The organism is Vreelandella nanhaiensis (genome assembly GCF_003990185.1).
Taxonomy (GTDB): Bacteria; Pseudomonadota; Gammaproteobacteria; order Pseudomonadales; family Halomonadaceae; genus Vreelandella; species Vreelandella nanhaiensis.
The window spans coordinates 283,123-325,516 of sequence record NZ_RZHF01000016.1 but is presented as its reverse complement, the minus strand read 5'-3'; the positions used below and the strand labels follow the sequence as shown (position 1 = coordinate 325,516).

Annotated in this window: 47 protein-coding genes and 1 rRNA gene (1 of these 48 cut by a window edge); 27 read left to right on the top strand and 21 right to left on the bottom strand. The window is 53.8% G+C overall.

The annotated features are described in order from the left end of the window. Nucleotides 1-31 precede the first annotated feature (31 nt). Both rrf and rlmM read left to right on the top strand, forming a co-directional pair. A 5S ribosomal RNA gene (gene rrf, locus ELY38_RS13850) occupies nt 32-147 on the top strand. A gap of 255 nt (nt 148-402) precedes the next feature. Continuing rightward, complete coding sequence (gene rlmM / locus ELY38_RS13845; RefSeq protein ID WP_127062854.1) at nt 403-1,473, top strand: 23S rRNA (cytidine(2498)-2'-O)-methyltransferase RlmM; 1,071 nt, start codon at nt 403-405, stop codon at nt 1,471-1,473. 4 nt (nt 1,474-1,477) lie between these two features. Here the strand turns inward: rlmM and ELY38_RS13840 are convergent, their stop codons facing one another. Beyond that, nucleotides 1,478-1,765, bottom strand: coding sequence for an antibiotic biosynthesis monooxygenase family protein (locus ELY38_RS13840; RefSeq protein ID WP_127062853.1), 288 nt, complete (start codon nt 1,763-1,765; stop codon nt 1,478-1,480). Between the two features lie 29 nt (nt 1,766-1,794). Between ELY38_RS13840 and tusA the strand changes: the two genes are divergently transcribed. Further along, nucleotides 1,795-2,046: a sulfurtransferase TusA gene (tusA, locus tag ELY38_RS13835; RefSeq protein ID WP_127062852.1), complete on the top strand. Its 252-nt coding sequence runs from the start codon at nt 1,795-1,797 to the stop codon at nt 2,044-2,046. A gap of 94 nt (nt 2,047-2,140) precedes the next feature. Here tusA and ELY38_RS13830 read toward each other — a convergent pair whose 3' ends face one another. The 3 genes from ELY38_RS13830 to ELY38_RS13820 all read right to left on the bottom strand — a co-directional run bounded on the left by ELY38_RS13830 (nt 2,141) and on the right by ELY38_RS13820 (nt 5,369). Then, complete coding sequence (locus tag ELY38_RS13830) at nt 2,141-2,836, bottom strand: hypothetical protein (RefSeq protein WP_127062851.1); 696 nt, start codon at nt 2,834-2,836, stop codon at nt 2,141-2,143. Nucleotides 2,837-2,948: 112 nt separating this feature from the next. Continuing rightward, a complete protein-coding gene (locus ELY38_RS13825; protein WP_127062850.1) occupies nt 2,949-3,947 on the bottom strand; it encodes a DUF3080 family protein in 999 nt (332 codons plus the stop codon). 3 nt (nt 3,948-3,950) lie between these two features. Continuing rightward, nucleotides 3,951-5,369, bottom strand: coding sequence for an MATE family efflux transporter (locus ELY38_RS13820; protein ID WP_127062849.1), 1,419 nt, complete (start codon nt 5,367-5,369; stop codon nt 3,951-3,953). Between the two features lie 114 nt (nt 5,370-5,483). On the opposite strand from ELY38_RS13820, the gene ELY38_RS13815 reads away from it, so the two are divergent. After that, the gene (locus tag ELY38_RS13815) at nt 5,484-6,092 is read left to right on the top strand and encodes an elongation factor P hydroxylase (RefSeq protein WP_127062848.1); all 609 of its coding nucleotides are present in this window, start codon (nt 5,484-5,486) and stop codon (nt 6,090-6,092) included. Here ELY38_RS13815 and ELY38_RS13810 read toward each other — a convergent pair. Together ELY38_RS13810 and ELY38_RS13805 are read right to left on the bottom strand one after the other, a co-directional pair. Then, nucleotides 6,089-6,568, bottom strand: a complete 480-nt coding sequence (locus ELY38_RS13810; RefSeq protein ID WP_127062847.1) for a hypothetical protein — start codon at nt 6,566-6,568, stop codon at nt 6,089-6,091. The genes ELY38_RS13815 and ELY38_RS13810 overlap by 4 nt on opposite strands. Before the next feature lie 13 nt (nt 6,569-6,581). Then, on the bottom strand, nt 6,582-7,433 hold the full coding sequence (locus ELY38_RS13805) for a TatD family hydrolase (protein WP_127062846.1): 852 nt from the start codon (nt 7,431-7,433) through the stop codon (nt 6,582-6,584). A gap of 146 nt (nt 7,434-7,579) precedes the next feature. Here ELY38_RS13805 and ELY38_RS13800 point away from each other — a divergent pair, with 146 nt between their 5' ends. Next, nucleotides 7,580-9,499, top strand: coding sequence for an ATP-binding cassette domain-containing protein (locus tag ELY38_RS13800; RefSeq protein WP_127062845.1), 1,920 nt, complete (start codon nt 7,580-7,582; stop codon nt 9,497-9,499). Between the two features lie 65 nt (nt 9,500-9,564). Here the strand turns inward: ELY38_RS13800 and ELY38_RS13795 are convergent, their stop codons facing one another. Then, on the bottom strand, nt 9,565-10,017 hold the full coding sequence (locus ELY38_RS13795) for a universal stress protein (RefSeq protein WP_127062844.1): 453 nt from the start codon (nt 10,015-10,017) through the stop codon (nt 9,565-9,567). Between the two features lie 146 nt (nt 10,018-10,163). Here ELY38_RS13795 and ELY38_RS13790 point away from each other — a divergent pair, with 146 nt between their 5' ends. Further along, nucleotides 10,164-10,724, top strand: a complete 561-nt coding sequence (locus ELY38_RS13790) for a preprotein translocase subunit YajC (RefSeq protein ID WP_127062843.1) — start codon at nt 10,164-10,166, stop codon at nt 10,722-10,724. Between the two features lie 20 nt (nt 10,725-10,744). On the opposite strand, the gene slyA is transcribed toward ELY38_RS13790, so the two are convergent. Together slyA and ELY38_RS13780 are read right to left on the bottom strand one after the other, a co-directional pair. Further along, nucleotides 10,745-11,197, bottom strand: a complete 453-nt coding sequence (gene slyA / locus ELY38_RS13785; RefSeq protein ID WP_127062842.1) for a transcriptional regulator SlyA — start codon at nt 11,195-11,197, stop codon at nt 10,745-10,747. 75 nt (nt 11,198-11,272) lie between these two features. Continuing rightward, on the bottom strand, nt 11,273-12,427 hold the full coding sequence (locus ELY38_RS13780; protein ID WP_127062841.1) for a DUF5924 family protein: 1,155 nt from the start codon (nt 12,425-12,427) through the stop codon (nt 11,273-11,275). Nucleotides 12,428-12,699: 272 nt separating this feature from the next. On the opposite strand from ELY38_RS13780, the gene fadB reads away from it, so the two are divergent. Together fadB and fadA are read left to right on the top strand one after the other, a co-directional pair. Continuing rightward, the gene (fadB, locus tag ELY38_RS13775; RefSeq protein WP_127062840.1) at nt 12,700-14,877 is read left to right on the top strand and encodes a fatty acid oxidation complex subunit alpha FadB; all 2,178 of its coding nucleotides are present in this window, start codon (nt 12,700-12,702) and stop codon (nt 14,875-14,877) included. Between the two features lie 24 nt (nt 14,878-14,901). Continuing rightward, nucleotides 14,902-16,080, top strand: coding sequence for an acetyl-CoA C-acyltransferase FadA (gene fadA, locus ELY38_RS13770; RefSeq protein ID WP_127062839.1), 1,179 nt, complete (start codon nt 14,902-14,904; stop codon nt 16,078-16,080). A gap of 59 nt (nt 16,081-16,139) precedes the next feature. Here fadA and ELY38_RS13765 read toward each other — a convergent pair whose 3' ends face one another. Continuing rightward, on the bottom strand, nt 16,140-16,610 hold the full coding sequence (locus ELY38_RS13765; RefSeq protein WP_127062838.1) for a flavodoxin family protein: 471 nt from the start codon (nt 16,608-16,610) through the stop codon (nt 16,140-16,142). A gap of 154 nt (nt 16,611-16,764) precedes the next feature. Between ELY38_RS13765 and ELY38_RS13760 the strand changes: the two genes are divergently transcribed. The 15 genes from ELY38_RS13760 to ELY38_RS13690 all read left to right on the top strand — a co-directional run bounded on the left by ELY38_RS13760 (nt 16,765) and on the right by ELY38_RS13690 (nt 28,584). Beyond that, nucleotides 16,765-17,109, top strand: coding sequence for an ArsR/SmtB family transcription factor (locus ELY38_RS13760; RefSeq protein ID WP_127062837.1), 345 nt, complete (start codon nt 16,765-16,767; stop codon nt 17,107-17,109). A gap of 12 nt (nt 17,110-17,121) precedes the next feature. Then, complete coding sequence (gene arsC / locus ELY38_RS13755) at nt 17,122-17,535, top strand: arsenate reductase (glutaredoxin) (protein WP_127062836.1); 414 nt, start codon at nt 17,122-17,124, stop codon at nt 17,533-17,535. Next, the gene (gene arsH / locus ELY38_RS13750; RefSeq protein WP_127062835.1) at nt 17,532-18,260 is read left to right on the top strand and encodes an arsenical resistance protein ArsH; all 729 of its coding nucleotides are present in this window, start codon (nt 17,532-17,534) and stop codon (nt 18,258-18,260) included. Before arsC ends, arsH begins: the two co-directional genes overlap by 4 nt. A 14-nt stretch (nt 18,261-18,274) precedes the next feature. Continuing rightward, a complete protein-coding gene (locus ELY38_RS13745) occupies nt 18,275-19,576 on the top strand; it encodes an arsenic transporter (RefSeq protein ID WP_127062834.1) in 1,302 nt (433 codons plus the stop codon). A 98-nt stretch (nt 19,577-19,674) separates the two neighbouring features. Next, nucleotides 19,675-20,046, top strand: coding sequence for a thiol-disulfide oxidoreductase DCC family protein (locus tag ELY38_RS13740; protein WP_127062833.1), 372 nt, complete (start codon nt 19,675-19,677; stop codon nt 20,044-20,046). A gap of 23 nt (nt 20,047-20,069) precedes the next feature. Further along, entirely contained in the window at nt 20,070-20,621 is a 552-nt protein-coding gene (locus ELY38_RS13735; protein ID WP_127062832.1) for a hypothetical protein, read from the top strand. Nucleotides 20,622-20,682: 61 nt separating this feature from the next. Next, complete coding sequence (locus tag ELY38_RS13730) at nt 20,683-21,159, top strand: YbhB/YbcL family Raf kinase inhibitor-like protein (RefSeq protein ID WP_127062831.1); 477 nt, start codon at nt 20,683-20,685, stop codon at nt 21,157-21,159. A gap of 75 nt (nt 21,160-21,234) precedes the next feature. Further along, on the top strand, nt 21,235-21,576 hold the full coding sequence (locus ELY38_RS13725; RefSeq protein WP_127062830.1) for a zinc ribbon domain-containing protein YjdM: 342 nt from the start codon (nt 21,235-21,237) through the stop codon (nt 21,574-21,576). Between the two features lie 243 nt (nt 21,577-21,819). Beyond that, a complete protein-coding gene (locus ELY38_RS13720; protein ID WP_018917500.1) occupies nt 21,820-22,284 on the top strand; it encodes an SUF system Fe-S cluster assembly regulator in 465 nt (154 codons plus the stop codon). A gap of 104 nt (nt 22,285-22,388) precedes the next feature. After that, nucleotides 22,389-23,831, top strand: coding sequence for a Fe-S cluster assembly protein SufB (sufB, locus tag ELY38_RS13715; protein WP_127062829.1), 1,443 nt, complete (start codon nt 22,389-22,391; stop codon nt 23,829-23,831). A 79-nt stretch (nt 23,832-23,910) separates the two neighbouring features. Beyond that, entirely contained in the window at nt 23,911-24,660 is a 750-nt protein-coding gene (gene sufC / locus ELY38_RS13710; protein WP_018917498.1) for a Fe-S cluster assembly ATPase SufC, read from the top strand. Then, complete coding sequence (gene sufD / locus ELY38_RS13705) at nt 24,657-26,000, top strand: Fe-S cluster assembly protein SufD (protein WP_127062828.1); 1,344 nt, start codon at nt 24,657-24,659, stop codon at nt 25,998-26,000. The genes sufC and sufD overlap by 4 nt, the downstream gene beginning before the upstream one ends. A 26-nt stretch (nt 26,001-26,026) precedes the next feature. After that, nucleotides 26,027-27,292 (top strand): aminotransferase class V-fold PLP-dependent enzyme, encoded by a 1,266-nt coding sequence (locus ELY38_RS13700; protein WP_127062827.1) that lies wholly within the window; start codon nt 26,027-26,029, stop codon nt 27,290-27,292. Between the two features lie 8 nt (nt 27,293-27,300). Continuing rightward, the gene (gene sufT, locus ELY38_RS13695; protein WP_127062826.1) at nt 27,301-27,870 is read left to right on the top strand and encodes a putative Fe-S cluster assembly protein SufT; all 570 of its coding nucleotides are present in this window, start codon (nt 27,301-27,303) and stop codon (nt 27,868-27,870) included. Between the two features lie 18 nt (nt 27,871-27,888). Continuing rightward, nucleotides 27,889-28,584, top strand: a complete 696-nt coding sequence (locus ELY38_RS13690) for a SanA/YdcF family protein (protein WP_127062825.1) — start codon at nt 27,889-27,891, stop codon at nt 28,582-28,584. Between the two features lie 26 nt (nt 28,585-28,610). Here ELY38_RS13690 and ELY38_RS13685 read toward each other — a convergent pair whose 3' ends face one another. From ELY38_RS13685 to ELY38_RS13670, 4 genes are all read right to left on the bottom strand, one after another. Beyond that, nucleotides 28,611-29,057, bottom strand: a complete 447-nt coding sequence (locus ELY38_RS13685) for a hypothetical protein (protein ID WP_127062824.1) — start codon at nt 29,055-29,057, stop codon at nt 28,611-28,613. Between the two features lie 88 nt (nt 29,058-29,145). Next, nucleotides 29,146-30,054, bottom strand: a complete 909-nt coding sequence (rimK, locus tag ELY38_RS13680; RefSeq protein ID WP_106375944.1) for a 30S ribosomal protein S6--L-glutamate ligase — start codon at nt 30,052-30,054, stop codon at nt 29,146-29,148. Between the two features lie 40 nt (nt 30,055-30,094). Next, nucleotides 30,095-30,535 (bottom strand): ATP-dependent zinc protease family protein, encoded by a 441-nt coding sequence (locus ELY38_RS13675; RefSeq protein ID WP_127062823.1) that lies wholly within the window; start codon nt 30,533-30,535, stop codon nt 30,095-30,097. A gap of 36 nt (nt 30,536-30,571) precedes the next feature. Beyond that, complete coding sequence (locus tag ELY38_RS13670) at nt 30,572-31,606, bottom strand: DUF3549 family protein (RefSeq protein WP_127062822.1); 1,035 nt, start codon at nt 31,604-31,606, stop codon at nt 30,572-30,574. A gap of 285 nt (nt 31,607-31,891) precedes the next feature. On the opposite strand from ELY38_RS13670, the gene ELY38_RS13665 reads away from it, so the two are divergent. Next, a complete protein-coding gene (locus tag ELY38_RS13665; RefSeq protein ID WP_127062821.1) occupies nt 31,892-32,224 on the top strand; it encodes a YqcC family protein in 333 nt (110 codons plus the stop codon). Between the two features lie 142 nt (nt 32,225-32,366). On the opposite strand, the gene ELY38_RS13660 is transcribed toward ELY38_RS13665, so the two are convergent. The 6 genes from ELY38_RS13660 to ELY38_RS13635 all read right to left on the bottom strand — a co-directional run bounded on the left by ELY38_RS13660 (nt 32,367) and on the right by ELY38_RS13635 (nt 40,160). Beyond that, a complete protein-coding gene (locus ELY38_RS13660) occupies nt 32,367-32,993 on the bottom strand; it encodes an OmpW/AlkL family protein (protein WP_127062820.1) in 627 nt (208 codons plus the stop codon). 156 nt (nt 32,994-33,149) lie between these two features. Beyond that, nucleotides 33,150-34,640, bottom strand: a complete 1,491-nt coding sequence (putP, locus tag ELY38_RS13655; RefSeq protein ID WP_127062819.1) for a sodium/proline symporter PutP — start codon at nt 34,638-34,640, stop codon at nt 33,150-33,152. Between the two features lie 293 nt (nt 34,641-34,933). After that, nucleotides 34,934-38,125 (bottom strand): bifunctional proline dehydrogenase/L-glutamate gamma-semialdehyde dehydrogenase PutA, encoded by a 3,192-nt coding sequence (gene putA, locus ELY38_RS13650; protein ID WP_127062818.1) that lies wholly within the window; start codon nt 38,123-38,125, stop codon nt 34,934-34,936. Between the two features lie 151 nt (nt 38,126-38,276). Then, a complete protein-coding gene (locus ELY38_RS13645; protein WP_127062817.1) occupies nt 38,277-39,110 on the bottom strand; it encodes an AraC family transcriptional regulator in 834 nt (277 codons plus the stop codon). A gap of 30 nt (nt 39,111-39,140) precedes the next feature. After that, complete coding sequence (locus ELY38_RS13640) at nt 39,141-39,500, bottom strand: hypothetical protein (RefSeq protein ID WP_127062816.1); 360 nt, start codon at nt 39,498-39,500, stop codon at nt 39,141-39,143. 252 nt (nt 39,501-39,752) lie between these two features. Beyond that, nucleotides 39,753-40,160 carry a CBS domain-containing protein gene (locus tag ELY38_RS13635; RefSeq protein WP_127062815.1) on the bottom strand — a complete coding sequence of 136 codons (408 nt, stop codon included), beginning with the start codon at nt 40,158-40,160 and terminating at the stop codon, nt 39,753-39,755. A gap of 244 nt (nt 40,161-40,404) precedes the next feature. Between ELY38_RS13635 and ELY38_RS13630 the strand changes: the two genes are divergently transcribed. Continuing rightward, nucleotides 40,405-40,962: a YqaE/Pmp3 family membrane protein gene (locus ELY38_RS13630; RefSeq protein WP_127062814.1), complete on the top strand. Its 558-nt coding sequence runs from the start codon at nt 40,405-40,407 to the stop codon at nt 40,960-40,962. Nucleotides 40,963-41,193: 231 nt separating this feature from the next. Here ELY38_RS13630 and ELY38_RS13625 read toward each other — a convergent pair whose 3' ends face one another. After that, a complete protein-coding gene (locus ELY38_RS13625; RefSeq protein ID WP_246009147.1) occupies nt 41,194-41,640 on the bottom strand; it encodes a MarR family winged helix-turn-helix transcriptional regulator in 447 nt (148 codons plus the stop codon). Nucleotides 41,641-42,017: 377 nt separating this feature from the next. On the opposite strand from ELY38_RS13625, the gene ELY38_RS19710 reads away from it, so the two are divergent. Together ELY38_RS19710 and ELY38_RS13615 are read left to right on the top strand one after the other, a co-directional pair. Continuing rightward, on the top strand, nt 42,018-42,134 hold the full coding sequence (locus ELY38_RS19710; RefSeq protein WP_422822336.1) for a hypothetical protein: 117 nt from the start codon (nt 42,018-42,020) through the stop codon (nt 42,132-42,134). A 69-nt stretch (nt 42,135-42,203) separates the two neighbouring features. After that, a protein-coding gene (locus ELY38_RS13615) for a flavodoxin family protein (RefSeq protein WP_127062813.1) crosses the window boundary here: on the top strand, nt 42,204-42,394 show its 5' portion. Its footprint extends 424 nt past the window's final position; 191 of the gene's 615 nt are visible here — the first part of the coding sequence; it begins with the start codon at nt 42,204-42,206; its stop codon lies beyond the right edge, outside the window.

The following is a 42,394-nucleotide window of genomic DNA, read 5'->3' as shown; positions in this document are numbered from 1 at the left end:
CACGTCAGCATGATGTACATTGCCCGTTACGCCTGACGACCATAGCGAGCGTGAACCACCTGATCCCTTGCCGAACTCAGTAGTGAAACCGCTTAGCGCCGATGGTAGTGTGGGGTCTCCCCATGCGAGAGTAGGTCATCGTCAGGCACTTATTATGAAAAGCCCCGAGCACAATGTGTTCGGGGCTTTTTGCTGTGTGTGGAAAGTGATTAAGAAAAGAAGGGGGCTCAGGCGAGACTCCTAAAGAGCGTTGGCCTTCGGCAGGCACTAACTGCGAGTAAACGTGTTTGGTTTTTTGTTTGGACGAAACAAACTAAATAGCGCTGGATAAATGCTATGATGCGCCCCCAATGAGTACATTAGGCGACTTTCGCTTAATGTGTTGGGTGCAAATGAGGTGAAATGGTGAGTGAAACGGTACCTACATCGTGGCTAGTCTACTGCCGTCCGGGCTTTGAGAATGATGCGCTGGCAGAAATGCAGCATCATGCCAAGCGCCACGATGTGCCCTGCGAACCCGCTTATGGGGAAGGGTGGGTAAGCCTTACGCGAAGAGACGATGAACCCGTTAATGACCTACATCGCCAAGCGGCGTTCAATAAGCTGATTTTTGCTCGTCAAAGTCTCGCTGCCTTGCCTGCGCTTATCCTGTCGAGAGATGATCGTCTTACTGCGATTCTTGAGCAAATAAAGGCAAGCCGTTGGAGCTTTGAAGAAATCTGGCATGAGATGCCCGACACCAATGATGGCAAAGCATTGACCGGACTGATTAAAGCACTTACCAAACCGCTGCAAAGCATGTTGAAAAAACGTGGCGCGCTACGGGGCAAGGCCGGTGCGCGGCGGTTGCATATCTTCTGGACAGATGGTGATCGTGTTCAACTAGGGATGAGCTTCCCTGGTAACCGTAGTGAATTACTGAACGGGATTCGCCGGTTGCGCTTTCCCTCGCGTGCGCCGAGCCGTTCGACTCTTAAGCTGGAAGAAGCATGGCATGAGTTTATTCCTCGTGAAGAGTGGGATGAGCGTCTGAGTGCCCATATGCAGGCGGCAGATCTGGGAGCGGCACCTGGCGGCTGGACATGGCAGCTGGTACAGCGTGGCATGTATGTATACGCCATCGATAATGGGCCGATGGACAAACAGCTGATGTTGACCGGCCAGATTGATCATCTGAAGGAAGATGGATTTACTTGGGAGCCACCACAACGGCTGGATTGGCTAGTGTGCGATATCGTTGACAAGCCTATTCGGGTTTTGGCGATGGTAGAGCGCTGGTTAACCCGTAAATGGTGCCGGGAAGCTATTTTTAACCTGAAGCTGCCCATGAAAAAACGTTGGGATGAAGTAACTCGATGCTTAACGAGCCTGGAAGATACGCTTGAAAATGCTGGCGTGCGCGCCAAAATAACTTGCCGGCATCTTTATCATGACCGGGAAGAAGTGACCGTACACGTTAGATTGGCACACTAAAAGATTAGTAGCCTGCTTCGTAGATGTGGATGGTTTCGTCTTCTGTTAATAATGGTGAGATGCGTTGCATAGCAGTGGCACGTGCCTCACTGGCGTGCCACTCTTTCCAGGCGCGTAAGTCGCGCCATTTGGTAATCATCAAGCGACGATCGGTATGCCCGAGCCGTACGAGAGTTTCGCCACCAATGAAGCCTCTGATGCCTAAAGAAATACGCATCGCTTCGCGTGCGGCAAGTTCATACTCATCTTCAAGGCCAGGCATAATACGTCGTTCGATGATAACTTTAATCATGCTATCTTTTTCCTAAATCGAGAATATGAATGGCTGACACTACTGATGCCTTACCTCACCACGATACTCTGCTGGACACGAGTGGACTGTATTGCCCTGAGCCCATCATGCTGATGCATAACAAAGTACGTGATATGCGCTCTGGTCAGGTTCTCAAAGTCATCGCAACAGATCCTGCAACTACCCGCGATGTGCCTAAATTTTGCCAATTCCTAGGTCATGAGCTTGTTCAGCAGAGCGAGTCAGCCAACAGTTACGTTTACTTTATACGCTTAGCATAATGTTGTGGAGTCTGCGTGTGGCCAGAGTCGACTAATAGAGCATAGCCTCACGCAGGTTTCATCCAGGTAAGCCAAGCCTGCATGAGCTAGTAACTCATTCGCTGGGGACCACCATCATGGCGAGCGCCTCCAGGGTGGCAGGATCTTCTTCCAGAATACGGTTGGCGATGTGGCGCTGAAAGAAATATATGCTTTTGTGAAAGGCGCGAGCGCTATAAAGACATTTGTCACCAAGTAGGATTGGCGACATAGTGGCTTTTTCCTCATCAGCTAGCAGGGCATCAATCGAGCCATCGCTGTATAGACGCCACCCGTATACCGGTTTCATTTTCCAGGGGGCGTTGGGATGGTTCATGCAGAGTGCGTGTGTACCCAGTGTATCGGGAAGTTGCTGAATAAGTGTTACTTCGCCACACGCTTCGTACTCGAAGTAATCGGCGGCGGCGGTTAGCTCATAGTATTTATGATCAGGCGGCGTGTCGAAAATTTCTTCCGTTTCCGGGTCGCGATAGCCAATAAAATAGCCATTATCCTGGCTATTTACATCATGACAGGCGGTCAGGGTTTCCATCCACGGTACCAGCCCAACAATATTACCGTCTTCTCGTAACCCCCAGGCCAGAATAGGCATACCGTAATAAATATCGGGGCTCGCAGCGAGCCGGTACACCATTTCCAATCCGTCTAGCTCGGGGGCTAAACGAATCAAGTGTTTTTGCGCCTGCTGACGCTGACGCATGGCATCCAGGTCGATGACCTGGGCAGAGCGGGGTGACTGGGATGTGCCCATGATGTCCCTCCTTGTGCTGCGTGGTCATGACATTGGCAAATAGTGAATAATGCCTGCTGCATAGTTCACCAATAGCACAGGTTGCCCGTAAGGTTAAGAGGTTAGCGAATTTTTAATTGCCTGCACACGCTGGGTGCTCTTTCCTCAGTGCTTCATGAGTTGCCTTAGCTTCAAGAAATTGCTGCCAGGGGGCCTGTTTACTATCAAGTGAAAGCCAGTGCGCTTGATAAATGCGAACTGCTTCGGGTGGCTCGACAGGTTGGCTTGTAATTAGCCCGTTTATGGCCGTTAGCCACTCCCGTGCGCTATGTTCGAAGTCATCAAGCTGGCTGATATTCCAGGCAGATAGGCAAGTTTCAGCTGCAGACTCATGGGCGGCCAGGTAATCGCTGGCTTCATTCAGACGTTGGGTAGCCAACTGTAAGGTGCGCAGGATCTCAGCGGTTAGCGGGCGTTTGTGTAAATTTTTAAGATGATTTTCCAGGCGGGAAGAGTCCTGTTGCCATGTTTGGCTGAACTGGTTATCTACCATCTGCTGTAAATAATTTACAGCGGCAAGCGGCTGGCCCGTATCAGGAGCGTGACGAATATCCTGAGCGTGGCTTGCTCGAGAAAAGCTTTTGACCCACTCCTCGGAATCAAAAATAGCGTTCCAGCTAACGGCAGGCAGCTGCCCAGTTTTAAGCTGCGTCAGCTGCTCAAGGCGCTCGCGGTTTTCAGGGCTTAGGGTATCCGGAATGTCGCTATTCCAACAGGCATCCAAACGCTGCCACAGCTCGCGTTCATAAAGCCAGTGCTGACTGGGTGGGGCAACGCGGCCCAGTTGATTATTGCGCGCGGCAACTAGGGAGGTGATCTGACATTCGCGCAGCGCATAGATGTTGAGCATGCCATCGCGTGTCTCTGCCACAGGGATAAGTCTTTCACGCTGCTCCGGGAACGCGCCGATATTGTCGATGTCGGCGCGTTCAATTGGCGATGAGGAGAAGTCTTCTGCCAGCTGTTGGTGATACGTAATCCAGGGCTGTTCGGCGTTATTTCTCCGGCAGCCAGCTAACAGCAAGCTTGTACTGAGCGTAAGTAAACCCAGCACCCTCATTGCGTAAGGCATTTGTTACTCCTGTCGGCTAATCCATTTTAAACGCCAGCCGAGTAGAAGCGTTGCAGTGCTTAACCCAGCAATCAGGCCGATCCAGTACCCGTGAACCCCCAGTGGTTCAGACATACCGTTGATGCCATGAGTGCCCAGCCAGTGGCCGCCGCCCAGGCCCACGATCCAGTAGGAAAGTACGGTAATAACCATTACGATACGGGTATCCTTATAGCCTCGTAGCGCGCCGGCCAGGTTTACCTGAAGCGAATCAGACAGCTGGAAGATAACTGCCAGAGCAATAATTGAAAGGGTCAGCGCCTGTATCTCAGCGTTCGAGGTATAGAGAGCAATCACTGGCTTGGCGGTTAGCCACAAAAAGAGACTGTTAAAAGCCGCAATGAGTATGCTCACCACGATGCCATTCCAGGCGACTTGCCGAGCCAGCGATAAACGGTGCTGACCCAGGGTATTACCTACGCGTACCGTTAGCGCCATGCTTAATGAAAGTGGCAGCATAAACAGAATAGAGGTATAGCTTAACGCGATTTGGTGAGCACCTACGGTTACCTCTCCTAAGCTTGCGATAAACAGGGCGATTAAGGTGAAAAGGGTGACCTCAACAAAAATCGCTACGCCAATCGGCATGCCCACTACTATAAGCTCTTTAATACCCGAAAGCTGAGGCGGCGTTAACCGCTCCCATAACGACACACCTTGGTAGGCACGGCCCCTGCGAGTGTAGAACATCATGGCGAGGGTCATTGTCCACATAGAAATAGCGGTTGCGATACCGCAGCCGAATGCTCCTAGGGCAGGCAATTGCAGTAAACTCTCAGGAACGCCGCCGCCAAACAGGTTCACTAGGCCGTCACCGCCATAGATAAGCAGATAGTTAGCCGGGATGTTAACAGCCAAACCGATCAGGCTGATCCAGAGCGACGGCCGCGTGTGATTCATGCCATCGGAAAACGCACGCAGTGCCTGAAAGAGGGCGATGCCCGGCATGCCAAAAGCTACAGCTGAAAGATAAGCGACGGATTCCTGAGCAACCTGGGCGGGCACTTCCATCCATTCAAAGATGGGCATGACGCTGGTTCTAAGCAGTATCGCTGCGATGATGCCGAGCACTAAGGCAACCCATAGCCCCTGATGTACGGCCGGGCGAATGGCGCCATGGCGCTTGCCCCCAAGAAGGTGAGCAACGATGGGGGTAAGGCCCATTAACGTGCCGGTTATAAACAGCATCAAGGGCATCCATAAACTGGCGCCAACGGATACCGCCGCTAATGAAGTGGCGTTGTAGCGTCCTGTCATCATGACATCGACAACGCTCATGCCCGCTTGAGCGAGTTGCGCCCCACAAATAGGCAGCGCCAGTAAAATTAAAGCGCGGGTTTCGGGCCAATAAGTGGTCTTGATGTCGTTCGCAAAGCCGGCCAAGGAAAGGCTCTCCATGAGTAAAATGATTAATAAATGCCAATAGATTAACAGTGCTCGCTGGATTTTACCGGTTACACTTCAGCCTGCTTGGGCTGGGCCGCTATACTAGGCAAAATGAGCTTAAATAACGAGGATATTGTGACCTACGCACATGACCGCTGGTCGCTTGAGGATATCATTGCGCTTTTTGATGGTGTGTTTGCGCCGCATTACCAAACCCGGTTGGTGCGCGGTGGTAATGAGCCGCTTTACCGACCTGCCAGCGCAGAAACCCCTTATCATCAGATCATCTTTGCCCGCGGCTTTTATGCCAGTGCGCTGCATGAAATCAGCCACTGGTGCATTGCTGGTGCCCGGCGGCGCCAACTGGAAGATTATGGTTACTGGTATCTTCCCGATGGTCGCAATGCCGAGGAACAGAGTGCTTTTGAGCAAGCAGAAATTGCCCCGCAGGCGTTGGAATCACTATTTGCCGGCGCGTGTGGGCGTATCTTTCATGTGAGCGTGGATAACCTGGGTGGCGATGTTGAAGTGAATCGTGAAGCATTTGCTGAAAAGGTAGAAGCCCGCAAGCAGCGCTATCTGCAGGAAGGGCTGCCCACGCGCGCCAACGCCCTTTACGTAGCGTTGACGTCGTTTTATCAGCGAAAAGAGCCACTAGCCGATGCGATCGCCCAAGGCCGGGCAGTTTTGGAGCAAGCGTCTGCGGCCGTTAATGTTTAATCCGTATCGGTCAAACGTTGGTGCAAGGAGAGCATGACTTCAAGCTCATGCTCTGGGCGCATGGGTTCCAGGCCCAGTTCGCTGAAAGTCTCACGCCGTTGGCGGTGCCATTCACTAGGGGTGATAGAAGGGTAGAGTACCGACGCCGGGGCCAGCTCTACGAAGGGGTCCAACCCGTAGGTATCAAACAGACGCGCCAGCGCCGCCTCGTCCTCACCATTATCGCTGGTGTACAGGGTGGCGGAGAAATAGTCGTTTTCCAGCTCGCGAATCACTTCAAGCGGGCTAACGCCCAAGCTCTCAAGCTCCTCAATACTGTATGCACCCATGGCATTGGTATCTTCCTTGATCCAGCTATCGTCCGGCTGGATCAAGGTTTCCTTAACGCGCCCATCGGGCAGTGACCAAGCAATGGCAAGAGGAAGGCCATCGTCCTCGCCCGTTTCAATGGCAATAAATCCTGGATAATCGGCCACGCTCGTACTCCTTTCAAGATTCGGTGGGCAGACGGAAAAAACGCTGCGCTGTTCGTGTCGTGGCGCTGCCTAGTTTAGCTTCGCTGATGCCGCGCCACTGGGCAATTTCTTTTACGATCCACGGCAGAAGCGCTGGCTCATGGCGGCGTCCCTTTAGCTTAGCTGGCAGGTTGCGTGGCAGCAGGTAAGGACAGTCAGTTTCCACCATCAACCGCTCCAGCGGAATATCGTTAACCAGTGGACGCAAGTGGTGGCCACGGCGCTCGTCGCAAATCCACCCGGTCAGGCCAATATGCATATCCAGATCAAGATAGCCGTGCAGCGTATCGCGGTCAGCGGTAAAGCAGTGGATGACCGCGTCACGAATGTCATCACGCCAGGCGGTAAGTATTTCACGCATTCGCACGCCTGCATCGCGCTCGTGTAAAAAAAGCGGTAGGCCGCTTTCCACGGCCAGCGCCAGCTGAGCTTCAAACGCATGCTCTTGCTCGGCTGGCGTGGAAAAGTTGCGGTTGAAATCCAGCCCGCATTCGCCCACGGCAACGACCTGGGGTAACGCATGCAGAGCCTTCATTTTGTGCGCTAACTCTACACTCCAGCCGCTGGCGTCATGGGGGTGAACGCCCGCTGTGGCATACACGCTAGGGTACTGCTTGGCCAACTCAACGGCCTGTTCGGCATGGGCAAGGTCAGTACCCGTGACAATAAGGGTATTCACTTTTGCCGCCTGGGCGCGAGCAATAACATCCTCTAGGTCACGGTCAAAGCTCTCGTGAGTCAGGTTGGCGCCAATGTCCACCAGCGGCGAGGCCGAATGAAACTGAAGCGCTTTAGGTAAAACGTTATCAGCAGTTGATGAAGCCAAACAACACCCCCTTTATCGGAATGGCAAAACGCTATTGTACCGCCAAGCGCAAGCAGCTACTAACAAGCGGTGTGGATGTGAAAGGAACACGCGCGTAGTGGGCGCATGCGTTACACTGTGCGCCTCACGATTAAGGAGGACACCGCGTGACCCTGTTACGACTCGAACAGCTGCAACTCGCCTACGGCACCCATGTACTGCTCAATCGCGCCGACCTGACAGTTGAAAAAGGCGAGCGGCTGGCGCTGGTCGGGCGCAACGGCACCGGCAAGTCCACCCTGCTGAAACTGGTAGCTGGTGACATTCTGCCCGATGACGGCTCTATCTGGCGTGCGCCAGGCCTGAAAATAGGTGTACTGGCGCAGGAACTGCCTGAGTCATCAGGCATGACCATTTTCGATATGGTAGCCCAGGGGCTGCCGGAAGCGGGCGAGCTGCTCTCCGAGTACGATCATCTTATCAATGATCCCGATCCTGATATGGATCGCATGGCGACCCTGCAAACGCGCCTGGAAGCCATTGATGGCTGGTCGTTCCATCAGCGTATCGACACGGTGCTTACCCGCCTGGGCTTGCCGCCCGCCGCTGAAATGAGTTCGCTCTCCGGTGGTTGGCGCCGTCGTGTGGCGCTGGCCCGTGCGTTGGTCTCTGAGCCCGATTTGTTACTGCTGGATGAGCCGACCAACCACCTGGACTTAGACACGATTGCCTGGCTTGAAGAGCAGCTGCTGGCGTTTAACGGCGCGGTGCTGCTGATTACCCACGACCGGGCATTTCTATCCAAGTTGGCGACTAATATCCTAGAGCTGGATCGCGGTCAGCTGGGTCGCTATCCCGGCAAGTACGAAGAGTATCAGGCCCGCAAGCAGCATGAGCTGGAAGTCGAAGCGCGGGAGAACGCCGAGTTCGACAAAAAGCTTGCTCAGGAAGAGGCCTGGATTCGCCAAGGCGTCAAGGCGCGGCGTACCCGTAATGAGGGCCGCGTTCGTGCGCTTGAAGCCATGCGCAATGAGCGCAGCCAGCGTCGCGAGCGCCAGGGCACGGCTAACCTGACGGTGGATCGCGGTGAGCGCACCGGCAAGCGGGTTGTTGAGCTCAAAGGCGTTACCCAGAGGTTTGGCAACGACGTGATCCTGCGCAACATAAACCTTGAAGTAATGCGTGGTGATCGTATTGGCTTCCTGGGCCGCAACGGGGCGGGCAAGACAACGTTACTCAAAATTCTGCTTGGCGAACTTGAGCCTACCGAAGGTAGCGTACAGCTGGGGACCAACCTTAAAGTGGCCTATTTTGACCAGCTGCGTGCCGGGCTTGAGCTGGAAAAAACCGTTTATGACAACGTGGCCCAGGGCAGTGATCGGGTAAGCGTTGGCGGCAAGGACCGCCATGTGATGAGCTACCTGCAAGACTTCCTGTTTACCCCTGAACGTGTGCGTCAGCCGGTAAAAGCGCTCTCGGGTGGAGAATCCAATCGCCTACTGTTGGCCAAACTGTTTACCCAGCCTGCCAACGTGTTGGTGCTCGATGAGCCCACCAACGATCTGGATATGGAAACCCTGGAGCTGCTTGAAGAGCTGTTGCTCGACTTTGACGGCACGCTGCTGTTGGTTTCTCACGACCGAACCTTTATGGATAACGTGGTCACCAGCATGTTGGCCTTTGAAGGTGAAGGGCGAGTGCGGGAATATGTGGGCGGCTATACCGACTGGATTCGTCAAGGGGGTACGCTCCCTCCTGCACCTTGGGAAGGGGCGGCAAGGCAGAAAACCGAACCCACTTCGCAGGCGCCCAAGCAGGTAGCCGAAACACCGGCTGCCATGCCAGTTAAAAAGACGGCCAAGCTGTCTTATAAATTGCAGCGCGAGCTGGATGCATTGCCCGGTGAGATTGAGCGTCTGGAAAGCGAAGTGGAGGCACTTGAGCAGGAAATTGGTGATCCGGCTTTTTATCAGCAAGATGCCTCCACAGTAACGGCCAGGTTGCAGGTATTGGAGGGTATTCAACAAACGCTGGAAGCCACCATGGAACGCTGGATGGAACTTGAAGCTATGGCCGCTGGCGACTAACCGCTAGATGAAAACAAGGCGCCTGATGGCGCCTTGTTTGTAGAGACTAGAGAGGCGTTTGATGGTTACTCGACGCTTTTTTCGCCTTTATTACCTACCCGAACTGCTAGCACGTCGCACTGGGCGCCATGTAATACACCGGTGGAAGTAGAGCCCAAAAGCAGGGCGAACCCATGGCGGCCATGCGAGCCCACCACGATTAAATCAACGTTATGCTCACTGGCAAAGCGATGAATTTCAGTATCGGGCATGCCGACCACAACGTGCTGGTCTGCAAGAGGGATATGCGGCGCTGCAATTTCGGCCAAACGCGACTTGGCATGATCATCCAGTTGGTCTTGGATGCTGGTAAGGTCCATCGGAATATCACCGCCGTAAGCGAACCCCAGCGGCTCAAGGGTATGCATGATGGAAATCTTGGCGCCGTTATTGCGCTCGGCAATGGCAATCGCGCGTTCTAGAACCTTGTGTGAGTCTTTGGTGAGGTCTACGGCGACCAGAATATGGTGGTAGCTCATGACATGTCTCCTAAGCAGTGAGTAACAAGAGAAACTTCTTGTTTAATAATTATTACTTTAGGTGGCGTATCTTGTCTTCACAACGATCTACGTCATGGTTTTACGTATTACCCATTTAGTGTGGCTTAAGTGAGGTTGAACTAGCAATGGAATGGTTAATTATCGGCTTTGTCTTGATGTTCGTCGTGGCGCCGGTCATGTGGCTCAAGCCCAGCCCACGCCAGAAGCGTCAAGGGGCTTTGCGCGCCAGAGCTGCCAGTGAAGGTGCAAACGTGAAGCTTGAAAAGCCTCCGCTGCATCATTTCAAGGGCACCATGCCGGCCTACCGGTGGCATTATCCCCAAGAAGCGCCAGGCCCAGATTTCCTGTTAGTGCGTGATAGCTATGCAAGCAGTGCGTTAGAAACCTACTGTGCCGGCTGGCGCTGGCGCATTGCACCGCTTAGGCCACTGCCCGAGTCAGCTGCAAAAATCCTGCAGGAGCTTTTGGAGCGACTGCCTCAGGATGCGCTGGTGGTAGAGTCAACACCAACCGGGTTGACGTTATGGTGGTGGGAGTCGCAAACGGCTGAGCGCTTCAGCGTCTACGCAGCAGCTTTCAATCAACTGCGTAGCACGCTGGGTGGGTTAGCTGATCAATCGATCAAAACATCGATTAGCTCGATGAAAGGTGACCTCTTGCCACCCAATCAGGCAGATGAGCGTTAAATCGTTCTCAAGCCAGCCGGTTATTCAACCGGCGTTTCCTGGTCCCGGGCTTGAATGGCAAGCCCATTGGATTCAATCAAGGATAGCCATTCGTCCAACTGCTCAATATTTTCAGGACTGAGTCCTGCAAACATCTCGGCACGTGCTTCTTGGGCAACGTTATCAATTTCTTCCAGAAGCGGCATGGCCGCAGGCGTCAGGTAAATACGCTTGCTGCGGCGGTCGTTATCGCAGGCGCGACGCTCAACCAAGCCCTGTTCTTCAAGCTGGCCGAGCGTGCGCACAAGCGAAGGCGCTTCTACACCAATCACTCGGGCCAGGTCGCACTGCGGATGACCTTCGCCCAGACGCCAGATGTGATAAAGCGTAACCCAGCGGGTTTGAGTAAGCCCCAGTGGGGCCAGTCTTCGGTCCAGAATTGAGCGCCACAAATGCGGCAGGCGTGCTAAACGAAAACCAATCGATGAAGCCATGGGCAACTCGCTGCTAAAAGGGGAAGTACGTGAATTGTCATTAGCTATGGCGTTGATTGCAAGACATAGGGCGCATTAGTCGCGCTCTTGTTCATCAGTGCTGTTACGGCCATCCGGCACAAAACGACGTAAATCGATCCCGCTTAGCCCGCTGGGGCGAATGGTGCTATCGGCTATTGTGGCTTTTTGCGGGTCTTCCGATACCGTAAAGCGAATAAGCCCCAGACGTTGGCCGCTATCGGTCATAATATCCACGTGCCAATCCCCGGTAGGGTCATCAGGGAAGTTAAGCTTATGACTCCAAGCCCGGTAACCCTGCTCACGCCCACCACTGATGTCCAGCTTGATGGTATCCATCGGCTGCCCATTATGCCGCCATGCATGGTAGATGGTTTCACTCAACCCACGCGGGGCGCGAATCGCGGTATACACATAAAGGCCGTTTTCGCGAATGGCTTGCGGGGTTAGCGCAATGGCCCCTTGTGGCTCTCGCTGTTGAATATTAAGCGAAGGTGAAAGTGCAGTACTCGTCATCCATAGGCTTGCCGGTGGCACCCAGATGCGGCCTAGCCAGGCTGCATAGGCCAGCATCAAGGTTAAGCCTAAAAAGAGACACCAGCGCTTTAACGAGCGGCGTTTCAGCAAGTGCCAGAAGCTGGGCGTTGCCACGAGCACCATTGTTGCCATGGCCAGAAACAGGCTTTGCCCGGTGGTCAGGTGCAGCATGATGGGCAGCGTCACCAGAACCACTAAAAACACACACAGCGCATGGAAGGCGAAATAGAGGCTGCGCCACCTTCCTGCTACCTTGTAATAGAGCGGGTCAATAATGGATAACAGAGCCATGCCAATGACGCACACGGCAAACAGGGTTTGGCCACTGTTCCACACCGTGGTAATCAAAATAAAGGGCAGGGTAAAAAAAAGCGTCTCCTGGTGAATCATCTGGGCAATGAAGGTTGTGATGCCTCTCGAAAGAGTGGGGTGGCCGCGCTGTGCTAACCAGCGGCCTATTAAACTCTCAGAGAGTAACAAAACCCAGGTAAACAGAAGCCCCAGCGCCAATGCTGCACCTAGCCACTGCTGACGATCCACCAGAAAAAAGCTGCCCACTCCGGCGGCAAACGCCATGGGGGGCCAAAGCCAGCTCCAAGGCTTGAGTCGTTCAACCCAGCGTTCGACAAACTGTTGAATAGCCTTGACGCGCGAAGGTGTCAGCAGTGCACCCATAAATTACTACTCGTGAATAAAAAAGACATGATCCTAGGGTTTTTTATAAATGTCGACGGCCGTGAGGCAATCGTCCTAAAGGATGCTTAATCAAAGGGGGTTAGGCGTATTGGGGTAGCCATGGGCGTGTAAGGATTAGCCAAAAGTCAGGGGTTGACGTTGTTCAACAACTCAACCAAGCTTACGTTATCAAACGACCGTATGAAATGTCGGCGAGCCTGCTTAAGGTCTGATGACAGGGGCGCCAGTCCAAACTTGTGGAGAGAGCACGGATGATCTATCAAGGCAACGCCATCACGGTGGAGCGTCGTGACACCCTGGGTGGCCATCACATCGCACGGCTCACTTTTGATTTAAAGGGTGAGTCTGTCAATAAGCTGTCCAGCGCTGTTGTCACTGAGCTAGGAGAGGCGGTCGGCGCTCTCCAGGCAGAAAATGATCTGCAAGGCCTGGTCATTGGCAGTGGCAAAGACGCCTTTATCGTTGGCGCTGATATCACCGAATTTCACAGCCTGTTCACAAAAGGCGAAGCGTACCTGGAAGAGATGAACCTCAAGGTACACGATATTTTCAATGCAATCGAAGATCTTCCTTTCCCGACTGTCTCGGCCATTAACGGCCTGGCGCTGGGTGGCGGGTGCGAAGTGCTGCTGACCACCGATTTTCGCGTAATGAGCGAAAAGGCCAAAATTGGCCTGCCAGAAACCAAGCTGGGCATTCTGCCGGGTTGGGGCGGCTGCGTGCGCTTGCCGCGGTTAATCGGCGCTGACAATGCGGTTGAGTGGATTGCCGGTGGTACTGAAAACCGTGCAGATGCGGCCCTGAAGGTCGGCGCCGTGGATGCTGTTGTTAGCGCCGAACAGCTTGATGAGGCGACGCTGGATATTCTGGATCGCGCCAATAACGGAGAGCTTGATTACCAGGCGCGCCGTGCAGAGAAAAAAGGCCCGCTTAAGCTCAACGCGATCGAGCAGATGATGGCGTTTGAAACGGCAAAAGGATATGTCGCCGGTAAGGCCGGGCCGCACTATCCCGCGCCGATCGAAGCCATCAAGGTTATTCAAAAAGGCGCAGGTGAAGAGCGTGGCCGCGCCCAGGCTATCGAAGCGAAAGCGTTCGCCAAGCTTGCGTTAAGCAGCGTAGCCTTTAACCTGGTCGGCCTGTTCATGAACGATCAGGTCGTCAAGAAAAAAGCCAGCAAGTACGAAAAACAGGCCCAGCCGGTCAAGCAAACGGCAGTGCTGGGGGCAGGTATCATGGGCGGCGGTATCGCCTACCAAAGCGCCTCCAAAGGTACTCCCATCCTGATGAAAGACATTAAGGATGAGGCCATTGAGCTGGGCTTGAAAGAAGCCCGCAAATTGTTTGCCAAACAGGTCGAGCGCAAAAAGCTTACCAACGAGCAAATGGCTGAAAAACTGACCAACATCCGCCCTACGCTCTCTTATGGTGATTTCGGCAGCGTGGATCTAGTGGTCGAAGCTGTAGTGGAAAATCCCAAGGTGAAAGACGCCGTGCTGACGGAAGTAGAAGGCGCGGTGAGCGAAAATACCATCTTGACTTCAAACACCTCGACTATCTCGATCAATCGTCTAGCCCAAAACCTCAAGCGCCCTGAAAATTTCTGTGGCATGCACTTTTTTAACCCCGTACACCGTATGCCGCTCGTTGAAGTTATTCGCGGTGAAAAAACCTCTGACGCAGCAGTCGCCGCCACGGTCGCCTATGCGCGGGCCATGGGTAAAACACCGATCGTCGTCAACGACTGCCCAGGGTTTTTAGTCAACCGTGTACTGTTCCCCTATTTTGGCGGCTTTAGTTTCCTGGTTGAACAGGGCGCTGACTTCCAGCGCGTTGATAAAGTGATGGAGAAATTTGGCTGGCCGATGGGGCCTGCTTACCTGTTGGATGTGGTCGGCATGGACACCGCGGTTCACGCTAACGACGTAATGGCGGAAGGCTTCCCGAACCGCATGGCGCGTGACGGCAAAACCGCCATTCAGGTGATGTATGAAAACGACCGCCTGGGGCAGAAGAATGACAAGGGCTTCTACGCTTACGAAGAGGATAAAAAGGGTAAGCCTAAGAAGGTCAGCGATGATCAGGCCTATGCACTGATCAAGGAAGTGGCCAAGGAGCAAAAAGAGTTTTCTGACGAAGACATCATTGCCCGCATGATGGTGCCGCTGTGTCTTGAAACGGTACGCTGCCTGGAAGATAACATCGTGGACACACCTGCCGAAGCCGATATGGCGCTGATTTACGGTATTGGCTTCCCACCCTTCCGTGGAGGCGCGCTGCGCTACATTGATGCCATGGGCGTTGCCGAATTCGTCAAGCTGGCGGATAGCCTGGCAGAAGAGCTTGGCCCGCTTTACGCGCCCACCGAGAAGCTGCGCCAGATGGCTCAAAATAACGAACAGTTCTATACCGCCTCTGCCCAGGCCTAAATCACCGCGAACAGGAGCAATACGATGAGTTTGAATTCCCGAGATATCGTGGTGGTCGATGGTGTACGTACCGCCATGGCAAAGGCCAAGAACGGCGCATTTCGCAACGTGCGTGCAGAAAACTTGTCCGCTGCGGTCATGCAGGCGCTGTTCACCCGTAACCCTAATCTGGATCCCGCAGAAGTAGATGACGTGATCTGGGGCTGTGTTAACCAGACCCTGGAACAGGCCATGAATATTGCCCGCAACGCGGCGATCATGACCGGGATCCCCCGCTCGGTGCCTGCACAAACGGTTAACCGCCTGTGTGGTTCATCAATGACCGCGCTGCATATCGCGGCCGCCAATATCAAGGCAGGGATGGGCGATTTCTACGTGATCGGTGGTGTTGAGCACATGGAACACGTACCCATGGCCCATGGAGTTGATGTGAACCCTGCCATCAGTAAATACGCCGCTAAAGCGTCCATGATGATGGGCCTGACCGCTGAACTGCTGGGTAAAATGCACGGCATCACGCGGGAAGATCAGGACAAGTTTGGCGTGCGATCCCACCAGCGTGCTCAGGCAGCCATGGAGAAAGGTTACTTCGATAACGAAATTATCGGTATTGAAGGCCACGATCAACGTGGATTTAAAGTGCTGGTCAAAAACGACGAAGTGATCCGGTCCGATGCAAGCCTTGAGTCCATGGCCCAGCTTAAGCCAGTTTTTGACCCACGTAGTGGTACCGTCTCGGCGGGTACGTCGTCGGCGCTTTCAGTGGGTGCTTCGGCCATGGCGGTAATGAGCTACGAGCGTGCTCAGGCGTTGGGGCTTGAGCCTATCGCTAAAGTGCTTTCCACCGGTGTAGCAGGTTGTGATGCATCTATTATGGGTTATGGTCCGGTACCTGCCTCTAAAAAGGCGCTGAAAGCTGCGGGCCTTTCGTCTGATGATATTCAAACCGTAGAACTCAATGAAGCCTTTGCAGCGCAAAGTCTGCCGGTACTGAAAGACCTGGGATTCCTGGATGCCATGGATGAAAAGGTCAACCTGCATGGTGGAGCGATTGCGCTAGGTCACCCGTTGGGCTGTTCAGGTTCGCGTATTTGTACCACGCTATTAAATGTCATGCAGCAGCGCGATACCACGCTGGGTCTAGCCACCATGTGTATCGGCATGGGGCAGGGGGTCGCGACCGTGTTTGAGCGTTTGAAGTAAATACGTCTCTAAACGAAAAACGGCGCCTTAGGGCGCCGTTTTTTTTGCAAATAATTCGCTCAGATAATGCCAGCTTCCAGGCTGGCCGCCATCGCCAATCCCAGCTCCTCGCATCGATCAATAAACGCTGCTTGAAAGTCTCCCCGGCAAATAAGGGGGTCTTGCACCAACCGCCAGCGCAACCCCATGGTAATACTCTCAATTGCACGCCGGGTACCTGTGCCGTCATGGCCGGCCCGAACGTAAAACGCGAACGGTAAGCCCTCGGTCTTCTCCTGACACGGGTAGTAGCATCGATCAAACACATCTTTCATCAAACCCGCCATGTAGCCCAGGTTTTCAGTCGTGCCCAGAATAATGGCGTTAGCAGAATTAATGTCGTTGGGCTGTGTTTCAAGTGGGGTAAGTGAACGTACTTCCACGTTTTTCACGTCGGGATTAGATGCGCCATTAATGACGGCCTCTAACATCTTTTGGGTATTCTCGGAAGGCGCGTGAGCAATGATCAGTAGTTTCTTACTTTCAGCCATGACGGTCTCCAGCCAATGAGCCATTGATGACGTTACTGCTTAATACGCAGCGAGTAGCGTTAAGAAGTGGGCGTTGAGCAGGCTTTAATTTAGCCTTTTCAATAACGCGCAGAAAAAAATTGTTATATATAAATATGTCCATTATTCTGGACATATGGAGATTAAAAACGTTACTGAAAGTTTTGCCGCGCTGTCTCAAGAGACGCGCCTTGAAGCGTTTCGACTGCTCGTACGCCATGAACCCGAAGGCCTTCCTGCGGGTGAAGTTGCGCGCCAGCTAGCGGTGCCACATAACACGATGTCGGCTCATCTTTCGGTGCTATCGCGGGCGGGGTGGATCGTATCACGCAGGCAGGGCCGTTCAATTATCTACCGCGCCAATCTGGGCCACATGCAGAAAACGCTGAACTTCCTGGCCCGTGATTGTTGTGCGGGCCATCCAGAGGTGTGCGAGCCGTTTTTGACGGCATTCAATGAATGTTCCATCGATGAAGGTTAGGAGCAAAAGGCTATGAAAACGACGATTTACCATAATCCCGCGTGTGGCACCTCCCGTAATACGCTAGCAATGCTCGAAGCTTCAGGCGAGACGCCCGAAGTGATCGAGTATCTCAAAACACCGCCCAGTCGCGAACGGCTAGTCGAGCTGATCTCGATGATGGCGATTACCCCACGAGAACTGCTGCGTCGTAAGGGTACACCTTTTGAAGAACTCAATCTCGACGATCCGGCGCTAAGTGATGATCAATTGATCGACGCCATGATCACGCATCCAATCCTCATCAATCGCCCGATTGTGGTAACAGATAAAGGAGCACGCCTGTGCCGGCCTTCAGAGCTTGTACTCGCGTTATTGGCCCAGCCGGTAACGACGTTTACCAAAGAAGATGGTGACATTGTGCACTTTGATGGAGGTCACCAATGAGCGGACCTGCCAGTTTCGACGACCTGCCCAACATTGACCCACAAAAGCTCCAGCCTATTGACGTAGATGCGTTGACAGGGCCTGACGCGTCGCGTCGACCACCCAAAATTCTGGTGCTTTACGGCTCTCTGCGCGAACGCTCTTTTTCACGCTTGGCGTCCGAAGAAGCGATGAGATTGCTGCGCTGGTACGGCTGTGAAGTACGTACCTTTAACCCGTCGGGCTTACCGCTACCAGATGATGCGGATACTGATCACCCGAAAGTACAAGAACTGCGCGAGCTTGCCCAATGGTCCGAGGGCATGCTCTGGGTCAGCCCCGAGCGACATGGTGCGATGACGGGCATCATGAAAATGCAAATCGACTGGATACCTCTATCGCTGGGCGGTGTTCGTCCTACTCAGGGTAAAACGCTGGCGATAATGGAAGTTTCTGGCGGCAGCCAGAGCTTTAATGCGGTCAACCAGATGAGAATCCTCGGACGCTGGATGCGCATGATCACCATCCCTAACCAATCTTCTGTACCCAAAGCGTTCACTGAGTTTGACGATGCCGGGCGTATGAAGCCCTCACCGCTTTATATGCGTATCGTCGATGTGTGTGAGGAACTTGTGAAATTCACCTGGCTGACGCGAGACAGGTCCGCCTACCTTACCGATCGCTACTCAGAACGTGTTGAGAGTGCTGAAGAGCTCTCTCGCCGCGTTAACCAAAACACTCACTGACGAAAGGTCATTTCATGTTGGCACTGGCCATTTTTGTCGTCACCCTGGTTCTGGTGATCTGGCAACCTAAAGGTTTAGGTATCGGTTGGAGCGCGCTGGGCGGCGCTTTAGTAGCACTGCTCGTGGGCGTGGTGCATGTAGCTGATATTGTCGTGGTGTGGGATATCGTCTGGGATGCCACCTTTACGTTCGTTGCCCTGATTATCATTTCGCTGATTTTAGACGAAGCGGGGTTCTTCGCTTGGGCGGCGCTACACGTGGCGCGTTGGGGTAATGGGCGAGGGCATCTGCTTTTCCCTCTGGTCGTGGTACTAGGTGCGGTGATTGCAGCGTTCTTTGCTAACGATGGCGCGGCATTACTGCTGACCCCGATTGTAATTGCCATTCTTCTACGTCTGAACTTTGAGCCACCGGCGGCATTGGCCTTCATTATCGCGACTGGGTTTGTTGCCGATACCACAAGTCTGCCACTGGTGATCTCGAATCTCGTTAATATCGTCAGTGCCAATTACTTTGATATCAGTTTTGATCGCTATGCGGCGGTCATGGTGCCGGTCAATCTGGTTTCCCTGGCGGCAACGCTGGGCGTGCTGTGGATGTTGTTTGGTCGTCGAATTCCTAAGCACTATAGCGTCGAGAGCCTTGACCCTCCGCGCTCAGCCGTTAAGGACCTATTGGTATTTCGTACGGCTTTTCCTTTGTTGACGATACTACTTGTCGCTTATTTTGTGACGGCGCCGTTGGGTATCCCAATTGCCTTTGTAACAGGAGCCGCGGCGGTTCTCTTGATGGCCATCGCTGGGCGCTGGTGGCAACAAGGACGCGGTGCCACTGTCTCTGTGACAAGCGCACTGCGCGGCGCGCCTTGGCAGATAGTGCTGTTCTCGATCGGTATGTATCTTGTTGTGTATGGTCTGGGTAATGCGGGGCTGACGAATTACGGCGCTCTGATACTTGAGTGGCTGGCACAACAGGGGGACTTGATCGCCACCCTGGGCACCGGTTTTCTTTCGGCGATCGTGGCCTCTGTAATGAACAATATGCCCTCGACGCTGGTCGGTGCGCTAGCTATCGATCAGGCGCAGGTGCCTGCTGTAACCCAAGAGTTGATGATCTACGCCAATGTCATTGGTAATGATCTGGGACCCAAGTTCACGCCGATTGGCAGCCTTGCCACACTGCTCTGGTTGCATGTGCTGGCGGGGAAAGGATATAAAATTGGCTGGGGCCAATACATGAAAATTGGCTTACTAATCACACCGCCGGTGCTGCTAGCGACCTTGGTCGCCTTGGCTTTCTGGCTGCCAATGCTGTAGGTCACCTTAGCCGCCACTGGATTGAGGAATGGGCATTATGGTTTGCGTCGTGCAGTGGTAGTGCCACACTTAATCGGTAAAAACTACCCTGAGCCTATATGCCCAAGTACGATTTCATTAATGTGTATTATGATGCGGTTTGCCCCAGCTGCCGCAAAGACAGACGGCGCTATGAGCGTTGGGCAGGAGAGCACGCGCACGATATTCGCTGGTGCGATGTCGGGGAGTATCAGGATGTATTACGCGCCAAGGGAATAGCGCCTGAAGCGGCCTTAAAATCGCTGCATATTGAGCAGGCTGATGGGCAAATCATCGAAGGAATCGACGCCTACCGCGTTCTGATGGCGCGTGTTTTACTCTTACGTCCCCTTGCCTGGTTAATTGGCCTGCCACTTATCAAACCGGGGCTTCGGGCCTTTTATGACAGCTGGGTAAAACGACGCTTAAAACAGCAGGGCCGCTGGTCTTGAAAAAAGTACATAGGGAGCATGAGATGCAGCAGAAAGTGTTGTATATCGTATTATTGGGGAGCTTGGTTTTAGCCGGATGTGCGGGAAATCAGCACGCCGCTTCGCCAGCCACATCCAGTACGGTTGAGGTGCCAAGTTCTCAATCAGTCCCTGCCGCCGCGCCAGTCAGCTATCCTGTTGCGGGGACTGCCACTGACTGGAAGCCGCCGCTATTTGTAAGCCCGGAAGAGGAAGCTTCCTATTATGTAAGCCGGCTGGCGGATCGCCGCTTTGTTTCCACCTATGGCGATCGAGATAATCCGCGTATCTGGTATATCGCCGCTGAACGGTTAGGGGAGATCGGCCTTCCAGCGGTCCCTTTGTTATTTTCTCAACTTAATACCTCGGATGAGTACGAGCAAATGCTGGTGCTCTATGCGCTCCAGCTGGCCACCCAAGACCCGCAGTTGATGGCAAGAACAGGGGGTAACTACGTAGAGTTGCCTACCGTTCTTGAGCCCTCAGGCAACGCCGAAAATGTGCAGATCGCCCAGCTGTGGTGGCAGCAAAATGCGGGCTATCTGAATCAACGTTGATGCCTTGGCTGTTTCATACCACTCTGTAGAACGAGTGATTGGCTAATCCGAGGAGAGATACATGGCATTCGCACTATCATCCATGCAAGTTACCAGCCCGGCTTTTGCACAGCACGAAGCGATTCCTGCTCGCTATACGGGCGAGGGCGACGATGTTTCCCCTCCGCTTGCTTGGCACAACGTGCCTGAAGGTACCAAAGGCTTTGCGGTTATCTGTCATGATCCCGATGCACCGTTGGTTAAAGACGGTAGCTATGGGTTTATCCATTGGACGCTTTACAATCTGCCTGGCGATATCACCGGGCTGGATGAGAACACGCCTGTCGGCACATCCGGCCGTAATGACTTTGATAAGCCCGGTTATGGCGGTCCCATGCCCCCACAAGGACACGGCAAGCACCTGTACTATTTTCTGGTGCTGGCGCTGGATCACCAAACGGCATTGCCCGAAGGGTTAAGCGTCGCCGAACTGTTGAAAGAAGTAGAGCCGCACCTTTTGGGAGTTGACCGTCTGGTAGGTACGTACCAGCGAGACTGACACCCCGACGCTGGAGCATTTTGCTCAATGCGTGTAGGCTCCATCGCTTTCTCACTGCCAGCGATGGAGCCGTCCATGAACGAACTGCCCAATTGTCCTGCCTGCGCCTCAGCCTTTACGTATGATGACGGCCTTCAATACGTGTGCCCGGAATGCGGCCATGAGTGGTCGAAGACAACCAATGCCGACGCTACCGATGACACCCCAGGCGTACGTGATGCTAATGGCAATCCGCTGTTTGATGGCGACAGTGTCACGGTCATCAAGGACCTTAAAGTCAAAGGCAGTTCCCTGGTGGTGAAAGTAGGTACCAAAGTAAAGAATATTCGTCTTGTCGATGGCGATCATGATATCGATTGCAAGATCGACGGCATTGGCCCCATGAAGCTCAAATCAGAGTTTGTTAAGAAGGCGTGACGGCTTTCTGGCTATAGAGCCTATCCCAAAACGGATAGGCTTTTTTTATTGCGATAGGCTAATTGAATTTTTAAATGATAATGATTGGCGTTTTTGATGTCATTTGCGTCGAACGTGCCAAGAATTAAGCTAATTTGCCAATGATTTTGCGTTAGGGCTTCACATCAAATTTATACAGGACTAAAATGGTACCCAATTAATACGCACGCCAGCTTGATGATTGACTAATCAATGGGAGTCGACATGCTAAAGCTTTCTCGGCTGACAGATTATGCCGCTGTGGTAATGGCGCAGATTGCCCGTCATCCGCAGGCTTCGCACGCTGCGGCTGATCTCGCTGAAGCCGTGCAGTTGCCGCACCCCACGGTTAGCAAGACGCTTAAAATGCTGGTCAGGGCAGGGCTTTTGGCATCCCAGCGTGGTGCTCAGGGTGGTTATCGTCTCGCCAGGCCCGCCTCCCAGATTACGGCAGCCGATATTATTTCGGCTATCGAAGGGCCGGTGGCGATGACCGAGTGCAGTCAGGCGCAGGGCGAGTGTGAGTTAGCGGCCACGTGCGGGGTGGCGGATAACTGGCAGCGGGTGTCGCTTGCGATTCGCACGCTGCTTGAAAGCGTGACCCTGGCCCATCTGGCGGCGTCGACGCCTCTCAAATTGCCCGTGCAATTACCGATTCAAAGTATCAGCCTGTCGGCAGTGTCTGCATAGTTTTCAATATCTAGACCTTGGATACGCAGACCCGAAACGAGAAGGCAACTTATCCTTATTGACGGCGAGTAATACTCGCCACCAACTGCCCGGAGGGTAACACCATGGCAACCGAAGAAATGGAACAGTTGGTTCGTCGCGAATACAAAGATGGCTTTGTAACCGATATCGAAAGCGACACTCTTCCTCCTGGTCTGGATGAAGACACTATTGCCTTTATTTCCAAGAAAAAAGGCGAGCCAGAGTGGATGCTTGAGTGGCGTCTTGACGCTTACCGGCAGTGGCTGAACATGAAAGAGCCCTCCTGGGCGCATCTGGATTACCCGCCGATTGATTACCAGGCCATTTCCTATTTCAGCGCCCCCAAGCGCCCGGAAGATGGCCCGCAAAGCCTGGATGAAGTTGACCCCAAGCTTCTGGAAACCTATGAAAAGTTGGGTATTCCGCTGCATGAGCGTGCAGCGCTTGCCGGTGTGGCCGTTGATGCCGTGTTTGACTCGGTATCCGTCACCACTACGTTCAAGAAAGAGTTGTCTGAAGCTGGGGTTATCTTCTGCTCCATTTCCGAAGCGATTCGCGATTATCCTGAGCTGATCAAGCAGTACCTAGGCACCGTAGTGCCGGTGGCGGATAACTATTTTGCCGCGCTTAACTCGGCGGTGTTTACTGACGGCTCGTTTGTGTTTGTACCAGAGGGCGTTACCTGTCCGATGGAGCTATCCACTTACTTCCGTATCAACGCCGCCAATACCGGTCAGTTTGAGCGCACGCTAATTATCTGCGAAAGCCGCGCTCAGGTCTCTTACCTGGAAGGTTGTACGGCGCCGATGCGCGATGAGAACCAGCTTCACGCGGCAGTTGTTGAGCTCGTTGCGTTAGACGATGCGTACATCAAGTACTCCACGGTGCAGAACTGGTATCCCGGTGATGAAGACGGAAAGGGCGGCATCTATAACTTTGTGACCAAGCGTGGCGAATGTCGCGGTGCGCGCTCGCGCATTAGCTGGACCCAGGTGGAAACCGGCTCGGCGATTACCTGGAAGTACCCCTCATGCGTGTTGCGCGGTAAGGACAGCATCGGCGAGTTTTACTCCGTCGCCGTGACCAACGGTCGCCAGCAGGCAGACACCGGCACCAAGATGATTCACATCGGTGAAGGCACACGTTCTTATATTGTGGCCAAAGGTATTTCGGCAGGTAAGAGTGACCAATCCTATCGCGGCCTGGTAAAAATTGGCCCTCGTGCCAAAGGGGCCCGTAACTTCACCCAGTGTGATTCGCTGCTGATTGGTGATAAGTGTGGTGCGCATACTTTCCCTTACCAGGAAATTGGCAACAGCACGGCCACTATTGAACACGAAGCCACCACCTCAAAAATTGGTGAAGACCAGCTGTTCTACTGCCGTAGCCGAGGTATTTCCGAAGAAGACGCGGTCAGCATGATCGTGAATGGTTTTTGTAAGGATGTATTCCAAGAGCTGCCAATGGAGTTCGCGGTAGAAGCGGAAGCGCTCTTGAACGTGACGTTGGAAGGCGCGGTAGGCTAATCGTTTAGCCGGTTTGCCGTACAAATTACTTTGATACGCGTCGCGCCAGCGACTCGCCAGAATTAGAAGGTTTAAGATTATGCTGCAAGTTACTGACTTACACGTCACCGTAGAAGATAAAGAGATTCTCAAGGGCCTTACCCTGACCATCAATGCAGGCGAAGTGCACGCCATCATGGGGCCTAACGGCGCGGGTAAATCGACCCTGTCAGCGGTAATTGCCGGTAAGGATGGCTATGAAGTGACCCAAGGTAGCATTACCTTTGAAGGCAAGGATGTGCTGGAAATGGAAATTGAAGAGCGTGCCCAGGCAGGCTTGCTGTTAGGTTTCCAGTACCCGGTTGAAATTCCGGGAGTCAAGAATATCTATCTGCTGAAATCCGCGCTTAACGCTCAGCGCAAGGCCCGCGGTCTGGAGGACATGCCAGCGCCTGAGTTCATGAAGCTGGTTAAAGAGAAACTGGGCTTTATGAAAATGGATGCCAGCTTCTTGCAGCGTGCCGTTAACGAAGGCTTCTCCGGCGGCGAGAAAAAGCGTAACGAGATTCTGCAGATGCTAGTGCTTCAGCCCAAGCTCGCCATGCTGGATGAGATCGACTCAGGGCTTGATATTGATGCCATGAAAGTGGTGGCCGACGGCGTTAACAGTCTGCGTGCTGAAGAGCGGGCAATTCTGCTGGTAACCCACTACCAGCGTCTGCTTGATTACATCGTACCGGACAAGGTTCACGTCTTGGTGGATGGTCGAATCGTTAAAACGGGTGACGCTGAGCTTGCCAAACAGCTTGAGGCCAACGGATACGAAGGTATTGAGGAGTCTGCGGCATGAGCGATACGCAAACCTTTTTGGACACGCTGAAAAAGCGTAGCCAGCAGCGCGAAGCGGAGCCAACGTGGATTGCAGCGCGTCGGCAAGCGGGTGCTGCACGCTTTGAAGCGCTGGGTTTCCCGACTCGCCGCGATGAAGAGTGGAAATACACCGACGTGCGTAGCATCGCTCAAGGCAACTTCGCACTGAGCGATAACGCAGATTTTTCGCCTGCCCAAGCGGCAGCGTTAACGCTGCCGGTAGATGCGTACCGCCTGACGTTTGTGGATGGCGTTTATGCGCCGGCGCTGTCTGATGTGGATGCGCTACCCGAAAGCGTTCACGTTTTGCCGCTCTCCAAAGCGCTTAGCGAGAACCACGAAGCGGTAGGTGGCCCGCTGGGCCGTCTGACCGGTGTTGAATTCTCTTCTTTCGCGGCGCTTAACACGGCGTTTATGGAAGAGGGCGCTGTGGTGCGCATCGCCCCCGGTACGGTGGTTGATAAACCCATCGTGCTGCAGTTTCTATCACGGGCCAATAGCGCCCCGGTAATGAGCCACCCGCGTATCCTGGTCGAGGCTGGTGGACGCAGTGAGGCCACGCTGATTGAGCACTACTGTGGTGAGCTGGAAGCAGCTAACTTCACCAACGTGGTAGGCGAGTTCATGCTCGACCGCGGTGCCATCCTGAACCACTACAAGCTGCAGGAAGCGCCGCTTAATGATATGCACGTTGCCAGCATGCACGTCGAACAGGGGCGCGACACCGGCTACACCTCGTACAACCTGAATCTGGGTGGGGCACTGGTGCGTAACGATCTGATTAGCGACTTGAACGGCCAGGGTGCTGAAACCCATTTCTACGGTCTGTTCTTCGGCCAAGGCCGCCAACATGTGGATAACCATACCAAGGTTAATCACTATGCGCCGTTAACGTTCTCCAATGAGAACTACAAGGGCATTCTGGATGATCGGGCCCATGGAGTCTTCAATGGCAAGGTCTACGTCAAACGCGACAGCCAAAAGATTGAAGGTTTCCAGAGCAACCAGAACCTACTGCTGTCTGACCGCGCCCAGATTGATGCCAAGCCCGAGCTTGAGATCTATGCTGATGACGTCAAGTGCTCACACGGCACGACTACTGGCCAGCTGGACGAAGAAGCGATCTACGCGCTGCGTACCCGGGGTATTGATGAAGCCACGGCGCGTGGGTTGTTAACCCTGGCGTTTGCTGGTGAAGTGCTGGAAAAAGTGACGCTGGATGCCATTGCTGAGCGTGTAGAGCTGGCGGTTGCTGGCAAGCTGCCCGAGCGTTTCAATCTGGCGGGGCTGGTAGAAACCGCCGTCGCGCTTAACGACTAGGCACAACGTCTGTAAAGGAGTGATGAATGTCATCAACTGCCCTTGATAAAGCCACTGGGTTCGCTCAGCCGCCCTATGACGTGCTGGCGCTGCGTCAGGACTTCCCGATACTTGACCGGGAAGTTCACGGCAAGCCGCTTGTCTATCTGGATAACGCGGCCACCAGCCAGACGCCTCAACAGGTAATAGACGTATTTAGCGCTTACTACTCGCGCTACAATGCCAATATTCACCGAGGCCTGCATACGCTGGCCGATGAGGCAACGGCGGCTTTCGAGGGCACGCGGCAGCGGGTCAAAGCGTTTCTCAATGCAGAAGACCCGCGGCAGATTATCTTTACTCGCGGTACCACTGAGGCGATCAACCTGGTGGTCCAATCCTGGGGGCGCACCAACCTCAACGCGGGTGATGAAGTCCTGATCTCGCTGCTGGAGCATCATTCTAATATTGTGCCGTGGCAGCTTTTGGCCGCCGAACGCGGGTTTACCATCAAGGTGATCCCGGTTGATGAAAGCGGCGCACTGGATATGCAGGCGTATCGTGAACTGCTCAGTGAACGTACCAAGCTGGTAGCCGTTAACCACGTCTCAAACGCTCTGGGCACTATCAACCCAGTAAAAGAGATGGCGGCGCTTGCGCATCAGCAAGGCGCGCTGATTCTAGTGGATGGGGCTCAGGCCACGCCCCATCAAACGGTAGATGTTCAGGATATCGACGCTGACTTTTATGCTTTCTCAGGGCATAAGGTTTATGGCCCAACAGGCGTTGGCGTGCTGTATGGTAAAAAGGCGTTGCTTGAAACCATGCCGCCTTGGCAGGGCGGGGGCGAGATGATCAAAACTGTCTCGTTTGATGCCGGTACTACCTTTGCCAGTATTCCGCACAAGTTTGAAGCGGGCACGCCTGCCATAGCCGAAGTGATTGCTCTGGGACGCGCCCTTGAATGGCTTGACGGCGTAGGTGTTGCCGCAATTGGCGAGTGGGAAAACGTGTTGCTGAAACATGCCACTCAGGCGGTCTCTTCCATTGATGGACTGCGCATCCTGGGCACGGCACCTAACAAGGCCGGCGTACTCTCGTTTGTGGTCGATGGCGCCCACGCACAGGATATCGGACTGCTAATTGACCAGCTTGGCGTGGCGATTCGGACCGGACATCACTGCGCTCAGCCATTGCTGCATCATTTTGGGGTGGATGCTACGTGCCGTGCGTCATTTGCCGCGTATAATACCCTGGATGAAGTGGACACCTTTGTGGCCGCTCTTAATCGGGTCATTGGTATGGTGCGTTAAGGAAGCCTATGAATATCGAGCAAGTCGCAAGCCTTGAGCGAGGCCAGAAATTGCCGCTTCAACGTGATGTGGAGGCGATTGCGATTCCGTTTGGAAAAACGGAAACCCTGGCGGAAGATAGCGTGGTGAGCGTTATGCAAGCCAAGGGCAGCTCGGTCAGCGTCGGTTATGAAGGGCGTCTGTATCTAATAGAAGGGCGTAATCTGGATGCGTTGGGCCTGGAGTCGCTACCGCGCCCAACTTTGCATGAAAACGCTAGCGAAGAGGAAATAGAGCAGTTTGTGTGGGATCAGCTACGCACCTGCTTCGATCCGGAAATCCCTGTCAATATTGTGGACCTGGGGTTGGTATACGGATGCCGCATCGAGCGGTTGATTACCGGGGAGCGAATGGTGACGATTCGCATGACCCTAACCGCCCCAGGGTGTGGTATGGGCGATGTGATAGCAGCTGATGCGCGCAACAAGATCCTGGGGGCGCCACAAATCAATAAAGTGCATACCGAAATTGTTTTCAGCCCACCCTGGAGTCGCGACATGATGAGCGATGAGGCAAAGCTTGAGCTCGGCATGTTTTAAGCGCTTTTGAGTTAAACGATGCACAGTGTGCTATTAAGATCGGTAAAGCGCCTGCTGATGTCGCTAGGAGCCTTGCTGCTGCTGGCGGCATTGTTGTTTGTGGTCGGTAATGCGTGGGTACTTACCACAACCGCGCGTTATATTGATAAGCAGACGCTTGAATGCCGACCCGCCGATGTAGGCATTGTCTTCGGTACTTCCCACTGGACGCGCAGCGGATTACGCAACCCGCATTTTCATGCTCGCATGCGAACGTCCGCCACACTTATTGCCGAGCAGCGCGTGTTACACCTTCTGCTCTCGGGCGATAACCGTACCCAGGCGTATAACGAACCACGCGCCATGTGGCGTGATCTGCATCGGCGTGGCGTGCCTGCCGAGCAGCTCACCATGGATTTCGCAGGGTTTAGCACCTATGACACGCTGGTGCGTGCCCGGGATGTTTTTCAGCTTGAACGAGCCCTGCTAGTAACTCAGAGCTGGCATTTGCCACGGGCCATTTTTATCGGCCGTTCGCTGGGCATGGATGTGACCGGATGTGTGGCAGAAGATAAGCCAGCGGCCGGTGAGTGGCGTTTGCGGATGCGTGAATGGGTGGCCCGGGTGGCGACGCTAGGGGATATTTACGTGTGGGCCAGAAAGCCCTACTTCTTAGGTCCGCCAGAGCCTATCGAGCTTAAAAATGCCGAGCCAAGCCTTGCGCCGATGCTGTAATTTCTTGAGGCAGACGCTCAATAGCGTTAACGCCGTGCTTTACGCTTTTGCAAGGCGTATAACTCACGTATCAGCTTGCGACAGCCCTGCATGCACTCATCCACAACAGGCTCGATCGGATCGGGCAGGGGATGGGTAAACAGGGTAGATAAAGCCTGCATCAAGACACGCTCTTGTTCTAAAAGCTCGTTAATTAATACTTGGCTATCATTACCCACAAAGCTTTTCAAACGGCTCCAAAGCCATAAAAAATCATCGCGTTCAACGTCAGCATCGCGTGGCAGCATCTTTAAATGCGCGCGGGCAAGTTCCTGCAGTTTGCGCATCTGTTTCAAGCGCGCGGTATAGTGCGGCTTTAATGCATCACGCAGTGAGGGGCGCAGGCGTTCGATATTATCCTGGAAATAATCAATGCTGTCGGCCAGCGCTTCCAGCACGCTGTCCATCGCCACTTGGCGATTGTCGAGAAACATGAGCGTCTACCTCCTTCGGTGACGCAGATTGTGGGGGTGGCAGCGACGATTTGCCACCCCTAATGCGGATTATTTTTCGATTTTTCCCTTAGCCTTTAGGCTTGGGTGGGGCTTTGCGCACAGGCGACGCATTCTTTTCGATATGTTCGATAATCATGCCTGCGATATCTTTGCCTGTGGAGCTTTCAATTCCCTGTAAACCCGGTGAAGAATTGACTTCCATGATCACCGGGCCGTGGTTGGAGCGCAAAAGATCAACCCCGGCCACGCTAAGCCCCATGGCCTTGGCGGCGCGAATTGCCGTTGAGCGTTCTTCAGGCGTAATGCGGATAACACTGGCGGTACCGCCGCGGTGCAGGTTGGAACGGAACTCGCCCTCTGCTGCCTGACGTTTCATCGAGGCGACGACCTTGTCGCCAATCACGAAGCAGCGGATATCAGCCCCGCGCGCTTCCTTGATGTATTCTTGCACCATGATGTTGGTTTTCATGCCCATAAAGGCCTGAATGACCGACTCAGCCGCCTGATTGGTCTCTGCCAGTACCACGCCAATTCCCTGCGTGCCTTCCAGCAGTTTAATGACCAGCGGGGCGCCCTTGACCATGGTGATCAGATCGGGGATATCGTCAGGTGAGTGGGCAAAACCGGTAATCGGTAATCCCAGCCCCTTGCGTGACAGCAATTGCAGCGAACGCAGTTTATCCCGCGAGCGGGTAATCGCCACAGAATCGTTGATGACATAGGTGCCCATCATTTCAAACTGACGCAGCACCGCGCAGCCATAAAAGGTGACCGATGCGCCGATCCGTGGAATGACCGCGTCAAACGGTTCGATCTCCTGGCCCTTGTAGTGAATGGAAGGATGATGTGATGCGATGCTCATGTAGCAGCGCAACGTGTCCACCACGCGTGCCGTATGGCCCCGAACCTCGGCGGCCTCAATAAGACGACGAGTAGAGTACAAGTTGCGATTACGAGAAAGTAGGGCGATATGCATTCAGGACTCCGGGCCAAAAAAAGGGCTAGTCATTATCAAATCAAGGCTCGCCATGTAAAAATGCAGCGCCTGGGGCAACCAGCAGGCGGCGCATGGCGCGGCGTCCAAGTAGCATGGGGTGACGCATATTGCTGCGATCAGTCAGGGTAAGCTCAACAGGGAAGTTCAGCTGGCCCATCTGCATCGGCGTGCGGATCACATAGCGCCACTCACTGTGTCCATTAGAACTGGTGACCCGACGCCGATCATGAAGATGGAGTTTAATACGGTGTTCAGGCGTCGCTGGCCCGCCGCTATGCGTAATAAAGCTTACCCACAGTTGGCCGTGTTCGTCTTCATGGGTTTCAATCTCTTCGGCGTGCAGCGCTGATGTTCGCGCCCCCGTATCTGCCTTGCAACATAGATGAAGGCCCAGTTCAGGCAACGTCACCATCTCGCGGCGGCCGATAACCGCTTTAGCCTGATAGGGTAATTCCTTCACGGCTTACTCCTTGAAATTTTTGATAACATCATTCATTTAGCGGCTCGCCGCTTGTGTCATTGCCGTCAGGCGGTGCTGAATAGCCGAACCGCTCGGGGCATCCCGCAACGCTAGCATTACCGGCAACCGTAAGCGGGGGATCAAAGCAATATCACGTACCACCGCCGCAAAATTAGTGCGTTCATCTTCTGCCAGGCGGTTCAGGAAAAGTGGTAAACGCTGCGCGTCTTCCAGTAAAAGCCAGCCTCGTCCCGCGATGGCCGCCATGACATCCGGGCCACTAGCATGGGGGTCGACCAACAAGCTCGTGTACCACTCGCCTACTTCAGGCTGATTAGTGCTGCCTACGGCACGAATACAGGCGCACAACGTTTCCATATCACCCTGGCTTGCCGCCTGCTCACCCACGTCGCGAAGTGCCAATGCCATCGTGGTTGAAAGCGGCTGATGCTCTAAACAGTAGCAGAGTGAATGCACAACGCTAGTGGGTAGCGTTGCAAGTCGGGCGATCAAGGCGTCGGCCAGGGCATCATCTAAACGTGCTGTAAAATCAGCAATTCCCTGTAAACCCAGTGCTTGCCAGTCGATCTGCTGTTGGCCGGTCAGGTAGGCCTCAACAGGCTCATAATGCTGGCTTGCTGGTAAATCGCGTTCCAGGGTTGCATAGGCATTAAGCATCGCCTGGAAGGTAATGCTCGGCGTGAAAGCGAGCGGATTATCCTTCATAAAATGGTCCACGTCTTTAGCATTGTGGCCCACTTTTGAAACATTTTTGCCTAGCGTTTCCATCAGCCGATTTAAGAAGCCGTCACGCTGGGCAGGCGAGAGCATGCCTTGCTCATCCAGTGGCAGCGCCAGAAACCAAATGGCGGGTTCTGGCATGTCTCCCAACCGGAATATGGCGGCAATGCGCGCCTGGCTTTGCCAAGGTTCTGGCCATGGGCATTGGCCCTGCTCAAACTCGGCGAGCGTCTCGCGCGTGCAGGGGGTAACACGCCGCCCCATATGGTAGAGCGAAACCTCGGCGCCGCTGCGTGTAAAAAACTCATCAATGGTTTGAATCGGTTGCATGATGTCCTTCCGCATTTCAAGCCTGCACTCTACCTTGCCCACTTCGCAGTGTCAGCCGAAAGGGCTGATAAATCGTGCTTTATTATAGAAGTGATCAAAAAATGAACAAATTCTGTGAAGCCTTCTGAGAGTAGCGCTGGCGACACCTTTCCATAGTTTATCCACAGGCTCTTGCAGGTTTTCTGTGAATCTGTGAGTAACAATGGATCTTTGGGTACAAGTGGTAACTCTGGCATAGAGTTGTGATAATGATGTTTAACCGCAACCCATATGATCAAGGTGTTTATGAGCGTCTATGCTGAGCTTCAAACCGCGCTTCGTGAGCTTGAAGCAGCCATGAAAGCCGCCAATTTGTGGCGTGTCCCGACTCCGGATGCCAGCGCATTCGAAAGCCAAGAGCCCTTTTGCGTTGATACGATGTCGCTGCCCCAGTGGGTACGCTTTGTATTTGTGACAAGGCTTGACGCGCTAGCCGAAGCGAAAGGTCCTCTACCTGCTAAATGTGATGTGGCGCCCGCCATGGCCGCCTACCTCATCCAAGAGAAGGTGCGTGCCAGTGACCATCTGCTGGTAGTACGTGCCTTTGAGAAGGTTGATCAGTTAATCACTGACAACTAGCCGTCAAGCTGCCGGGCCTGCACGCTGGTAGGCCCGGTAGGGCAGATTCATCTAGCTACGCATTCATCTAAGTACCCATTTATCTAAGTACCCATTTATCTAGGTATCAATTCACTTGGATGCCGGCTCGCCTGAGCATCTGTTAAAAGCGATAGCTTAGTCCACCCATCACTACTACTGGGTCAATATTCACCGAGCCTGCAGCCGCGCCGTTGATAGTGGCATCGGTATTGATATCCAGATACCAGGCGGCTGCGTTAAGCGCCCAGTGATCGTCTATGAGGAGGTCGATGCCCACTTGGCCTGCTGCCCCCCAGGAATTTTTCAAATCAAGTTCGCCAATCGCCAGGTGTTCATCTGAAAAGCGTGTGTAATTGACGCCTGCACCAATATACGGCTGCACCTGTGATTGGGTGCCGCCCAGCGGGTAATACTGCAGCGTCAGGGTGGGGGGAAGATGTTTGGTTGAAGCCAGGTTATCCCCATTGAGTGCAATATCGTGCTCAAACGGGCGGGCGGCAAGAAGCTCAAACCCAAGCTTGTCGTGAAAGCGGTAGCCAAGAGTAAAGGCAAAATCAGTTTTATCCTGCACATCGACCGAAAAGGCACCATCGGCAAGGTCACCGTTATGGCTTTTGGGAGCTACTTTGGCAACACCCACGCGGGTAAAAAAGTCACCCGCGCCGTAAGCGAATGCTTGGCTGCTTGCGGCCAGGGTGGCCGCAGCAAGCCCCACGGTTAACAGGGTAGGAAAAGAGAGATGGCGCATGACGTTGCTCCTCGCTATTGATGTTACTCGATAAATATTTGTCACTCATAGATAAAGGGTATCGTCATGGCGGGTGGGTATTATTGATCCAGGGCAATGTGCGCATGAAAAAGGCCACCCGAAGGTGGCCTTGGAATATCACATCAGTGATTTCGTCTATCGCTCGATATGCCGGTATTCGCCCGCATCGTCAGTCGCGCTGCTTACTACCAGGATGGCAATGAAGGCGGCGATGAAGCCAGGAATGATCTCATAGACACCGGGGCCGCCCATGAACTCTGCGTTCCAGCCCAGCGCGATCCAGCCCATAACGGTGAGAGCGCCCACTACCATACCTGCAATAGCACCCGCGCCATTGGTACGTGACCACATCAGCGACAGGATAATCACCGGGCCGAACGCTGCACCAAAGCCGGCCCAGGCGTTACTGACCAGTCCAAGCACCTGAGAGTTCGGGTCAGATGCAATCAAGGCGGCTACCAAACCTACCAGTACCACACTTAAACGACCAACGGTGACGGTCTGTTTTTCCGACGCCTGCTTGTTCAAAAACAGGCGATAGAAGTCCTCGGTCAGGGAAGAAGAAGCCACCAGCAGCTGACTGGAAATGGTACTCATGACCGCTGCCAGTAGAGCCGCATACAGGAACCCGGTAATCAGCGGATGGAACAGCAATTCCGCTAGGATAATAAAGATCGTTTCTGGATCCTGGATATCCATGCCGTTCCGGATCGCATAGGCTCGGCCAAATAGACCGAGTGAGACTGCACCGATCAGTGAGATGGCCATCCAGCCCATGCCAATATTACGTGCAGTAGGCACATCCTTCAGGTTTCGAATGGCCATGAAGCGTACGATGATGTGCGGCTGCCCGAAATAACCTAAGCCCCAGGTGACTGCGGAGAGCCAGCCGATAAAGGTTAGTCCATCCGTCCATGATAGCAGCGTGGGGTCGACCTCATTAAGCGTCTGTGACGCTTGGGTGAAACCACCCCCACCTTCGCCAAAGAGCACGACCGCCGGCATGATAATTAGCGCAAGCATCATGATGCAGCCTTGCACGAAGTCCGTCATGCTGACAGCCAGAAAACCACCCACAACGGTATAGGCAAGTACTACGCCCAGAGTGATGATGATACCTATCGCATAATCGCTCAGGCCACCCATGCTGATGACGCCGGAAAATGCGCTTTCAAACAGTTTGCCGCCAGCCACTAGGCCTGACGCTGTGTATACTGAGAAGAAGATCACGATGACGATAGCGGATACCGTTCTCAGCGACATTGCCCGCGTTGGGAAGCGGTTCGCCAGAAAGGCCGGAATGGTAATTGCATTGCCATAGTGGACTGTCTGTTCACGTAGGCGCGGTGCGACCAGTAGCCAGTTAAATAAGGCGCCTACGAACAGGCCGATACCAATCCAGGCCGAGCCCAGGCCAGATACGAACATCGCTCCAGGTAACCCCAGTAACAACCAACCGCTCATGTCAGACGCGCCGGCCGAAAGGGCTGCTACCTTGGGACTCAGGGTTCGGCCACCCAGTACGTAATCTTCAGAGGTCGATGTCGATGTGCGCATGGCATAAAGGCCGATGCCAATCATGAGTGCAAAGTAAGCAAGAAGGCTGATCCAAACGCCAATAGCCATGAAATTCTCCCGTTTATTAAGTCGGATAGCGCTGTCAGGTAAGAGCGCTTACCGAGCAAAGCCTGTTAATGCACAGGCTTATTGTTGTTAACCCTGTCTCTTATTCACGTGATAACGCTTCGAGTGTTCGCCGAAGGTGTCGTCAATAAAAGTATTCGGGCGTTTATATGTATCGTTCCCTATGCCTAATGTCCCCTTCCTATAGAGGGGGCACGTAAAGGCAATTGCGCTATTGTTTTCAACCATGAGAGTTCCTTTTTGAGGAGTTCAGGTTCGTTATTATGATGAGCTATTTACTCATCGCCTAGCGCCAGCAAAGACGCGTTACCGCCCAAGGCAGCCGTGTTGTTAGTGACGGTTTTTTCAGTGACAAAACGCTGCAGGTAGTGCGGCCCGCCTGCTTTAGGGCCGGTGCCTGAAAGACCTTGACCACCAAAGGGTTGAACGCCCACCACGGCTCCAATGATATTACGGTTGATGTACACATTGCCTGCACGAATTTTCTGCGCTATGTCAGCGGCAAAGGACTCATTGCGGCTATGCACCCCAAAGGTCAGACCATAACCCCGGCCATTGATATCGTTGATTACCCGGTCAAGCTCGCTGGCCTTATAGCGCACGATATGCAACACAGGACCAAACTGCTCACGGGTTAACGCATTAATGCTGTCGATGGTAAAGGCCACCGGCGCCACAAAGGTACCGTTTTGGGTATGCTCGGCGGACATCGGCGTTTCGGCTACCAAGCGATTTTCGCCCTTAAGCTTTTCGATATGGGCAAGCAATCCCTTACGGGCTTCTTCGTCAATCACTGGGCCAACGTCAGTACCCAAATCACGTGGATCGCCGATGCGCAGCTCGTTCATCGCGCCTTTCAAGATAGTAATAACGCGGTCGGCAACGTCTTCCTGAAGGTAAAGCACACGCAGGGCTGAGCAGCGTTGGCCCGCACTTTGGAACGCTGATTGAATGACATCGACCACGACTTGCTCAGGAAGGGCGGTCGAGTCGACGATCATGGCGTTCATGCCGCCAGTTTCTGCAACCAGCGTGGGTAATGGCGCGTTTTCACGAGCGGCGAGGGCACGGTTGATGATCTGCGCCGTGTCGGTGCCGCCGGTAAATACCACCCCGGTAATGCGTGGGTCGGAAGTCAGCACGCTGCCCACTGTCGGGCCATCGCCCGGTAGTAGCTGAACCACATCGCGGGGCAGGCCCGCTTCATACAGCAACTCAATCACTCGATGGGCAACAATCGACGTCTGCTCGGCAGGCTTGGCCAGCACGGTATTACCCGCTACCGCTGCGGCGACAATCTGGCCGCAGAAGATGGCCACCGGGAAGTTCCAGGGGCTTATCGCGGCAAATACGCCTTTACCGCCCATGATCAGCCGGTTGGATTCACCGGTGGGGCCAGGCAGATCAATTGGCTCGCCAAACGACTCTTCAGCGCGCATGGCGTAGTAGCGGCAGAAGTCGACAGCCTCCTTGATCTCATCCACACCGTCCGTTAGAAGCTTACCGCCTTCGCGTGAGCAAAGGGTCATAAGCTCCGGCATGTTGTCTTCCATCAGATCGGCCAGGCGGCGCAGTACGGCAGCGCGTTCGGCAACCGGGGTTGCTTCCCAGCGCGGGAAGGCTTCCCACGCTGCATCCAGCGCCTTGGTTGCCTGCTCTTTGGTGGTCCACTGAACGCTGCCCACGGTCTGGCGGCGATCAAAGGGCGACGTTACCTTATGCGTGTTAGCAACATCGTCAGCTACCTCAAAAGCCAGCAGCGGCTTGGCTGGGTACTGCTTGTCCATAAAGGCGGCCATTTTATCCATCAATGGATAGAAGTGGCTGCGAATATTCAGGTTGACGCCCCGCGAGTTGCGCCGCTTAGGTCCGTAAATATCCTTGGGCAGCGGAATTCGCGTATTGGTTAACGATTTCTGTTTGCGCAGAGCTTCAATTGGGTGTTGGCAGAGCCACTCGACGGGCACCTCAGGATCAACCAGCTGGTGAACAAACGAAGAGTTGGCGCCGTTTTCCAGCAAGCGACGAACCAGGTAGGGCAAGAGATCCTTGTGGGCGCCAACAGGTGCATAAATGCGGCAGTAAGTTCCTTTAGGCGCACGCGTCAGTGCTGCGTCATACAGGGCCTCACCCATGCCGTGCAAACGCTGGAATTCAAACGGGCGGCTGTTGTGATTGGCCAGCTCAAGAATCGTGGTAACCGTATGAGCGTTATGGGTCGCAAACTGCGGGAAAATACGCCCTACGGTGTCGTTCGACAGCAGGAACTGGGCACAGGCCAGGTAGGCAACATCGGTGCACGCCTTGCGGGTATAGACCGGGTAGCCATCAACGCCAAGCTGCTGGGATTCCTTGATTTCGCTATCCCAGTAAGCGCCTTTTACCAAACGCAGCGGAATTTCGTCGCCCTGCTGGTCAGCCAGGCGGTTGATGTAGTGCAGCACCGGCAGCGCACGCTTGGAGTAGGCCTGTACCACCAGACCAAAATGACCCCAGCCCTTGACCGCGCTACTTTCGTACACAGCGCGGAACACTTCCAGTGACAGCTCAAGACGGTCGACTTCTTCGGCATCGATAGTAACGGCCACATTCAGCTCGCGGGCCTTGGTGACCAGCTTGATGACCGTATCGACAAGCTCTGCCAGTACCTGCTCGCGGCGACCAAACTCGTAGCGGGGGTGAAGCGCTGAAAGCTTGATTGATACCGAAGGTTTGGGCGTTTTATCGCTTAAGCGCTGGGAGGTTTTGCCCACCTGCTCAATGGCGCGGGCGTAATCATCGAAGTAACGCTTGGCGTCATCACGCGTACGCGCGGCCTCACCCAGCATATCGTAAGAGTAGGTGTAGCCTTTATTGAACAACGGTTTGGAACGTTTGAGCGCTTCATTGATATCACGGCCCAGCACGAACTGCTTGCCCATGATTTTCATGGCTTCAACCATTGCGCGGCGAATGACAGGCTCGCCCATACGATTAACCATGCGATTGATAAAGGTGGCGGGCTGACCATCTCGCGGGTGATCCAGCTTCAAGACGCGGCCGGTCATCAAAAGGCCCCAGGTTGAAGCGTTCACCATCCATGAATCGCTTTTACCCGCATAGGATTGCCAGTCAGCCGGGCCAAGTTTGTCTTCAATCAGCGCATCTGCAGTGACTTTATCAGGAATGCGCAGCATGGCTTCGGCCAGACACATCAGCATCAGACCTTCGTGGGTGTCCAGGCTGTACTGCTGTAAAAGCTCATCGATGGTATCAACCGCCGTGTCCATTTCGCGGACATCGCGGATCAAAGCCGCCGTGTTGGCCTCAATGCGGGCAAAATCTTCTCGATCCGTATCTAACAGCTTGATCAGCTCGCCGACGTAGGTTTCTTCATCAACCAAGTAGTGATCGCTTACCTGGGCCATCAGCGTATCGAGATCAGTTTGCCAGGTGGCAGAGTCACGCATTTTTTTAGCGTTGAGCATTGAGGCCCCCATGAATCCAAATTAGAACGAATAGGTAGTCGGGCAGCTACGCCCAAGTAGCGCTCGAATGTAGTGTGCTATGCGCTTTGGTGTATGTCGTTTCCTCGGCAAAACGTGTCAATTTCGTGGCAAGCATGTGTCATTTTAAACTTTAGTAGCATGCATTGGGCGCGGTTAACGGGCTTTTCCCCCGTGATGGAGAAACAGGCGCGATGGGCGCCGAGGCGCCCTGGCGCAATGTACGCGGCGACACGCCATAGCTACGCCTGAAAGCGTGGGAAAGCGCGCTCTGATTGGCAAAGCCGGTTTGAATGGCAATGTCGGTTAACGGCAGGCGGCTTTGAAGAATCAGCTGACGAGCGGCGTGCAGCCGCTGGCGCTTGACATATTGCCAGGGCGAAAGCCCGGTTTGGGCACGAAATCGCTCGGAAAAGTGCGCCTCGCTCAGGCAGGCCAGTTTGGCCAAATCGGAAACTCGTAGCGCATCGGCTAAATGGTGACGTATAAAGCGGTCTATCTGGGCAATATCAATGCGCCGCTGGCAGGTAGATGTGGTATTGCCAAGGCGCGCTTTTAACGACCCAAGCAGCGTCGCTGCCAGTCGGTCCTGCTGAAAGGAGGTGATAGACGTGTCAAATCCTTGGGCTAGTTCGCTTTCCATAAACGCAAGGTAGTGGCGTAAGGGCGTATCAAGAGCAAAAAAGCGCGGCACATCAAACAGCGCCACCAGCTCACGATGCTCACCGGTCAGAGCTGGCGCATCTTCCGGTAAATCGAGAATCAGCTGGCGGTTATGCCCGTGGCCGGCATAGTAATGCTCATGATTTGCAGGCACGATACAGCCTGAAAAAGCATTGATACGTCCGCCTAACCCCTCAATTTCAAACTCTGAAGAACCGCACAGGGTGATCACAATCTGATGAAAGTCGTGTGCGTGATGATGAGTGGCGCTATCCAGCGGTATCTTGCGAATGGTACTCGGCATGCGAATCATCTCCTGGCACTGCTGAAGGCCTCATTTCTGGCGCAGCGCCGTATGGGCCGCTAGATGGTCACGTAATACTTGTAGCTCCGCCTGACCTTCGGCGTTTAAAAGCGGTTTGCCTTGGGCGACCTGCCAGCGCCGCCCATGTAAATCCATCAGGTGGGAGGCGCGACGGCGAACGCTTTCTAGGTACTCATCGTGACGTATCGGGTAACCAATAATGGCATTCCATTCGGTTTCGCCTACCTGGCTATTGAGCGCCTTGTCGAAAAGGGCCACCAGATCTTTGGGTTCAGTGCGGTAGCGTGGTGTACCTACGGTCATTAGTACCAACAACACGGCACCTATCACTAGTAGGCAAACCCCCAATACCAGAAGGTATAGCGCCATGTATTCACTCCTAACCGCCGTTATCCATAGTGTGGTTTAGTATACGCGCGCGTCTTGTGAGACGAAAATTTTCCAGATTGGCGAACTTTTTCGGTGTTTAGTGTCTTAAGTAGTACAGGCAACGTAGCGATAGCAGTCGCTAATAGTGTTGTCCTAGCTATTGTTTTTCGATCCCTTGTTTCCGCTGCTTTTTCAAGCAGCGGTTTTTTTTGATCTTAAGTATTGCGTGGCGGATGAGCTGCCCAAAGCCCGTCAATGGCAGCGAATGGTGAGCAGCGCCATTAGAATATCACGTCGCGTTACTATACCCACCAAGCGTTGCTGCTCAACCACCGGGTAAATCTTGGGCTTATTGCCTATCATTTCCTGCGCAAGGTCCGTTACGCATTTGTTGGGCGTGGTGGTTAGCACTTCCTTACGCATCAGCTCATGTACCAAAGGCGTTTCATGGTCATGATAAAGACAGTCAAGTACACGGCCAATAACATCCTGCTCAGAAATAAAACCGATCAACCGGTCCGAGCTGTCAACCACCGGCGCGCCTGGCAGACGATGAAGCGCAAGCCCCTGTGCCAGATTCGTAATTGAGGTGGAAGGGGATACGCGGTAACAGTCTCGGGACATGATATCGCGGACAGTGTGGGGAGTATGTTGACTCATCTTGGCACTCCTTACGCACAAGGTTTATGTAGATCGATGTTGCGTACTGGTAAGGGAGGTGGCTAAGCGCAACGTTTACGCGGTGGTGGAATAATGCTTAAGGCATAGCCTTTAGCGTTGCTATGGCTGATATTGAATTTATGGTGGTAGCTGATTTTATAAAGATAGCTTAATTAGCCGCACCTGCTGCTGGCAGGCGCTCTAAAATTCAACGCTGAGTTATCACTCAATCAAGGAGCCTTACATGGATGCACGTGAGTACCTTAATCGCAAGGGTGTGGGCGTTGACCGAGAGCCTGATCGCCCGAATACGCTGGAAGAGAAAGCCTGGGAGCGTGCTCGTGGAGCCGGGCTGCAGCGGCCCAAGTCCGGTACGCCTCATGATTGGGAAGACTGGGAGCGTCATCACGACGATATCGCCGAGGACGCCGCCAATCTGGAGCAAAAAATCGATAAGCAGGCACACCGAAAGCTGCAGACAGAGTCAAAGTCGTCTTCAACTAAAAACGCGGTAGACCACTTTACGCCGCCCCAAACGCCCGCTGCAAAGGCAAAAGTTGAATCAATGAACGCTACCGGGAAAGCCACGCCATCGAATGTTAAGACGCCAGCAGGGGATCTATCCGCCCCCGAGCCTGCTGCACTTAAAGTGGCCTATATGATGCTTGCCGTATTACTGCCGCCGCTTGCGCTAGGCTTAACGGGAGCGGGCACCAAACGGGTATTAATGAGCGTAGTATTGACGCTGCTTGGCTGGGTGCCTGGGGTTATCCATGCGTTTATCTGGTTGAGGCATCGTTAACCATTAATATAACGGACCTGTTTTTTAGAAAAAATGGACTAAAAGGTTCCCTTTGCTTTCAAATAGTTATAATTTTTTCTCAGTCCATCTATTCTTGTATTAAATGGACTGCGATGTCGCGCGAGTCCATTTTTGACATTGCCTGGGGGCTGCGTGACCACCCACCATATAGTTATCAGTAGCTCAGCGCGGCTTAAGGCATGTGCTGCGCCGTTTGGTATCGTTCTTAAATTATTGCGCGGGCTGTAACGTCGCCTTGGGCCCAACAGCTTTTTCTCCAGGAGCCCCGAGATCACCAAACTTGTCCATGGGGCAGGCCGGGCATTGGAGTTGATTGCAGAACCGGCAAACAGCTAAGGCGGTTGTTGCATCGTGAGGCATCGTCGATAGCATCGTCTCGGCGAGGCGTTCCAAGACAGGAAGGTCCTCGGTAGGAACCCGCTTCATAACTGCCTCGATTGCTTTCTGACGGCGCTCAAGTATTGCTGCACGCTCAGCCTCACCTTCTACGGTCAGGTGTAACGCCAATGTACGACGATCATGCACCGATGGCGAACGCTCAAGGAAACCGGCGTCTTCAAGGAGGTCTACAATTCTCACCGTGTCGGGATGACTTAGCCTGAGTACGTGCACCAACTGGCCGATCGACAAGCTTGGCGTGTGGCCGATAACCACCATCGCTGCAAGTGCTCCCCGCCAAGAGGGGTCTGCTCCGATATTGCCAGCCGTATACGCTCTGCAATGCCTAACGCTAACGCACCCACGAGGTTGGCCAAGCGTTCAGAGGTATCAATACACATCGCATTCTTGCCCCGAAAGATTTTGCTGACTACTTTATATATATGCATGCCGCACGCATATAAAGGTGGGCTTTTATTTTTGATGTGAAACAGCTGAACAAACTCAAGCGCCTTGACGAGGATGCGCCTGACGCGATGAAAGCGTCCTGGACTTTCGATAAGGCCGCCTTCACCGAAGGGGCGTTCACCGTCCAATAGAAGCAGCTCATTGCCGTTGCCGTAGCGCCCACCACGCAATGCCCGTATAGCATAGAGTTGCACAAGAAAGCGGTGCGCGATGAAGATGCTTCGGTTGTACAGCTCGCCGAAGTGTCGTTGGTAGCCGCTTCCATTCGTACTGGTGGGGCCGCCACGCATGCCTCCCATCTTTAGGAGCCGCACATCGCAGGATGGCCCTTGGTAAGGAGGGGCCTGAATGGATCTACTGACAGAGGTATTGTCATGTCATTATCCGCGTTTGCTATCAATTGCACCTTAAAAGCCTCGCCCGGCGAATCTTCTTGTGAACGACTGCTAGCAGAGACATTGGCCGAACTCGAACGCTATGGCGTGACGGGTGAGCAACTGCGTGCAGCTGACTACAATATCAAGCCCGGCGTGACCTCTGATGAAGGCGAGGGGGATGATTGGCC

Excerpts from the sequence above, each read along its gene's own strand:
- arsC (WP_127062836.1), top strand. The coding sequence starts at position 17,122 with ATGAAAACGACGATTTACCATAATCCCGCGTGTGGCACCTCCCGTAAT.
- ELY38_RS13665 (WP_127062821.1), top strand. The coding sequence starts at position 31,892 with ATGAGCGTCTATGCTGAGCTTCAAACCGCGCTTCGTGAGCTTGAAGCA.
- ELY38_RS13735 (WP_127062832.1), top strand. The coding sequence starts at position 20,070 with ATGCAGCAGAAAGTGTTGTATATCGTATTATTGGGGAGCTTGGTTTTA.
- ELY38_RS13740 (WP_127062833.1), top strand. The coding sequence starts at position 19,675 with ATGCCCAAGTACGATTTCATTAATGTGTATTATGATGCGGTTTGCCCC.
- sufD (WP_127062828.1), top strand. The coding sequence starts at position 24,657 with ATGAGCGATACGCAAACCTTTTTGGACACGCTGAAAAAGCGTAGCCAG.
- ELY38_RS13640 (WP_127062816.1), bottom strand. The coding sequence starts at position 39,500 with ATGGCGCTATACCTTCTGGTATTGGGGGTTTGCCTACTAGTGATAGGT.
- putP (WP_127062819.1), bottom strand. The coding sequence starts at position 34,640 with ATGGCTATTGGCGTTTGGATCAGCCTTCTTGCTTACTTTGCACTCATG.
- putA (WP_127062818.1), bottom strand. The coding sequence starts at position 38,125 with ATGCTCAACGCTAAAAAAATGCGTGACTCTGCCACCTGGCAAACTGAT.
- rimK (WP_106375944.1), bottom strand. The coding sequence starts at position 30,054 with ATGCATATCGCCCTACTTTCTCGTAATCGCAACTTGTACTCTACTCGT.
- fadB (WP_127062840.1), top strand. The coding sequence starts at position 12,700 with ATGATCTATCAAGGCAACGCCATCACGGTGGAGCGTCGTGACACCCTG.
- sufT (WP_127062826.1), top strand. The coding sequence starts at position 27,301 with ATGAATATCGAGCAAGTCGCAAGCCTTGAGCGAGGCCAGAAATTGCCG.
- ELY38_RS13635 (WP_127062815.1), bottom strand. The coding sequence starts at position 40,160 with ATGAGTCAACATACTCCCCACACTGTCCGCGATATCATGTCCCGAGAC.
- ELY38_RS13670 (WP_127062822.1), bottom strand. The coding sequence starts at position 31,606 with ATGCAACCGATTCAAACCATTGATGAGTTTTTTACACGCAGCGGCGCC.
- arsH (WP_127062835.1), top strand. The coding sequence starts at position 17,532 with ATGAGCGGACCTGCCAGTTTCGACGACCTGCCCAACATTGACCCACAA.
- sufB (WP_127062829.1), top strand. The coding sequence starts at position 22,389 with ATGGCAACCGAAGAAATGGAACAGTTGGTTCGTCGCGAATACAAAGAT.
- ELY38_RS13840 (WP_127062853.1), bottom strand. The coding sequence starts at position 1,765 with ATGATTAAAGTTATCATCGAACGACGTATTATGCCTGGCCTTGAAGAT.
- ELY38_RS13660 (WP_127062820.1), bottom strand. The coding sequence starts at position 32,993 with ATGCGCCATCTCTCTTTTCCTACCCTGTTAACCGTGGGGCTTGCTGCG.
- fadA (WP_127062839.1), top strand. The coding sequence starts at position 14,902 with ATGAGTTTGAATTCCCGAGATATCGTGGTGGTCGATGGTGTACGTACC.
- sufC (WP_018917498.1), top strand. The coding sequence starts at position 23,911 with ATGCTGCAAGTTACTGACTTACACGTCACCGTAGAAGATAAAGAGATT.
- ELY38_RS13685 (WP_127062824.1), bottom strand. The coding sequence starts at position 29,057 with ATGTTTCTCGACAATCGCCAAGTGGCGATGGACAGCGTGCTGGAAGCG.
- ELY38_RS13765 (WP_127062838.1), bottom strand. The coding sequence starts at position 16,610 with ATGGCTGAAAGTAAGAAACTACTGATCATTGCTCACGCGCCTTCCGAG.
- ELY38_RS13630 (WP_127062814.1), top strand. The coding sequence starts at position 40,405 with ATGGATGCACGTGAGTACCTTAATCGCAAGGGTGTGGGCGTTGACCGA.
- ELY38_RS13725 (WP_127062830.1), top strand. The coding sequence starts at position 21,235 with ATGAACGAACTGCCCAATTGTCCTGCCTGCGCCTCAGCCTTTACGTAT.
- ELY38_RS13825 (WP_127062850.1), bottom strand. The coding sequence starts at position 3,947 with ATGCCTTACGCAATGAGGGTGCTGGGTTTACTTACGCTCAGTACAAGC.
- ELY38_RS13720 (WP_018917500.1), top strand. The coding sequence starts at position 21,820 with ATGCTAAAGCTTTCTCGGCTGACAGATTATGCCGCTGTGGTAATGGCG.
- tusA (WP_127062852.1), top strand. The coding sequence starts at position 1,795 with ATGGCTGACACTACTGATGCCTTACCTCACCACGATACTCTGCTGGAC.
- ELY38_RS13625 (WP_246009147.1), bottom strand. The coding sequence starts at position 41,640 with ATGGTGGTTATCGGCCACACGCCAAGCTTGTCGATCGGCCAGTTGGTG.
- ELY38_RS13780 (WP_127062841.1), bottom strand. The coding sequence starts at position 12,427 with ATGGGTGCACTGCTGACACCTTCGCGCGTCAAGGCTATTCAACAGTTT.
- ELY38_RS13745 (WP_127062834.1), top strand. The coding sequence starts at position 18,275 with ATGTTGGCACTGGCCATTTTTGTCGTCACCCTGGTTCTGGTGATCTGG.
- ELY38_RS13730 (WP_127062831.1), top strand. The coding sequence starts at position 20,683 with ATGGCATTCGCACTATCATCCATGCAAGTTACCAGCCCGGCTTTTGCA.
- ELY38_RS13645 (WP_127062817.1), bottom strand. The coding sequence starts at position 39,110 with ATGCCGAGTACCATTCGCAAGATACCGCTGGATAGCGCCACTCATCAT.
- ELY38_RS13790 (WP_127062843.1), top strand. The coding sequence starts at position 10,164 with ATGGAATGGTTAATTATCGGCTTTGTCTTGATGTTCGTCGTGGCGCCG.
- ELY38_RS13690 (WP_127062825.1), top strand. The coding sequence starts at position 27,889 with ATGCACAGTGTGCTATTAAGATCGGTAAAGCGCCTGCTGATGTCGCTA.
- ELY38_RS13700 (WP_127062827.1), top strand. The coding sequence starts at position 26,027 with ATGTCATCAACTGCCCTTGATAAAGCCACTGGGTTCGCTCAGCCGCCC.
- rlmM (WP_127062854.1), top strand. The coding sequence starts at position 403 with ATGGTGAGTGAAACGGTACCTACATCGTGGCTAGTCTACTGCCGTCCG.
- ELY38_RS13830 (WP_127062851.1), bottom strand. The coding sequence starts at position 2,836 with ATGGGCACATCCCAGTCACCCCGCTCTGCCCAGGTCATCGACCTGGAT.
- slyA (WP_127062842.1), bottom strand. The coding sequence starts at position 11,197 with ATGGCTTCATCGATTGGTTTTCGTTTAGCACGCCTGCCGCATTTGTGG.
- ELY38_RS13815 (WP_127062848.1), top strand. The coding sequence starts at position 5,484 with ATGAGCTTAAATAACGAGGATATTGTGACCTACGCACATGACCGCTGG.
- ELY38_RS13795 (WP_127062844.1), bottom strand. The coding sequence starts at position 10,017 with ATGAGCTACCACCATATTCTGGTCGCCGTAGACCTCACCAAAGACTCA.
- ELY38_RS13760 (WP_127062837.1), top strand. The coding sequence starts at position 16,765 with ATGGAGATTAAAAACGTTACTGAAAGTTTTGCCGCGCTGTCTCAAGAG.